Origin of the sequence: Streptomyces sp. NPDC002884, from assembly GCF_040295245.1 — a bacterium.
GTDB lineage: Bacteria > Actinomycetota > Actinomycetes > Streptomycetales > Streptomycetaceae > Streptomyces.
This window is the reverse complement of the sequence record NZ_JBEOVB010000008.1, coordinates 283,300-340,096: the sequence shown is the minus strand read 5'-3', so window position 1 is coordinate 340,096 and position 56,797 is coordinate 283,300. Positions and strand designations below refer to the sequence as shown.

Annotated in this window: 49 protein-coding genes, 2 tRNA genes and 1 pseudogene (2 of these 52 running past the window's edge); 25 read left to right on the top strand and 27 right to left on the bottom strand. The window is 71.7% G+C overall.

Translation table 11 applies throughout. The features are described 5' to 3' along the window. The 3 genes from ABT070_RS19890 to ABT070_RS19880 all read left to right on the top strand — a co-directional run. On the top strand, positions 1 to 1,160 hold the 3' portion of the coding sequence (locus ABT070_RS19890; protein ID WP_451101127.1) for an MFS transporter. 88 nt of this gene lie to the left of the window's left edge; only the last 1,160 of its 1,248 coding nucleotides appear in the window; its start codon lies off the left edge, out of view; the stop codon is at positions 1,158 to 1,160. Between the two features lie 235 nt (positions 1,161 to 1,395). Continuing rightward, positions 1,396 to 1,467 (top strand) — tRNA-Ser (locus ABT070_RS19885). A 3-nt stretch (positions 1,468 to 1,470) separates the two neighbouring features. After that, the gene (locus ABT070_RS19880; RefSeq protein WP_351762144.1) at positions 1,471 to 3,795 is read left to right on the top strand and encodes a hypothetical protein; all 2,325 of its coding nucleotides are present in this window, start codon (positions 1,471 to 1,473) and stop codon (positions 3,793 to 3,795) included. 159 nt (positions 3,796 to 3,954) lie between these two features. Here ABT070_RS19880 and ABT070_RS19875 read toward each other — a convergent pair whose 3' ends face one another. From ABT070_RS19875 to pdhA (ABT070_RS19865), 3 genes are read right to left on the bottom strand one after another with little or no spacing between them, the layout of a single operon-like run. Next, positions 3,955 to 5,466 (bottom strand): dihydrolipoamide acetyltransferase family protein, encoded by a 1,512-nt coding sequence (locus ABT070_RS19875; RefSeq protein WP_351762141.1) that lies wholly within the window; start codon positions 5,464 to 5,466, stop codon positions 3,955 to 3,957. 10 nt (positions 5,467 to 5,476) lie between these two features. Continuing rightward, the gene (locus tag ABT070_RS19870) at positions 5,477 to 6,469 is read right to left on the bottom strand and encodes an alpha-ketoacid dehydrogenase subunit beta (RefSeq protein WP_351762139.1); all 993 of its coding nucleotides are present in this window, start codon (positions 6,467 to 6,469) and stop codon (positions 5,477 to 5,479) included. Position 6,470: 1 nt separating this feature from the next. Continuing rightward, positions 6,471 to 7,694 (bottom strand): pyruvate dehydrogenase (acetyl-transferring) E1 component subunit alpha, encoded by a 1,224-nt coding sequence (gene pdhA / locus ABT070_RS19865; RefSeq protein WP_351762136.1) that lies wholly within the window; start codon positions 7,692 to 7,694, stop codon positions 6,471 to 6,473. A gap of 321 nt (positions 7,695 to 8,015) precedes the next feature. On the opposite strand from pdhA (ABT070_RS19865), the gene ABT070_RS19860 reads away from it, so the two are divergent. The 3 genes from ABT070_RS19860 (at position 8,016) to ABT070_RS19850 (ending at position 10,547) form a co-directional block, all read left to right on the top strand. Continuing rightward, entirely contained in the window at positions 8,016 to 8,732 is a 717-nt protein-coding gene (locus ABT070_RS19860) for a response regulator (protein ID WP_351762133.1), read from the top strand. A gap of 81 nt (positions 8,733 to 8,813) precedes the next feature. Beyond that, positions 8,814 to 9,245 carry a pyridoxamine 5'-phosphate oxidase family protein gene (locus ABT070_RS19855; RefSeq protein WP_351762131.1) on the top strand — a complete coding sequence of 144 codons (432 nt, stop codon included), beginning with the start codon at positions 8,814 to 8,816 and terminating at the stop codon, positions 9,243 to 9,245. A 90-nt stretch (positions 9,246 to 9,335) separates the two neighbouring features. Then, complete coding sequence (locus tag ABT070_RS19850; protein ID WP_351762128.1) at positions 9,336 to 10,547, top strand: phosphotransferase; 1,212 nt, start codon at positions 9,336 to 9,338, stop codon at positions 10,545 to 10,547. Positions 10,548 to 10,634: 87 nt separating this feature from the next. Here ABT070_RS19850 and ABT070_RS19845 read toward each other — a convergent pair whose 3' ends face one another. Further along, entirely contained in the window at positions 10,635 to 12,152 is a 1,518-nt protein-coding gene (locus tag ABT070_RS19845) for a protein kinase domain-containing protein (RefSeq protein WP_351762126.1), read from the bottom strand. Between the two features lie 412 nt (positions 12,153 to 12,564). Between ABT070_RS19845 and ABT070_RS19840 the strand changes: the two genes are divergently transcribed. Continuing rightward, positions 12,565 to 14,202 carry a Stk1 family PASTA domain-containing Ser/Thr kinase gene (locus ABT070_RS19840; protein ID WP_351762123.1) on the top strand — a complete coding sequence of 546 codons (1,638 nt, stop codon included), beginning with the start codon at positions 12,565 to 12,567 and terminating at the stop codon, positions 14,200 to 14,202. An 84-nt stretch (positions 14,203 to 14,286) separates the two neighbouring features. Here ABT070_RS19840 and ABT070_RS19835 read toward each other — a convergent pair whose 3' ends face one another. Continuing rightward, positions 14,287 to 14,832, bottom strand: a complete 546-nt coding sequence (locus ABT070_RS19835; RefSeq protein WP_171402121.1) for a bacterial proteasome activator family protein — start codon at positions 14,830 to 14,832, stop codon at positions 14,287 to 14,289. Between the two features lie 163 nt (positions 14,833 to 14,995). On the opposite strand from ABT070_RS19835, the gene ABT070_RS19830 reads away from it, so the two are divergent. After that, positions 14,996 to 15,526 (top strand): hypothetical protein, encoded by a 531-nt coding sequence (locus tag ABT070_RS19830; protein ID WP_351762120.1) that lies wholly within the window; start codon positions 14,996 to 14,998, stop codon positions 15,524 to 15,526. Between the two features lie 13 nt (positions 15,527 to 15,539). Here the strand turns inward: ABT070_RS19830 and ABT070_RS19825 are convergent, their stop codons facing one another. Then, positions 15,540 to 16,532, bottom strand: coding sequence for an NAD(P)H-quinone oxidoreductase (locus ABT070_RS19825; protein WP_351762117.1), 993 nt, complete (start codon positions 16,530 to 16,532; stop codon positions 15,540 to 15,542). Positions 16,533 to 16,684: 152 nt separating this feature from the next. Between ABT070_RS19825 and ABT070_RS19820 the strand changes: the two genes are divergently transcribed. Together ABT070_RS19820 and ABT070_RS19815 are read left to right on the top strand one after the other, a co-directional pair. Then, a complete protein-coding gene (locus tag ABT070_RS19820) occupies positions 16,685 to 17,728 on the top strand; it encodes an ATP-binding cassette domain-containing protein (RefSeq protein ID WP_351762114.1) in 1,044 nt (347 codons plus the stop codon). Then, entirely contained in the window at positions 17,725 to 18,573 is an 849-nt protein-coding gene (locus ABT070_RS19815) for an ABC transporter permease (protein WP_351762111.1), read from the top strand. The genes ABT070_RS19820 and ABT070_RS19815 overlap by 4 nt, the downstream gene beginning before the upstream one ends. Positions 18,574 to 18,604: 31 nt before the next feature. Here the strand turns inward: ABT070_RS19815 and ABT070_RS19810 are convergent. Continuing rightward, positions 18,605 to 19,303: pseudogene (locus tag ABT070_RS19810) on the bottom strand (potassium channel family protein); the annotation flags it as partial. 120 nt (positions 19,304 to 19,423) lie between these two features. Between ABT070_RS19810 and ABT070_RS19805 the strand changes: the two are divergent. Then, positions 19,424 to 20,542: a potassium channel family protein gene (locus ABT070_RS19805; RefSeq protein WP_351762108.1), complete on the top strand. Its 1,119-nt coding sequence runs from the start codon at positions 19,424 to 19,426 to the stop codon at positions 20,540 to 20,542. 122 nt (positions 20,543 to 20,664) lie between these two features. Here ABT070_RS19805 and ABT070_RS19800 read toward each other — a convergent pair whose 3' ends face one another. From ABT070_RS19800 to pdhA (ABT070_RS19780), 5 genes are all read right to left on the bottom strand, one after another. Further along, the gene (locus ABT070_RS19800) at positions 20,665 to 22,116 is read right to left on the bottom strand and encodes a molybdopterin molybdotransferase MoeA (protein WP_351762105.1); all 1,452 of its coding nucleotides are present in this window, start codon (positions 22,114 to 22,116) and stop codon (positions 20,665 to 20,667) included. Next, complete coding sequence (locus ABT070_RS19795) at positions 22,113 to 23,090, bottom strand: NTP transferase domain-containing protein (RefSeq protein WP_351762102.1); 978 nt, start codon at positions 23,088 to 23,090, stop codon at positions 22,113 to 22,115. Before ABT070_RS19795 ends, ABT070_RS19800 begins: the two co-directional genes overlap by 4 nt. A gap of 81 nt (positions 23,091 to 23,171) precedes the next feature. Next, positions 23,172 to 24,527, bottom strand: coding sequence for a dihydrolipoamide acetyltransferase family protein (locus tag ABT070_RS19790; protein ID WP_351762099.1), 1,356 nt, complete (start codon positions 24,525 to 24,527; stop codon positions 23,172 to 23,174). Next, entirely contained in the window at positions 24,527 to 25,531 is a 1,005-nt protein-coding gene (locus ABT070_RS19785; protein ID WP_351762096.1) for an alpha-ketoacid dehydrogenase subunit beta, read from the bottom strand. Before ABT070_RS19785 ends, ABT070_RS19790 begins: the two co-directional genes overlap by 1 nt. Then, a complete protein-coding gene (pdhA, locus tag ABT070_RS19780; RefSeq protein WP_351762093.1) occupies positions 25,528 to 26,676 on the bottom strand; it encodes a pyruvate dehydrogenase (acetyl-transferring) E1 component subunit alpha in 1,149 nt (382 codons plus the stop codon). The genes ABT070_RS19785 and pdhA (ABT070_RS19780) overlap by 4 nt, the downstream gene beginning before the upstream one ends. A 192-nt stretch (positions 26,677 to 26,868) precedes the next feature. Here pdhA (ABT070_RS19780) and ABT070_RS19775 point away from each other — a divergent pair, with 192 nt between their 5' ends. Further along, the gene (locus tag ABT070_RS19775; protein ID WP_451101128.1) at positions 26,869 to 27,465 is read left to right on the top strand and encodes an Lrp/AsnC family transcriptional regulator; all 597 of its coding nucleotides are present in this window, start codon (positions 26,869 to 26,871) and stop codon (positions 27,463 to 27,465) included. Positions 27,466 to 27,468: 3 nt separating this feature from the next. Here ABT070_RS19775 and ABT070_RS19770 read toward each other — a convergent pair whose 3' ends face one another. Further along, a complete protein-coding gene (locus tag ABT070_RS19770; RefSeq protein ID WP_351762087.1) occupies positions 27,469 to 28,059 on the bottom strand; it encodes a TetR/AcrR family transcriptional regulator in 591 nt (196 codons plus the stop codon). Then, positions 28,056 to 29,579, bottom strand: coding sequence for a 3-hydroxyacyl-CoA dehydrogenase (locus ABT070_RS19765; RefSeq protein ID WP_351762084.1), 1,524 nt, complete (start codon positions 29,577 to 29,579; stop codon positions 28,056 to 28,058). Before ABT070_RS19765 ends, ABT070_RS19770 begins: the two co-directional genes overlap by 4 nt. 159 nt (positions 29,580 to 29,738) lie before the next feature. Between ABT070_RS19765 and paaN the strand changes: the two genes are divergently transcribed. Beyond that, positions 29,739 to 31,448, top strand: coding sequence for a phenylacetic acid degradation protein PaaN (paaN, locus tag ABT070_RS19760; protein ID WP_351762081.1), 1,710 nt, complete (start codon positions 29,739 to 29,741; stop codon positions 31,446 to 31,448). A 4-nt stretch (positions 31,449 to 31,452) separates the two neighbouring features. On the opposite strand, the gene ABT070_RS19755 is transcribed toward paaN, so the two are convergent. From ABT070_RS19755 to ABT070_RS19745, 3 genes are read right to left on the bottom strand one after another with little or no spacing between them, the layout of a single operon-like run. Then, a complete protein-coding gene (locus ABT070_RS19755; protein WP_351762078.1) occupies positions 31,453 to 32,229 on the bottom strand; it encodes a TrmH family RNA methyltransferase in 777 nt (258 codons plus the stop codon). Continuing rightward, positions 32,226 to 33,440 (bottom strand): HTTM domain-containing protein, encoded by a 1,215-nt coding sequence (locus ABT070_RS19750; protein ID WP_351762075.1) that lies wholly within the window; start codon positions 33,438 to 33,440, stop codon positions 32,226 to 32,228. Before ABT070_RS19750 ends, ABT070_RS19755 begins: the two co-directional genes overlap by 4 nt. Further along, entirely contained in the window at positions 33,437 to 34,444 is a 1,008-nt protein-coding gene (locus tag ABT070_RS19745) for a DUF5819 family protein (protein ID WP_351762072.1), read from the bottom strand. The genes ABT070_RS19750 and ABT070_RS19745 overlap by 4 nt, the downstream gene beginning before the upstream one ends. A 284-nt stretch (positions 34,445 to 34,728) precedes the next feature. On the opposite strand from ABT070_RS19745, the gene paaA reads away from it, so the two are divergent. The 6 genes from paaA to ABT070_RS19715 all read left to right on the top strand — a co-directional run bounded on the left by paaA (position 34,729) and on the right by ABT070_RS19715 (position 39,869). Further along, on the top strand, positions 34,729 to 35,742 hold the full coding sequence (gene paaA / locus ABT070_RS19740; RefSeq protein ID WP_351762069.1) for a 1,2-phenylacetyl-CoA epoxidase subunit PaaA: 1,014 nt from the start codon (positions 34,729 to 34,731) through the stop codon (positions 35,740 to 35,742). After that, positions 35,739 to 36,026 (top strand): 1,2-phenylacetyl-CoA epoxidase subunit PaaB, encoded by a 288-nt coding sequence (gene paaB, locus ABT070_RS19735; RefSeq protein WP_351762067.1) that lies wholly within the window; start codon positions 35,739 to 35,741, stop codon positions 36,024 to 36,026. Before paaA ends, paaB begins: the two co-directional genes overlap by 4 nt. Beyond that, on the top strand, positions 36,023 to 36,745 hold the full coding sequence (paaC, locus tag ABT070_RS19730; RefSeq protein ID WP_351762064.1) for a 1,2-phenylacetyl-CoA epoxidase subunit PaaC: 723 nt from the start codon (positions 36,023 to 36,025) through the stop codon (positions 36,743 to 36,745). Before paaB ends, paaC begins: the two co-directional genes overlap by 4 nt. Further along, positions 36,739 to 37,395 carry a 1,2-phenylacetyl-CoA epoxidase subunit PaaD gene (gene paaD / locus ABT070_RS19725; protein ID WP_351762062.1) on the top strand — a complete coding sequence of 219 codons (657 nt, stop codon included), beginning with the start codon at positions 36,739 to 36,741 and terminating at the stop codon, positions 37,393 to 37,395. The genes paaC and paaD overlap by 7 nt, the downstream gene beginning before the upstream one ends. Further along, on the top strand, positions 37,395 to 38,456 hold the full coding sequence (locus tag ABT070_RS19720; protein WP_351762061.1) for a 2Fe-2S iron-sulfur cluster-binding protein: 1,062 nt from the start codon (positions 37,395 to 37,397) through the stop codon (positions 38,454 to 38,456). Before paaD ends, ABT070_RS19720 begins: the two co-directional genes overlap by 1 nt. A gap of 243 nt (positions 38,457 to 38,699) precedes the next feature. After that, positions 38,700 to 39,869, top strand: a complete 1,170-nt coding sequence (locus tag ABT070_RS19715) for an acyl-CoA dehydrogenase family protein (protein WP_351762058.1) — start codon at positions 38,700 to 38,702, stop codon at positions 39,867 to 39,869. Between the two features lie 191 nt (positions 39,870 to 40,060). Here ABT070_RS19715 and ABT070_RS19710 read toward each other — a convergent pair whose 3' ends face one another. The 5 genes from ABT070_RS19710 to ABT070_RS19690 form a co-directional block, all read right to left on the bottom strand. Next, positions 40,061 to 40,390, bottom strand: coding sequence for a rhodanese-like domain-containing protein (locus tag ABT070_RS19710; RefSeq protein ID WP_351762215.1), 330 nt, complete (start codon positions 40,388 to 40,390; stop codon positions 40,061 to 40,063). A 62-nt stretch (positions 40,391 to 40,452) separates the two neighbouring features. Then, positions 40,453 to 41,250, bottom strand: a complete 798-nt coding sequence (locus ABT070_RS19705; RefSeq protein ID WP_351762055.1) for a J domain-containing protein — start codon at positions 41,248 to 41,250, stop codon at positions 40,453 to 40,455. Positions 41,251 to 41,353: 103 nt separating this feature from the next. Further along, entirely contained in the window at positions 41,354 to 42,832 is a 1,479-nt protein-coding gene (locus ABT070_RS19700) for a DUF2252 domain-containing protein (RefSeq protein WP_351762052.1), read from the bottom strand. Between the two features lie 313 nt (positions 42,833 to 43,145). After that, positions 43,146 to 44,426, bottom strand: a complete 1,281-nt coding sequence (locus ABT070_RS19695; protein WP_351762212.1) for a sensor histidine kinase — start codon at positions 44,424 to 44,426, stop codon at positions 43,146 to 43,148. A 267-nt stretch (positions 44,427 to 44,693) separates the two neighbouring features. Next, a tRNA-Leu gene (locus ABT070_RS19690) sits at positions 44,694 to 44,780 on the bottom strand. A gap of 417 nt (positions 44,781 to 45,197) precedes the next feature. On the opposite strand from ABT070_RS19690, the gene ABT070_RS19685 reads away from it, so the two are divergent. From ABT070_RS19685 to pknB, 6 genes are all read left to right on the top strand, one after another. After that, positions 45,198 to 46,073, top strand: coding sequence for an FHA domain-containing protein (locus ABT070_RS19685; RefSeq protein ID WP_351762050.1), 876 nt, complete (start codon positions 45,198 to 45,200; stop codon positions 46,071 to 46,073). 10 nt (positions 46,074 to 46,083) lie between these two features. Beyond that, positions 46,084 to 46,596 carry an FHA domain-containing protein FhaB/FipA gene (locus tag ABT070_RS19680; RefSeq protein WP_062644884.1) on the top strand — a complete coding sequence of 171 codons (513 nt, stop codon included), beginning with the start codon at positions 46,084 to 46,086 and terminating at the stop codon, positions 46,594 to 46,596. Positions 46,597 to 46,688: 92 nt separating this feature from the next. Further along, positions 46,689 to 48,257: a Stp1/IreP family PP2C-type Ser/Thr phosphatase gene (locus tag ABT070_RS19675; protein WP_351762048.1), complete on the top strand. Its 1,569-nt coding sequence runs from the start codon at positions 46,689 to 46,691 to the stop codon at positions 48,255 to 48,257. A 27-nt stretch (positions 48,258 to 48,284) separates the two neighbouring features. After that, positions 48,285 to 49,724, top strand: a complete 1,440-nt coding sequence (locus ABT070_RS19670; RefSeq protein WP_351762046.1) for an FtsW/RodA/SpoVE family cell cycle protein — start codon at positions 48,285 to 48,287, stop codon at positions 49,722 to 49,724. Next, on the top strand, positions 49,721 to 51,190 hold the full coding sequence (locus ABT070_RS19665; RefSeq protein ID WP_351762043.1) for a peptidoglycan D,D-transpeptidase FtsI family protein: 1,470 nt from the start codon (positions 49,721 to 49,723) through the stop codon (positions 51,188 to 51,190). The genes ABT070_RS19670 and ABT070_RS19665 overlap by 4 nt, the downstream gene beginning before the upstream one ends. Before the next feature lie 169 nt (positions 51,191 to 51,359). Next, entirely contained in the window at positions 51,360 to 53,333 is a 1,974-nt protein-coding gene (gene pknB / locus ABT070_RS19660) for a Stk1 family PASTA domain-containing Ser/Thr kinase (protein ID WP_351762040.1), read from the top strand. A gap of 116 nt (positions 53,334 to 53,449) precedes the next feature. On the opposite strand, the gene ABT070_RS19655 is transcribed toward pknB, so the two are convergent. The 5 genes in view from ABT070_RS19655 to ABT070_RS19635 are tightly spaced (at most 52 nt apart) and all read right to left on the bottom strand, a layout consistent with a single transcriptional unit that may run on beyond the window. Next, entirely contained in the window at positions 53,450 to 54,211 is a 762-nt protein-coding gene (locus ABT070_RS19655) for a class E sortase (RefSeq protein ID WP_351762038.1), read from the bottom strand. Positions 54,212 to 54,233: 22 nt separating this feature from the next. After that, positions 54,234 to 55,289, bottom strand: a complete 1,056-nt coding sequence (locus ABT070_RS19650; RefSeq protein ID WP_351762035.1) for a class E sortase — start codon at positions 55,287 to 55,289, stop codon at positions 54,234 to 54,236. Further along, positions 55,286 to 55,924 (bottom strand): aminodeoxychorismate/anthranilate synthase component II, encoded by a 639-nt coding sequence (locus ABT070_RS19645; protein ID WP_351762032.1) that lies wholly within the window; start codon positions 55,922 to 55,924, stop codon positions 55,286 to 55,288. Before ABT070_RS19645 ends, ABT070_RS19650 begins: the two co-directional genes overlap by 4 nt. Then, positions 55,921 to 56,082 (bottom strand): hypothetical protein, encoded by a 162-nt coding sequence (locus ABT070_RS19640; protein ID WP_142265183.1) that lies wholly within the window; start codon positions 56,080 to 56,082, stop codon positions 55,921 to 55,923. Before ABT070_RS19640 ends, ABT070_RS19645 begins: the two co-directional genes overlap by 4 nt. A 52-nt stretch (positions 56,083 to 56,134) precedes the next feature. Then, a protein-coding gene (locus ABT070_RS19635; protein WP_351762209.1) for a class E sortase crosses the window boundary here: on the bottom strand, positions 56,135 to 56,797 show its 3' portion. It continues 15 nt past the right edge of the window; 663 of the gene's 678 nt are visible here — the last part of the coding sequence; its start codon lies off the right edge, out of view; its stop codon occupies positions 56,135 to 56,137.

The following is a 56,797-nucleotide window of genomic DNA, read 5'->3' as shown; positions in this document are numbered from 1 at the left end:
AACGCTTCCAGGTGAACGCCTCGGCCCTGTCCACCTTCTCGATCCTCCAGCTCCTGGTCTACGCGGGCATGCAGATACCGGTGGGCCTGCTCGTCGACCGGCTCGGCACGAAGAAGGTGCTGACCATCGGCGTCGTGCTGTTCACGGCCGGCCAGCTCGGCTTCGCCTTCTCCCCGTCCTACGGCACGGCCCTCGCCTCACGCGCACTGCTCGGCTGCGGGGACGCGATGACGTTCATCAGCGTCCTGCGGCTCGGGACCAGGTGGTTCCCGGCCCGACGCGGACCGATGGTCGCCCAGATGGCGGGGCTGGCGGGAATGGCGGGCAACCTGGTCTCGACCCTCGTCCTGGCCCGCCTCCTGCACGGCATCGGCTGGACGGCGGCCTTCGCGGGCAGCGCGCTGGCGGGAGTGGTCGTCCTGGTCCTCCTGCTGCTCTTCCTGAAGGACCACCCCGAGGGCCACGAGCCCGAGCCGTTCCCGCACCAGGGCGCGGCGTACGTCCGCCGCCAGATCGCCGCGTCCTGGCGCGAGCCGGGCACCCGACTCGGCCTGTGGGTGCACTTCACCACCCAGTTCCCGGCGATGGTGTTCCTGCTCCTGTGGGGCCTGCCGTTCCTGGTGGAGGCGCAGGGCCTGTCCCGGGCGACGGCCGGCGAGCTCCTGACCCTGGTGGTGCTGAGCAACATGGTCGTGGGCCTGGTCTACGGCCAGATCGTCGCCCGCCACCACGAAGCCCGGCTGCCGCTGGCCCTGAGCACGGTCGGCGCGACCGCCCTGATGTGGGCGGCCACGCTCGCCTACCCCGGCGACCGGGCGCCGATGTGGCTGCTCGTGACGCTCTGCGCGGTGCTGGGCGCGTGCGGCCCCGCCTCCATGCTCGGCTTCGACTTCGCCCGCCCGGCCAACCCGCCCGAGCGCCAGGGAACGGCCTCCGGCATCACCAACATGGGTGGCTTCGTCGCGTCGATGACGACGCTCTTCGTGGTCGGCGTGCTGCTGGACGCCACCGGCGACGACTACACGATCGCGTTCTCCTGCGTCTTCGTCCTCCAGGCCGTCGGCGTCAGCCAGATCCTGCGGCTGCGCAGCCGGGCGGCTCGGCGCGAGCGGGAGCGGCTGGTGGCGAGCCGGGTGGAGACGGTGCACGTGCCGGCCTAGGCGGGGTTGACGGCCCAGGCGCCGTTGACGGCGTTGACGGCGTTGACGGCGTTGACGGCGAGAGGAGACGGCGGCGGGGTGCAGGGCTGTTCAGGGCTTCTCCCCGGCGAAACACGGTTGTCCGGAAGCCCGTTCGACGTCTACCGTCGGGCTTCATCGACGTGTAGCTCAGTAGCCAGAGCGCCGGGCTTCACACCCGGAGGGCGCAGGGGCGGAACCTGCCACGTCGGCTCATCGACGTGTAGCTCAGCAGCAGAGCACCGGGCTCGAGACCCGGAGGGGGCGGGGGCGGCACCCGCCACGTCGGCTTATGGACGACGACGCTGACCAGCAGCACCTCGCAGAGGCCAACCCGGGCTACGCCTCCGGCCAACTGGCCAGGGCGCTCGAGACCGCGCTCACCCACACGGACCCCGACACCCGCCGCCGCGCCGGCGAACGCCAGCGTGCGTGGCGGTCGGTGCTGGCGGGCATGGCGAACGGGCTGCTCACCATCGGCTCCCGCACACCGGTCCGGGATCTGCCCGCGTGGGTGACCCCCGAGGTGCTCCGGGGCGGCTTCGCCACCGGCGCACCCAGCGCCGGCGGACCCCTGACGGAGTACGAGGCCGAGGCCGCCCGCAGGGCCGGGGTGCCGCCTGACCGGCAGGCGCTGTTCGCGCACTGGCTGTCCGAGGACGGGCTGGCGCGGCTCTACGAACTCCTCGACGACGGACGGTACGAGGTGACCGTCCCCGAGGAGGCCGCCCTGCTCACCGTGGCCTGGCTGGCCCGGGCCGGGGAGACGGACGCGGCGCTCGGACTCGTCGAGGAGCTCGCCCCGTTCGCGGGGCGGCTGCGGTTCACGCCCCGCCCGTCCACCCGTCCGGCGCCCGACGCCGGCACGGTGCACCGGCTGACCGTCGCCGAGGCCGGCGAGAGCCTGGCGCGGCGGCGGCCCAGCGAGGCGGTGGAGACCCAGCGGGAGGCGCTGACCGTGTGGCAGCCGTTCGGCGACGAACTGCTCGCCCACTGGCTGGAGACCGCCGACGCCGGGCAGCCGGCCCGGGTACTGACGCGCGCCCCCGACGCGGCCTGGCACGGACAGGGCGCCGAACTGCTGCGCCGCTACCGCGACCTGGCCGGCCGTCACACGCACTGCACCAAGCACCTCAAGCCGAAGGGGAACCTGGGGATCCTGCGCGGGGCGCTGGAGGAGACCGTCGCCGGACGGGAACTGGACGCGCGCCGGCTCGGGCTGCTGCGGCACGCCGTCACGTCCATGGTGCGGCGCCGCGGGCTGCCCGACTCCGCCGGACTCACCGCGCTGCGCCGGGAGCAGGCCGCGCAGGCGGCGCTGCCCTCGCACCACGCGCTGGCCCGGCTGGTGCTGCGCCGGCTGTCCGGGCTCGACCAGCAGGCGGGCGTGGCCGAGGTCGCGCCGCTCGTCGCCGCGGTCGGTGAGGAGGAGGCGCGGGAGACGGGGCTGCCCGCGGGCGCGGCGATCCCGGCCGGTGTCCGGCGGCCCGTCGAGGCCGCGCTGAGCGCGCCGCTGAGCACCCTCGTGGAACGCGGGATCGTGCCCTCGGCGGAGGTGCTGGCCGAGCTCGTGCCCCGGCTCGTCGCCGCCACCACCGCGCAGGCCTATCCCGACCCGGCCCTGCGCACGCTGGCGGCCGCCCACCACCGGGCGTTCGCGGGCCGCCGTTCGCTGCTGCTGCTCAACCTCCAGCGACAGGTACGGGCGGAGGAACTGCCGTGGGTGCGGGCCGTGGCCGGGCAGCGCACGGACGGCGAGGCGGGCGCGGTGTCGGCCGTCGCGCTGCGGCAGCTCGGCGAGCTCGCCGTGCAGGCCTTCCCCGGCACGATCCTGCCCAACTCCCTGATCCGTGAGCTGTCCGTGCTGGCCCGCCAGGCCGAGCTGGGCGCTCCCCTGGTCGAGGAGCTGGCCGCCGACATCTTCATGGGCACGTTCACCCCGAAGTTCCTCGCCTCGGCCCGGATCGCGGCGGAGCTGCTGGGCGGCGGCTCGCTCTACGAGCGCTACTACCTCATCGACTACCGGGCCGTCCGCAACCTGGCGATCGTCGAGACCGGGGAGGCGCTGACGCGGTCGTACGGGGCCAGGACCTCACCCGGCTTCGCGAAGCTGTGCGTCGAGCGGGCCGAGGCCGGCTCGTCCCGGTCGCGGCACCGGAGCGGCGGATCGGTGGCCGCGAACGGCAAGGTGATCGAGCAGGCGCAGATCCTCACCACGCACAACCTGGCCACCCTGGTCCACCGGGTCGGCATCGACCCGGCCGTGGGCTGGGCGGACCTGGCCCGCCGCTGCTTCGGCACCGTGTGCCGGCTGACCGGCCGCGTGCACGGCAACCCGCGCCCGCTGAGCACGATCAAGGACGTGGCCTACGCCTGGCGGCAGCTGGTGTTCCACCTGTCCCTGTGCACCCCCGGCGAGCGGGCCCGCACCCTGGCCGGGCTGCCGGAGGAGCTGACCCGGCACCCCGCCCATGTGGCGCACCGACTGGCCCCCGCCCTGGCCGGCCTGCACCAGGTCGCCGAGGGGGGCCGGGCGGACGAGGGCGCCGGCCGGATGCTCCTCGGCTGGACCACGGACGGACACTGGCTGCGTCCGGATCCGGCCTCGGCCGACTGAGGCCCCCGGCCCCAGGACCGCGCCCCCTCGGGGTGCGCGGTCCGTCGGGGTGCGCGGTCCGCCTGGGGTGCGCGGTCCGTCGGGGTGCGGCCCTTCGCGAGGCGGTCCGTCGGGTGCGGCCCACCTCGCCGTGCGTGCGGCCCTGTCCGCAGGCCGCTCCTAACTCCAGGTGATCAGCTTCCTGGGCTGCTCCAGGATGGCCGCCACGTCCGCCAGCACCCGGGAGCCCAGCTCCCCGTCCACCAGCCGGTGGTCGAAGCTCAGGGCCAGCGTCGTCACCTGACGTGGCTTCACCTTGCCCTTGTGGACCCACGGCTGGAGCTTGATCGCACCGATCGCGAGGATCGCGGACTCGCCGGGGTTGAGGATCGGGGTGCCGGTGTCGACGCCGAAGACGCCGACGTTGGTGATGGTCACCGTGCCGCCCTGCATGGCGGCCGGGGACGTCCGGCCCTCCCGCGCCGTCGAGACCAGCTCGCCCAGGGACTCCGCCAGCTGCGGCAGCGTCTTGGCGTGGGCGTCCTTGATGTTCGGAACCAGCAGGCCCCTGGGGGTCGCGGCCGCGATGCCCAGGTTGACGTAGTGCTTGACCACGATCTCCTGCGCCGCCTCGTCCCAGGACGCGTTGATCTCCGGGTTGCGCTTGACGGCGACCAGCAGGGCCCTGGCGATCAGCAGGAGCGGGTTCACCCGCAGGCCCTGCATGTCCTTGTCCTGCTTGAGCTCCTCGACCAGCTTCAGCGTGCGTGTCACGTCGATCGTCACGAACTCCGTGACGTGCGGCGCGGTGAACGCCGAACCGACCATCGCCGCCGCCGTCGCCTTGCGGACGCCCTTGACCGGGACCCGGGTCTCCCGAGCCGTGTCGTACGACGGCACGGGCACGGCCGCGGAGGTGGTGACCGGGGCCTGCGTCACCTGCGGCGCCGGCTCGGCCACCGGAGCGGCCTGGGTCGCCGGGGCTGCCGGGGCTGCCGGGGCCACCGCCGCGTGGACGTCCTCGCGGGTGATGATGCCGTCCGGGCCGGACGGCACCACCGTGGCGAGGTCGACGCCGAGGTCCTTGGCCAGCTTGCGCACCGGCGGCTTGGCCAGCGGGCGCTCCTTCACGGCGGGCGCGCCGCCATGGCCGTTCAGCTCCGCCTGGATCGAGTCCGGGACCCGGGAGGCCGCGGTCTCGGGGCCCTTGCGCGGACGGCGCTTGGTGGAGGACTCGGCCACGCCGTACCCGACGAGGACCGGCTGCCGGCCGGAGCCCACCGGCTTCGCCGCCGCCTGCGGTGCGTCGGCCTGCGGTGCTGCGGCCTGCGCCGCCTCCGGCTTGCTCTCCGGGGCGGCCGGGGCCTGCGCGGGCGCCTGCGCTGGTACCTCGGCGACCGGGGCGGCGGCGACCGGGGCGCCGCCCGCTCCGCCCGCCACGTCCACGGCAATGATCGACATGCCCACGTCGACCGTGGTGCCCTCGGGGAAGTGCAGCGCGCGCACCACCCCGTCATAGGGGATGGGCAGTTCGACGGCGGCCTTGGCCGTCTCGACCTCGCACACCACCTGACCGTCCGTCACCGTGTCACCGGGCTGGACGTACCACTTGAGGATCTCGGCCTCGGTGAGCCCCTCGCCCACGTCGGGCATCTTGAACTCGCGTACGGACGCTTCCGTCATCGTCGTCACGACCCTCTCCTCAGTACGCCAGGGCACGGTCGACGGCGTCGAGCACCCGGTCCAGGCCCGGCAGGTACTCCTCCTCCAGGCGCGCCGGCGGGTACGGGGCGTGATAGCCGCCGACCCTGAGCACCGGGGCCTCCAGGTGGTAGAAGCAGCGCTCCGTGATCCGGGCCGCGATCTCCGCGCCCGAGCCGAAGAACACCGGCGCCTCATGGACGACGACCAGACGGCGGGTCTTCTCGACCGACGTCTGGATCGCGTCGAAGTCCAGGGGGGACACCGAACGCAGGTCGAGGACCTCCAGGTTCTTGCCCTCCTCGGCGGCCGCGGCGGCGACCTCCTGGCAGAGCTTCACCATCGGGCCGTAGGCGACGAGGGTCAGGTCCGTGCCCTCGCGGACGACCCGGGCCTTGTGCAGCGGGCCGGGGATCGCCTCGGGGTTGACCTCGGCCTTGTCCCAGTAGCGCCGCTTCGGCTCGAAGAAGATCACCGGGTCGTCGCTCTGGATGGCCTGCTGCATCATCCAGTACGCGTCGGACGCGTTGGACGGGGAGACGATCTTCAGGCCCGACACGTGCGCGAAGAGGGCTTCCGGCGACTCCGAGTGGTGCTCGACCGCGCCGATGCCGCCGCCGTAGGGGATGCGGACGACGACCGGCAGCTTGATCTTGCCGAGCGAGCGCGCGTGCATCTTGGCGAGCTGCGTGACGATCTGGTCGTAGGCCGGGAACACGAAGCCGTCGAACTGGATCTCCACCACCGGACGGTAGCCGCGCAGGGCCAGCCCGATCGCGGTGCCGACGATGCCGGACTCGGCGAGCGGGGTGTCGATGACGCGGCTCTCGCCGAAGTCCTTCTGAAGGCCGTCCGTCACCCGGAAGACGCCGCCGAGCTTGCCGACGTCCTCACCCATGATCAGGACCTTGGGGTCCGTCTCCAGAGCGCGGCGCAGCGACTCGTTGATCGCCTTGGCCAGGGCCAGGTTCTTGGACGTCACGGTCTCCGCCATCTCAGTTTCCCCCCGAACCCGCGGCGAAGCCGCTGTCAGATTCCGTCGCGAACGATGCCTGGTAGGCCGCGAACTGGGCCCGCTCCTCGTCGACGAGCGCGTGTCCGTCCGCGTACACGTTCTCGAAGATGGCGAAACGGTCCGGGTCCGGCATGGCGCGGACCGCTTCGCGCACTCGCCTGCCCAACGCCTCGCTCTCCACCTCGAGTTCCGCGAAGAATCCCTCGTCCGTGTGGTTTGAGGCCTCCAGGTGGCGGCGCAGGCGCAGGATCGGGTCCTTCGCCTCCCAGGCCTCGCGCTCCTCGTCGGCCCGGTACTTCGTCGGGTCGTCGGAGGTGGTGTGGGCGCCCATGCGGTACGTGTACGCCTCGACGAGGGTGGGGCCCTCGCCGTCGCGGGCCCGGTCCAGCGCCCACCTGGTGACCGCGAGGCAGGCCAGGACGTCGTTGCCGTCGACGCGGACGCCGGGGAAGCCGTAGCCCTGCGCGCGCTGGTAGAGCGGCACCCGGGTCTGCTTCTCGGTGGGCTCGGAGATCGCCCACTGGTTGTTCTGGCAGAAGAACACGACCGGCGCGTTGTAGACGGCGGAGAAGGTGAAGGACTCCGCCACATCGCCCTGGCTGCTCGCGCCGTCGCCGAAGTAGGCGATCACCGCGCTGTCCGCGCCGTCCTTGGCGACTCCCATGGCGTAGCCCGTGGCGTGCAGCGTCTGGGAGCCGATGACGATCGTGTAGAGGTGGAAGTTGTTGCCGTTGGGGTCCCAGCCGCCGTTGTTCACCCCCCGGAACATGCCGAGCAGGTTGGTCGGGTCGACCCCGCGGCACCAGGCGACGCCGTGCTCGCGGTAGGTCGGGAAGACGTAGTCGTCGTCGCGCAGGGCCCGGCCGGAGCCGATCTGGGCGGCCTCCTGGCCGAGCAGCGAGGCCCACAGACCCAGCTCGCCCTGACGCTGGAGGGCGGTGGCCTCGGCGTCGAAGCGACGGGTGAGCACCATGTCGCGGTAGAGGCCGCGGAGCTCTTCGGGGGTGACGCCGGCGACGTACTTGGCGTACTCGGCGTTCTTCGCGTTCTTGACCCGCTTGCCCTCCGGCGTCAGCAGCTGCACGAGCTCGGGCTCGGCGGTCTTCCTGGCGGTGGTGCGGGTGGTGCGCTCGGTGCCGGTGGTGCCGGCCTTGCTTCCGGCGCTGCGTCGCGGCTTGCGCGCGGCAGTGCTCTCCACGGTCACGTGTGCTCCTCCGTCGGTCCGGCCCCCGGGGTTGCCGGGTGACCAGTGCGGCTCACCTGTTCCGGCACCCGTGCACGGGGTGGGTGTCACTCGGTCGGAACAGGCGTGACAGGTGCCCCGGCGAGCGCCCTGCGGTCATCACGTTACCCAGTGCTTCACATTTCTGTGAAACCCCTCTTGACCTGCGTTTTTGCTTGGATTTCCAAGTAAATCGGCAAAGTCGGGAGAGAGCCTGGTCACAGCCTTGCAGGAGGCCGGAGCAACGGCACGTTATCCCGGCCACCCAGTCCACGGGAAGAGCCAGTATGTGACACTGACCGCGTGCGCGAAGAAGGAAAAATCACCGTTTTTCTACTCGACGACCATGAGGTCGTCCGGCGCGGGGTCCGCGAGATGCTCTCCGTGGAGAGCGATATCGAGGTGGTCGGCGAGGCCGGCACGGCGACCGACGCGCTGGTGCGCATCCCGGCCACCCGGCCCGACGTCGCGGTGCTCGACGTACGGCTCCCGGACGGCAGCGGCGTCGAGGTGTGCCGCGAGATCCGCTCCCGGGACGACTCCGTCAAGTGCCTGATGCTGACCTCGTTCGCCGACGACGAGGCCCTCTTCGACGCGATCATGGCGGGCGCCTCCGGCTATGTCCTGAAGGCCATCCGCGGCGAGGAACTGCTGACGGCCGTACGGGACGTCGCCGCCGGGAGGTCCCTCCTGGACCCCGTCGCCACCGCGCGCGTGCTCCAGCGGCTGCGCGAGGGCACTCCCAAGGCCGACGACCGGCTCGCGCACCTCACCGACCAGGAGCGCAGGATCCTCGACCTGATCGGCGAGGGCCTCACCAACCGCCAGATCGGCACGGAGCTGCACCTCGCCGAGAAGACGATCAAGAACTATGTGTCGGGTCTGCTTTCCAAACTCGGTATGCAGCGCCGCTCCCAGGCGGCCGCGTACGTGGCCCGGATGCAGGCGGGAATGCAGGCGGGAATGCAGGTGGGGATGCGGACCGGGGCGCGGACGAGGGGCGACCGGGGCCGGGGCTGAGGGGCGACCAGGGACTTACGTCCCGTCCGGACGGGACGGTGGCCTCTGTGGCGCCCCGCACCGGCCGCGCACAGTGGGCGCATGCCGAACGACGAACGACTCGCCGTCGACCTGCTCGCCCGCGTCGAGTACGGCCGGGTGGCCGCCAGCCAGCGCGCCATGCCCCTCCTGGCCTGCGCCCGACACATCGTGGTCGACGGCCGCCTGCTGCTGCGCATGCACCGCGGCCACGACCACCACCGGGCATGCGTCGGCCATGTGGTCGCCTACGGCGCGGACAACCTGAACCGGGCGCGGCCGGATTCCACGGACTCCGCGGACTCCACGGACTCCACGGAGGGCCGGTGGTCGGTGGAGATCGTCGGGAAGTGCGCGGCCGCGGAACCCACCGCCGCCGAACTGGAGCTCTTCGGGCCCGCGCCGCGGTCCATGGACGGCGGTGTCCCGTTCGACCCGGTCTACCTGCGCGTGACCCCGCAGTTCGTGACCGTGCACGCCCTGGCGGCGACCTGAAGCGACCATCTGTGACAGCCGTTGATCTTTAGTGACTTTCTGTGACAATGCCCAGCTCACAGCCTCGGATCGTGCCCTAGCATCGGGCGCGTGCCGCGCTCCTGTGTACCCCCCTTAGTACTCCACGCGCCCCCTCTGGGCGCCCTGCTCCGCCGGTACGCCGCCGGCACCGCGCTCACCTGTGAGCCCGTCGACGAGGGCCTGTTGAACCGCGGCTATCGGCTGCGTACCACCCGAGGCCGCTACTTCCTCAAGCACCACTTCGACCCGGACACCGCCGACCCCGCCTCCATCGCCCGCCAGCACCGGGCCACCGAGCGGCTGGCCGACCTCGGCGTCCCGGTCGCTCCCCCGCTGCCCGGCCACGACGGACGCACGGTCGCCGTCGTCGGCGGCCACGCCTACGCCCTCCACCCCTGGATCGACGGCCGCCACCGCCACGGCGCCCAGCTCACCCCCGGCCAGTGCGGCCGCCTGGGAGCGCTGCTGGGGGTGGTGCACGCCAGCCTGGAACACGTGATGCGGGCGGCCCACGGCGAGCACCCCCTCCCGGGGCGCGGAGAGCACGAGCCTCGCAGGCACGGGGAGAACGCCCCACCGGCGCGCGCCCCGAAGCGCGGGGCTGAGCACCGCGCCTCCCCGCCCGAGCGCCTCGCCCGCGACGCGGTCACCGCGCCCGCCGGGGACACCGCAGGTGCCGAGTGCCCCGCGCCCGTCGAGAGCACCGCTCCCGCCCCGAGCCCCGACCCCGCCGACACCTTCGTGCTCATCGACGACCTCCTCGCGCGCGTGCGCCGCCACCACCCCGCCGACTCCTTCGACGAGCTCGCCCGCCACCGCCTCCTGGAACGGCGCACGCTGCTGGAACGGCACGCGGACCGGCGTCCCCCGCACAGCGGACCGGCCGGCTGGGTGCACGGGGACTTCCACCCCTTCAACCTGCTCTACCGCGGGGACGCACCCGCCGCCATCGTCGACTGGGACCGGCTGGGCGTGCAGCCCCGCGCCGAGGAGGCCGTCCGCGCCGCCGCGATCTTCTTCGTCCGTCCCGACGGAACCCTCGACCTGCCGAAGGCGAGGCAGTACGCACGCGCGTACCGGCGCGCCGCCGGGGCCACGCCCTCCGAACTCGCCGCGGCCGTGCACCGGGTGTGGTGGGAGCGCCTCAACGACTTCTGGATGCTGCGCTGGCACTACGAGCGCGGCGACACGCGCGCGGACTCCCAGTTCCCGGCGGCCTCGGCCCTCGCCGTGTGGTGGACCCGGGAGTACGACGCCGTGTGCGGCGCGTTCGCGGACTGATCCGGGCCCCGCAGACGCGACACGCGCGCGTGGAGCCCTGTCAGGGGTCCACGCGCGCGTGCGGTGATCGTGGTGTGCGCGGGTCGGTCAGCCGAGGCTGCCGAGGGTGGTGCCGCCCTGGTCGGCCCCGCCCGTCTCGGGGTCCGTGGGCTGGTCGCTCGGCTCGGTCTCCGTGTCGGTCGGCTCGTCCGACGGCTGGGTCTCCGTCTCCTCGTCGGTCGGCTCGCTGCTGGCCGACGCGGAGGGGGAGTACTCCGGCGTGTCCGAGGGCGTGTACGACGGCGTCCAGTTCGAATCGGAGTTCGAGCCGGAGTTGTCGTCCGAGGTGTCGTCCGTGGACGTGTCGCTCGCCTCGTCGCTCGGCGTCTCGCTGGAGGTGTCGTCCGTCGCGGACTGCGAGGTGGACGGCGAGGGCGAGGTGTCGGTACCGCCGCTGCCCTTCCCCTGGCCGTTCAGCGCGAGCGCGACGCCCGCGGCGATGGCGATCACCGCGAAGACGGCGAGGATCCACAGCTTGCCGCGGCCGCTGCCCTTGTTGCCGTGCCCCTCGAAGCCGCCGTCGTCACCACCGCCGTAACCGGTGGGCAGGATCGGCTGCGGGATCTGCGAGGTGCTGGAGCCGTCGGCGCCGTGCGCCAGCGCCGTCGTGCTCGCGAAGCCGCCGGCGGGTGTGCCGCGGCCGTCGTGCGCGCCGACCGGGCCGGTGTTCCAGGTACCGGTGTGGCCGCCCTGGTCGTACAGCATCTGGAGCCCGTACTGGACCAGACCGCGCATCTCCTCCGCCGTCTGGAACCGGTCGTCGGGGTCCTTGGCCAGGGACCGCATGACGAGACCGTCGAGTTCCGGCGGGCACTGTCCGTCCGAGGTCTGCGACGGCGGCACCGGGATGTCCTGCACGTGCTGGTAGACCACCGACAGCGGTGTCTCGCCGGTGAACGGCGGCCGCAGCGCGAGGAGTTCGTACAGCAGGCAGCCCGTCGCGTACAGGTCGGAGCGGTAGTCGACGGCCTTGCCGAGCGCCTGCTCCGGGGAGAGGTACTGCGGGGTGCCCATGACCATGCCGGTCTGCGTCATCGTCGTGGACGCGCCGTGCAGGGCGCGCGCGATGCCGAAGTCCATGACCTTGACGGCGCCGTTGTGCGTGATGATCACGTTCGCCGGCTTGATGTCGCGGTGCACGATGCCGTGCTGGTGCGAGTAGGCGAGCGCCTCCAGCACCCCCGAGGTGATGATCAGGGCCTGCTCGGGGCCCGGCGCCTCGGCGTTGAGGAGCAGGTCGCGGATCGTGCGCCCCTCGACGATCTCCATCACGATGTACGGCACGCTCTGGCCGCCCACGAAGTCCTCGCCGGAGTCGTACACGGCGACGATCGCATGGTGGTTGAGGCCGGCCACCGACTGGGCCTCGCGCGTGAAGCGGGCCTTGGACACGGGGTCCTCGGCGAGATCGGCGCGCAGCAGCTTGACCGCGACGGTGCGTCCGAGGCGTACGTCCTCGGCCGCGAACACCTCGGCCATGCCACCTCGGCCGAGTCTGCGGGTCAGCCGGTATCGGCCGTCCCCAACCAGCCCGCCGTTGCCCCAGTTCTCCGGCGCATCTGACATACCGCCGCCAGTCGCCTCGGGGTCGGACGGGCCCTGAGCGCGCTGCTGTGCCATCAGTCCTCGCCGTCGTTTCTGCCCGCGGAACGCGCGGTGTTGTTACGGTCTCCGTCGGCCACGCTACAGCCTCCGCGCAAGCCTCCGGCCCGGGACGATCCCCGGAACATCGCCCGGGGCGGGCCCGGGCGCCGGTCCGGGACAGGCGGGCCATCAAACCTGTACGCCGTACCGACGTGCAAATTCCGTGTACCGGCCGTACGGCACCTGTAACGCTTCCGCGACGCTTCTTTCTCGTAGGGTCACGGAACGGGCACCGAGCTTGACGTGTCAGTGCCCTACGGCAGACTTGGCCGGGAATAGCACTTTCGATCAACGACAGTCAACGGCGCTCGAGGGCCTACGGGGGACGCAGAAGATGAGCCAGGACGGCGCGCAGGGCCGGTACGCGGGGCGGGCGCTCGCCGCCGGCCGGTATCAGCTGCGCGACTTGCTCGGCGAGGGCGGCATGGCCTCGGTGCACCTCGCGTACGACGCCGTGCTCGACCGTCAGGTCGCGGTGAAGACCCTGCACACCGAACTCGGCCGCGAGCAGGCCTTCCGCGAGCGCTTCCGCCGCGAGGCCCAGGCCGTGGCCAAGCTCACGCACACCAACATCGTCTCCGTCTTCGACACCGGCGAGGACGACGTCGAGGGGCTGACGACTCCGTACATCGTCATGGAGTACATCGAGGGCCGCCCGCTCGGCTCGGTGCTCGACGAGGACGTACGGCAGCAGGGCGCGATGCCCGCCGACAAGGCGCTGAAGATCACCGCGGACGTGCTGGCGGCACTGGAGATCAGCCACGAGATGGGGCTCGTCCACCGCGACATCAAGCCCGGCAACGTGATGATGACCAAGCGTGGCGTGGTCAAGGTGATGGACTTCGGCATCGCCCGCGCGATGCAGTCCGGGGTCACCTCGATGACGCAGACCGGCATGGTCGTCGGCACCCCGCAGTACCTCTCGCCCGAACAGGCCCTGGGGCGTGCGGTGGACGCCCGGTCCGACCTGTACTCGGTCGGCATCATGCTGTTCCAACTGGTCACCGGGCGGCTGCCGTTCGAGGCCGATTCACCGCTTGCGATCGCGTACGCGCACGTGCAGGAGGAGCCGGTGGCTCCTTCCTCCATCAACCGGGCGCTGCCGCCGGCCGTCGACGCGCTGATCGCCCGCGCGCTGAAGAAGAACCCGAACGAGCGCTTTCCGACCGCGGTCGCCATGCGCGACGAGTGCCTGCGGGTCGCCGCGTCCTTCCAGCCGGCCCCGCCGAGCATCGTCCCGGGCGCGCAGACGTCGAGCGGCGCGGGCGTCGGTTCCGCGGTGTTCCCGCCGATCGGCCAGGGCACCCCGGCGCCCCAGGGCGGCGTCCAGACGCCCTACCAGCCCGCGCCGACCCCGAACCCGTACGGCGCCCCGACGCCGGCCGCCTCCTACGGCTACCCGCAGCAGGGCTACCAGACGCCCGCTCCGGCCTACGGTCACCAGCAGGCCCCGCACACCCCGCCCGCGTACAACCTCAGCCCGCAGCCGTCCACCACGGTGTCCTCGGGCGGCGGCCGTAACGGCCGGAACAGCAAGGCGGTGCTCATCGGCTCGGCCGTCGTCGCCGTGGTGGCGGTCGGCGGTCTCCTCGCCAGCCTCGCGGTGGGCGCGGGCGATGACGACGACGCCAAGGGCGGCGACACCAGTTCCTCGCCGTCGGCGACGAAGGCGGCGGACTACCGGGCGCCCGACACCTCCAAGACGATCGAGTCGACGGAGTGCTCCGAGCCGCAGGAGTCGTACAACGACCCCGACAAGATCCGGGTGCCGAACTTCAAGTTCAAGTACATCGCCTCGGTCAAGGAGTGCTTCCAGGCCGCCGGCTGGTCGATCAAGATCGTGAAGGTCGACGAGAACACCTACGGCGACGGGGCGGTCATGGACCAGTTCCCCGCCGCCGGGACGGACGTCGACCCGGAGGACATGCCGGAGATCCAGCTCAAGGTCTCCACGGGCAACCCGGCGTCATGACCGTCTGACGTCATGGGAGAAGGGCCCGGCGCCGAACGCCGGGCCCTTCTCATGCTGTACGGCTACGGACGACCGGCCCGCGTCCTAGAGGTACGGTCCGCCCGAACGGCCGCCCGCGCGCGGGTCGTCGACGCCCTCGTGGCTCACTCCCGGCGGCAGCGCGCGGCGCATCTGCTCCAACTGGGCGCGCGCGGCCATCTGCTGGGCGAAGAGCGTGGTCTGGATGCCGTGGAAGAGGCCCTCCAGCCAGCCGACCAACTGGGCCTGCGCGATGCGCAGTTCCGCGTCGCTCGGGGTCGAGTCCTCGTTGAACGGCAGGGACAGCCGCTCCAGCTCCTCGACCAGCTCCGGCGCCAGGCCGTCTTCCAGCTCCTTCACCGAGCTCGAGTGGATCTCCTTCAGCCGGACGCGGCTCGCCTCGTCCAGCGGAGCCGCGCGCACCTCCTCGAGCAGCTGCTTGATCATGCTGCCGATCCGCATGACCTTCGCCGGCTGCTCGACCTGCTCGGTCACCGGGATCTCACGGGAGTCGTCGTCAGCGTCGATGTCACCGAGCGCCATGCCGTCCTGACCTACGACCAGGATCTTCTGGGCGTTCTCCGGCGACCTTTCGTTCCTCGGCATCTCCATGCCGTCATTCTCTCGCACGCCCCCACCTCATCACCGTGGCACCCCCCGGGAAAGGTGATCCACTGTTTCCGTTCGGCGGAGTCCGGAATGCGGCGACAGATCCCTGATGTGAGGCTTATGGCGTCTTTTCTTGGCGACCGGGCACCGGGAGGGGGTCACGGACGTGACTCCATGGCAGCAGGCGTTGTGCGCGATGCGGGCCGGCGTGGGCCTCGGCGCGGGTGCGCTGGGCGTGCTCGTGCTGGCCTACGGGGGCGTCTCGTCGTACGCGGCCGCCGCGTCGTACGTCTCCGTGCCGGCGTCCGCCACCCCCGCCCCCTCCTCCCCCGAGCCGGACCGGGCGGGCAGCCGGGCGGGCGAGGGACGCCAGCGGCCCGGGCGGGCGGGCGACCACGCGGAGGAAGAAGCCGAGGAGGAAGCGGACGAGGCGGCACAGGACACGGAGGGCGAGGACAGCGCGGGCGACGGGAGCGACGACGGCGACCTCTCCGACGGCACCGCCGCGTCCGAGTCGCCGGAAGCCGCCGCCCCCGTGCCCTCGGGCACGCCGCGGGACGCCGTACGGCGGGCCGTGGCGCAGCCGGAGCGGACCGACGGCCCGGTGCTTCAGATCCTGCCGCTCGGCAGCGGCCTCGTCCTCATCGGCCTCGGCATCGCCCTCGCCCTGGCCGCCCTGCGGCTGCGCCGCGCCTGAGACCGCCGTCGGGCTAGGGCCTGTCCTCGGGCGCGACCAGCAGCACCTTGCCGACGTGGCTGCTGGCCTCGACGATCCGGTGGGCCTCGGCCGCGTCGCTCATCGGGACCTCGCGGTCGACGACGGGGCGGACCTGGCCGGCGGCGAGCAGCGGCCAGACGTGTTCGCGTACGGCCGCCACGATGGCCGTCTTCTCCTCCAGGGGGCGGGCCCGCAGCGAGGTCGCGCTGATCGCGGCGCGCTTGCCGAGGAGCGCGCCGATGTTCAGCTCGGCCTTGATGCCGCCCTGCATACCGATGATCGCGAGGCGGCCGTTGACGGCGAGCGCCTGGACGTTGCGGTCCAGGTACTTCGCGCCCATGTTGTCGAGGATGACGTCGGCGCCCGCGCCGTCCGTGGCCTGCTTCAGCTCGGCGACGAAGTCCTGCTCGCGGTAGTTGATCAGGATGTCCGCGCCCAGCTCGGCGCACTGGTCCAGCTTCTCCTTGGTCCCCGCGGTGACGGCGACCCTGGCGCCGACGGCCTTGGCCAGCTGGATCGCCATGGTCCCGATACCGCTGGAACCGCCGTGCACGAGCAGCGTCTCGCCGGGACGGAGGTGGGCGATCATGAAGACGTTCGACCAGACGGTGCTGGTCACCTCGGGGAGCGCGGCGGCCCGCCGCAGATCGACGCCGTCCGGCACCGGCAGCAGCTGACCGGCCGGCACGGCGACCTTCTCGGCGTATCCGCCGCCCGCGAGCAGCGCGCACACCTCGTCGCCGACGGACCAGCCGGACACCCCGGGGCCGACCTCGACGATCCGGCCGGAGCACTCCAGGCCGGGGTAGCGGGAGGCGCCCGGCGGCGGATCGTAGAAGCCCTGCCGCTGAAGGATGTCGGCCCGGTTGACGGCGCCGGCCACCACCTCGACCAGGACCTCGCCCGTGCCGGGTACGGGATCGGGGACCTCGTCCCACACCAGCGCCTCGGGACCACCAGGTTCGGGAATCGTGATCGCATGCATGAAGGGGACGCTACTCCTCCCCCTCCCCGCTCCCCGCTCATGATCCGCCGCGGAGGCGGTGACACCGGGAAAATCAGGATGCGATCACCGATGAGTTCGGGTGACGGTAAAGGTCTCCCCATGCGTAGCCCAAGTACGCGGAAGGAACCCCCATGAGCCAGCACACCGCCGGCCTGGCGATCGAGACTGCGGGCCTGGTGAAGACGTTCGGCGAGACCAGAGCCGTGGACGGCGTCGACCTCGCCGTCCCCGTCGGCACGGTCTACGGCGTCCTCGGCCCGAACGGCGCCGGCAAGACGACCACCGTGAAGATGCTCGCCACGCTGCTGCGGCCGGACGGCGGCCAGGCCCGCGTCTTCGGCCACGACGTCGTCCGGGAGGCCGACGAGGTGCGCGGCCGGGTGAGCCTCACCGGCCAGTACGCGTCCGTGGACGAGGACCTCACCGGCACCGAGAACCTGGTGCTGCTCGGCCGGCTCCTCGGGCACGCCAAGAAGGCCGCCCGGGAGCGGTCCGCGCAGCTCCTCGCCGCGTTCGGGCTCACCGACGCGGCCGCAAAGCAGGTCAAGCACTACTCGGGCGGCATGCGGCGCCGGATCGACATCGCCGCGTCCATCCTCAGCACGCCCGACCTGCTCTTCCTCGACGAGCCGACGACCGGGCTCGATCCGCGCAGCCGCAACCAGGTGTGGGACATCGTGCGGGCGGTGGTCGCACAGGGCACCACCGTGCTGCTGACCACCCAGTATCTGGACGAGGCCGACCAACTGGCGTCCCGGATCGCCGTCATCGACCGGGGCCGGGTGATCGCCGAGGGCACGAAGGGCGAGCTCAAGGCATCCGTCGGCGCCGGCTCCGTCCATCTGCGACTGCGCGACGCCGAGCAGCGGCCCGAGGCCGAACAGGTGCTGCGGCTGGCCCTGGACGCGGAGGTCCAGCGGGAGCCGGACCCGGTGGCGCTGACCGCCCGGCTCGACGCGGCGATGGGCGACACGGCCGCCGCCCGGGCCGCCCGGGCCCTCGGGGAACTGGCCCGGTCCGGGATCGTCGTCGACAACTTCTCCCTGGGCCAGCCCAGCCTGGACGAGGTGTTCCTCGCCCTCACCGGACACGACACGAAGACCGACGCCGACCCCGGGGCACCGACCGACCCCGGGACACCGGCCCGCGACCGGAAAGGCGAGGTGGCGGTATGAGCACCGTGACCGGCACGGACGTCCAGGATCTCGCCCCCGTCAGCGCAGAGTCGCTGGCCGCGCTGCTCGTCGCGCGGGAGCGGCCGCCCCGCCCGAGCGCCCTCTCGGCCTCCCTCACCTTCGGCTGGCGGGCGATCCTCAAGATCAAGCATGTGCCGGAGCAGCTCTTCGACGTCACCGCGTTCCCGATCATGATGGTGCTGATGTACACGTACCTGTTCGGGGGCGCCCTGGCCGGCTCCCCTGAGGAGTACATCCAGTTCCTGCTGCCGGGCATCCTGGTGATGTCGGTCGTGATGATCACGATGTACACGGGTGTCTCGGTGAACACCGACATCGAGAAGGGCGTCTTCGACCGCTTCCGGTCGCTGCCGATCTGGCGGCCCTCGACGATGGTCGGCTATCTGCTGGGCGACGCCCTGCGCTACACGATCGCGTCCGTCGTGATGCTCACCGTCGGCATCGTCCTCGGTTACCGGCCGGACGGCGGGATCGCGGGAGTGGTCGCCGGAATCGCCCTGCTGGTCGTCTTCTCGTTCGCGTTCTCGTGGATCTGGACGATGTTCGGGCTGCTGCTGCGCACCGAGAAGTCGGTGATGGGCGTCAGCATGATGGTGATCTTCCCGCTCACCTTCCTGTCCAACGTGTTCGTCGATCCCCGCACCATGCCGGGCTGGCTCCAGGCGTTCGTCAACAACAGCCCGGTCACCCATCTGGCCTCGGCGGTGCGGGGACTGATGGCGGGTGACCGGCCCGGTGCCGAGATCGCCTGGTCGCTGGGATGGGCTTGTCTGTTCGTGCTGGTCTTCGGGCCGGTGACGATGCGGCTCTACAACCGCAAGTAGTGCCGGCGGGTCCCGCCCGAGGTCATGTGCCTCAGGCCGGCGGGAGCGGCGGGACCCCGGGCATGCCGGGAGTCCCGAGGGGGGCCCGGGTACGGTCCGGGCCCACCCGCACGATGGTGACCACCCGGTCCGTCGGTTCCAGCACGCCGATCGCCGGGTCGTCGTAGGCGAGGACACGGTGCCCGCGGACGACGCTCACCACCAGGTCGTCCGTCTCACGCGGTCCGCGGCCCGCCTCGGCCTTGGTGACAGGGCGTTCGACGAGGTCCAGCCCGTCGCCCTGCTGGATGAGGTCCTCCATGACCCGGCCCGCCGCCGGACTGAGCACGGACAGACCGAGGAGCCGGCCGGCCGCGCCGGCGCTGGTGATGACCTCGTCGGCGCCCGACTGCCTGAGCAGCGGGGCGTTCTCCTCCTCGCGGACCGCCGCCACGATCTTCGCCCCGGGATTGAGCTGGCGGGCCGTCAACGCCACGAGGACGGCCGTGTCGTCCCGCTGGGTCGCGATGACGATCCGCCCCGCCCGCTGCACCTCGGCCCGCCGCAGCACGTCACTGCGGGTGGCGTCCCCGACCACGCCCTCGTAGCCCTCGGCCGTCGCCGCGTCGATCACCTTCGCACTGGGGTCGATCACCACGACCTGTTCTCTGCGCAGACCCGCCGCACAGGCCGTCCGGATCGCGGACCGTCCCTTCGTACCGAAGCCGACGACGACAGTGTGGTCGCGCAAGGGGACCTCCGGGATCATGGATATCTGTGGACTCATGGACACGTGTTGCTTCATGACGGGTACGAGCCCGCCGGGAACCATGGTGCCCACCGATCGGATCACCGTCACAGGGGGCACACGATGAAGGACCACGAACGACAGCCGGCCGGCCCGGCCAGACTCTCCCTCTTCAGGTCCCTCTGGTACCGCTCGCGCAGCGAGGCCCGCGACGACGCGGAGGCGGGCCGTTCCATCACGATGCCCATGCGCATCGGCGTTCCCCCGCTCCAGCAGGTGCTGCGGCGGCTCGCCATGGGTCTGCTGGTGCTGGCCGTCACCACGCTGATCGTCTACGCCGACCGCGACGGCTACAACGACAACTCGGACGGCTCCGTCAGTCTCCTCGACGCCGCCTACTACGCCACGGTCACGCTCTCCACGACCGGCTACGGCGACATCACCCCGGTCAGTGACATGGCCCGGCTCGTGAACATCCTCGTCATCACGCCGCTGCGCGTGGTGTTCCTGATCATCCTGGTCGGCACCACCCTGGAGGTACTCACCGAGCGCACCCGTCAGCAGGTCCGCGTCCACCGCTGGCGGGCCCGCACCAGCAACCACGTCGTGGTCGTCGGCTACGGCACGAAGGGCCGCCACGCGGTGGAGACCCTCGTCGGGCAGGGCATTCCCAAGGACCGGATCGTCATCGTGGACGCCCAGCGCAAGTCCGTGCTCGCCGCCGGCGACGACGGACTGGTGTCGGTGACCGGGGACGCCACCCGCTCCGAGACGCTCCTCAAGGCCGAGGTCCAGACCGCCTCCCGGGTGATCGTCGCCCCGCAGCGTGACGACACGGCCGCCTTGGTCACCCTCACCGCCCGGCAGCTGAACCGGCGCGCGACGATCGTCGTGGCCGCCCGGGAGGACGAGAACGTACCGCTGCTCAAGCAGAGCGGCGCGGACACCGTGATCACCAGCTCCAGCTCCGCCGGCCGACTGCTCGGCGTCTCGATGGTCAGCCCGACCGTGGCCAGGACCCTGGAGAACCTGATGACCCTCGGCAACGGCCTGGACCTCATCGAGCGGCCGGTCGGCAAAGCGGAGATCGGCGAGGCGCCGCGCAGCTGCGCGGACCTGGTCGTGGCCGTCGTCCGGGGCAAGGAAATGCTGGACTACACCGACCCCCGGCTCACGCGTCTCCAACTGGGGGACCGCGTGATCACGGTCAGCCGAGCCGTCCCGGCACCCGAGCAGGCATGACCATGTTTCACGTGAAACAGAGAGCGAGGGGGCGAGGGGGCGAGGGGCTGAAGGGGCGAGCCGGGGCAAGCTCGCTCCGTTTCACGTGAAACACGGGTAAGTACGGTTAAAGCAGGGCTGTTTCACGTGAAACAGGCGTCGATCCCGGCCGTCGCCCACGGCAGGTCGAGGAGCTCGGCCTCTTGACCCGCGCGTGCGCCGCCCGGCGGTACGACGGCGAGGGCATCGGCCGCCGCGATACCCCGCAGCATGGCCGGGCCGTTGTAGTGCAGCGGCACGGCATGGTCACCGCGCAGGACGACCGGGATGAGCCGGGTGTCGTACGGGTGCCCGTGCACCGACTGCCTCAACGGCAGTGCGTACGGCTCGGGAGCCGGTCGGGCGGCAAGGGTACGCAGCAGCGGCTCGGCGAGCGTGAGCAGCCCGGAGACGGCCGCGAGGGGGTTGCCGGGCAGGCCGACGAGGTGCTGGTCCTCCTTGAGGCGGGCCAGCAGCATCGGGTGACCGGGTCGCACCTTGACGCCGTCGACGAGAAGTTCGGCGTCCAGGCGGCGCAGGATGGGGTGCACGTGATCGACGGGCCCCGAGGCGGTGCCCCCGGTGGTGACGACGAGATCCGCGCCGGAGGCGGTGATGGCCTTGTGCAGAGCCTTCGCGTCGTCGCCGAGCCGGCGTACGGAGGTGACCTCGGCGCCCAGCGCCCGCAGCCACGGCGGCAGCATCGGACCGAGTGCGTCCCGGATGAGGCCGTCGTGCGGGCGGCCCTCGATGAGCAGTTCGTCGCCCAGGACGAGCACCTCGACCCGGGGCCGGGGGACGGCTGCCAGCGTGTCGTACCCGGCGGCCGCGGCGAGGCCGAGGACGGCCGGGGTCACCACCGCCCCGGCACGCAGCAGCTGATCCCCGTTGCGGCACTCCTGACCCCGCGGGCGGATGTCCTGGCCGTGCTGCATCTCGCGGGTCGGGTGCAGCCGTCCGTTGTCGTCGGTCCGGCCGTGCTCGCTGCGCAGCACCGCGGTGGTGTCCGGGGGGATCCGGGCGCCGGTGGCGATCCGCACGGCCTCGCCGTCGGCCAGGGGCGCGGGTGTCGCGCTCCCGGCCAGCACGCCCTCTTCCCTTACGTGCCAGGGGCCGGGACCGGCGACCGCCCACCCGTCCATCGCCGAGGTGTCGAAGGAGGGCAGGTCCGTGAGGGCCGTCAGAGGGGCGGCCAGAACGAGACCGAGGGCGTCGCCGAGGGTCACGGAGACGGGGGCGAGGCGGGCGGCGCCGGACCGTGCGGCGCGGGCCGCGATCGTCCGGGCCTCGGGCCAGGAGGTCGCCCGGTGGCGGTGCTCGGCGGCCTCTCCCCGGTGACCGGTCCCGGGGGACGGGGAGGAGGGAGAGGGCGAGGGGGAGAGGGAGGGCGAGGGGGAGGGGGAAGGCGGAGTGCCGTGGCCGCTGCCCTCGCGCTGTGCGGAGCTGTGGCCGCCTGCCGGGCGGGCGGTGCCGTTGCCGTCCTTCACGAGGGCGAGCGCCTCCTCGACGTCGAGGTCCTCGGCGTCGAGGCCCTGCCGGGTACCGCGGGCGGTCATCCGGCGTCCGGTCCGGAGCCGCCGGGCTTGTCGGCCTGCTGCCCGGCCTGGTCCTGCCCGGTCTTCTCCTGCTCGGTCTTCTCCTGCTCGGTCTTCTCCTGCTCGGTCTTCTCCTGCCCGGCCTTCTCCTGCCCGGCCTCCGCCGCCCAGCGCAGCGCCAGTGCGGCGGCCTTGCGGGCGGCCTCGGCCACGGCTTCGGGGCCTCCCCGGGCCTGCGCGGCCGCATAGCCGACCAGGAAGGTGGTCAGCGGGGCCGCGGGCCTGGCCACCCCGTGGGCGGCGTCGCGGGCGAGGTCCAGGAGGGCGCCGGTGTCGACGTCGAGGTCGATGCCCAGCTCGTCCTTGACTGCGGAAATCCATTCATCCAACACGTGGTCATGCTCCCTGATACGTGCCCTGGCGGCGGCGATGTCGTCCCAGGTGTCGCAGTCGAACGACGCGACCGGGTCGGGGACGCGGGTGAGGTGGAGTCCGGCGGTCAGCCGGCGCAGCGGCAGCCCGGTGAGGCCGCCTTCGCAGGCGGTGAGCACCGCCAGCTCGCGGCGCAGGGCGGCCGTGCGGTACGCGGCGACGAGCGGCTGGTCACGGCCGTCTGCGTCGGTGAGCAGCGCGCCCTCGGCCGCGCCGGCGCGCAGCGCGGTCAGCAGTCGCCGTACGGTGTCCGCCGCGAGGAAGGGCAGATCGGCGGAGAGGACGAGGACGTCGTCCGCCGCGGTGTGGCGCAGTCCGGCGTCGAGCGCGGCGACGGGTCCCGCGCCGGGCGGGTCCTCGCGTGCCCAGCGCACGGGCCGCGCGGTGGGGCGGGGGTCGGCGACGACGACGGTGGTGCGCGCGTCGGCGCAGGCGCCGAGCACCCGGTCGAGCAGCGCGCGCCCGCCCACCCGCACGCCCGGCTTGTCGGCGCCACCGAGCCGGCGGGCGCCGCCACCGGCGAGCACGACGGCGTCGTGGGCGGCGGGCTCGTTGGAGGTCACCCCCCGAGTATGCGGGCCGCCCCGGGGATGCGGGCCCGCCCGATCACGGGAAACACGGGAACGACCGGGGCGCGCCCGCAATCACAGGGTGCGCAACAGCACCGCCGGTGCTTCCACGCAGTCCGCCACGTAGCGCAGGAAGCCGCCGGCCGTTCCGCCGTCGCACACCCGGTGGTCGAAGGTGAGCGAGAGCTGGACGACCTGGCGCACCGCGAGCTCGCCCTCGTGCACCCACGGCTTGGGGATGATGCGCCCGACACCGAGCATGGCCGCCTCGGGGTGGTTGATGATCGGCGTGGAGCCGTCGACCCCGAACACCCCGTAGTTGTTCAGGGTGAAGGTGCCGCCGGTCAGGTCGGCGGGGGTGAGACGGCCGTCCCGGGCCGCCTCTGTGAGCCGGGTGAACTCCGCGGTGAGTCCCTCGGCGTCCCGGGCGTGCGCGTCGCGGACGACGGGCACGACGAGTCCCCGCTCGGTCTGCGCGGCGAAGCCGAGGTGGACGTGGTCGAACTGGACGACCTCCCGGGCCGCCGGATCGACGGTGGAGTTGAGCTCCGGGAAACGGGCCAGCGCCGCGGTGCAGATACGGGCGAGCAGGGCCAGGAGGGAGATCTTCGGTCCGCCGGACGCGTTCATCGCCGCCCGGGCACGCATCAGTTCCGTCGCGTCGGCGTCCACCCAGCAGGTCGCGTCGGGGATCTCGCGCCGGCTGCGGGAGAGCTTGTCGGCGACGGCGCCCCGAATGCCCTTGAGGGGGACGCGCCGGCCTCCGGTGGGAGCGGAGGATCCGGACGGCGCCTGTGCCGCCTGTTCCCGGGGGACGGCCCCCCGCAGCACGTTCTCCACGTCGGCCCGCAGGATCAGCCCTTCGGGACCGGAGCCCGTGAGCTCCCGCAGGTCCAGGTTGTTCTCCCGGGCGAGTCTGCGCACCAGGGGGGAGATCACGGGGACGGGGCCGGAGCGGTCGGTCACCCCGGCCGGAACGCCCGGGAGGACCGGGGCTGCCGGGGCGAGCGCGGCGGGTACGGCAGGCGCGACAGGCGCGGCGGCGGTCGTGGAGGCGGCGGGTTCCGGTCGCGCCGACCGGATCCGGCGCCTGCGTGCGGGCGCCTCCGAGGTGCCGTAACCGACGAGCACATTGCCCGACCCCTCGGCCCCCTTGGCCGGAACCTCCGGGCCGCCGGGGACCGGCGCGCCGACCGCGACCGTGATCAGCGGGGCGCCGACGGGCAGTTCGGTGCCCTCCTCGCCGAAGCGGGCGGTGACCACGCCGCCGTAGGGGCAGGGCACCTCGACCATCGCCTTGGCCGTCTCGACCTCGACGACCGGCTGGTCGACGGCGACGACATCGCCGACCTGCACCAGCCAGCGGACGATCTCCGCCTCGGTGAGTCCCTCCCCGAGGTCGGGGAGCTTGAACTCCAGCACCTGTGCCATCAGTTGTCCGCCTCCCACTGCAGCCGCGCCACGGCGTCCAAGATGCGGTCGACGCCGGGCAGGTGGTGGCGCTCCAGCATCGGCGGCGGATAGGGCAGGTCGAAGCCGGCGACGCGCAGCACCGGTGCCTCCAGGTGGTGGAAGCAGCGCTCCGTGACGCGGGCCGCGATCTCCCCGCCCGGGCCGCCGAAGGAGCCCGACTCGTGGACGACGACCGCGCGGCCGGTCCGCCGCACCGACGCGCAGACCGTCTCGTCGTCGAAGGGCACCAGGGAGCGCAGGTCGACGACCTCGAGGTCCCAGCCCTCGGCGCGCGCCGCCTCGGCGGCTTCGAGGCAGACCGGCACCGACGGCCCGTAGGTGATCAGTGTGGCGCTCCGGCCCGGGCGCCGCACCACCGCGCGGCCGATCGGTTCGACACTCTGCGGTTCCTCCGGGTTCCAGGAGTCCTTGGACCAGTACAGGCGCTTGGGTTCGAGGACGACGACCGGGTCGTCGGAGGCGATGGCGGCGCGCAGCAGCCCGTAGGCGTCGGCGACCGTGGCGGGCGTGACGACGTGGAGGCCCGGGGTCGCCATGTAGTACGCCTCGGAGGAGTCGCTGTGGTGCTCGACGCCTCCGATGCCGCCGCCGTAGGGCACCCGGACGGTGATCGGCAGCGGCATACGGCCGCGGGTGCGGTTGCGCATGCGGGCGACATGGCTGATGAGCTGCTCGAACGCCGGGTAGGCGAAGGCGTCGAACTGCATCTCCACGACCGGCCGCAGCCCGTACATCGCCATGCCGACGGCCGTGCCGAGGATGCCCGCCTCGGCGAGCGGGGTGTCCGTGCAGCGGTCCTCGCCGAACTCCGCGGCGAGCCCGTCGGTGACCCGGAAGACGCCGCCGAGGGTTCCCACGTCCTCGCCCAGGACGTGCACGGACGGGTCGGCGGCCATTGCGTCCCGCAGCGCGCGGGTGAGGGCCTGCGCCATGGTGGCGGGCTTGAGGGCGACGGTGGTCATCGGTGCGTACCCTCCTGGTGGTCGGCGTGCTCGGCCTCGAGCTCCGCCCGCAGCAGGGCCTGCTGTTCCCGCAGTTGGGGGGTGGGTTCGGCGTACACGTGGGCGAACAGGTCCATGGGGTCGAGGACCGCGTCCTGGTTCATGCGGGCGCGCAGGTCGGCGGCCATCGTCTCGGCGGCGTCCCGCGCGGACTGCTTGGCGTCCTCGTCGAGCAGCCCGCGCGCGGTGAGTTCGCGCTCCAGCAGCAGGATCGGGTCGTGTTCGCGCCAGGTCTCGACCTCGGCGTCGCCGCGGTAGCGGGTGGCGTCGTCGGCGTTGGTGTGCGCCTCGATGCGGTAGGTCACCGCCTCCACGAGGGTGGGGCCGCCGCCTTCGCGCGCATGCCGTACGGCGTCGGTCAGCACCTCGTGCACGGCGGCCGCGTCGTTGCCGTCGACCAGGCGGCCCGGCATGCCGTACCCGACGGCCTTGTGGGCCAGCGAGGGGGCGGCGGTCTGCTTGGCGAGCGGTACGGAGATCGCGAAGCCGTTGTTCTGCACGAGGAAGACGACCGGGGCCTGCCAGACGGCGGCGAAGTTCAGCGCCTCGTGGAAGTCGCCCTCGCTGGTGCCGCCGTCGCCGACCATGGCGAGCGCGACCACGTCGTCGCCCTTGAGGCGGGCGGCGTGCGCGAGGCCCACGGCGTGCGGGAGCTGGGTGGCGAGCGGGGTGCTCAGGGGCGCCACACGGTGCTCGTAGGGGTCGTAGCCGGTGTGCCAGTCGCCGCGCAGCAGCGTGAGGGCCTCGACGGGGTCCACACCGCGCGCGACGACGGCGAGGGTGTCGCGGTAGCTGGGGAAGAGCCAGTCCCGCTCCTGGAGGGCGAGCGCGGCGGCCACCTCGCAGGCCTCCTGGCCGGTGCTCGACGGGTAGACGGCGAGTCTGCCCTGCTTGGTGAGGGCGGTGGCCTGCACGTTGTAGCGGCGGCCTCGCACCAGCTGGGCGTACAGCCGGCGCAGCAGCTCCGGGTCGGCCTGCGCGGCCGCGTCGGTGCCGAGGACGCGGTACGGCTCGGCGTCGGGCAGCAGCGGCGCGGGGTCGGTACGGGGCTGCCAGGCCGGCGGCGGAGTCGGCCGGTACGCGCCCCGCTGTTCCATGACCGTCATGACGGCACCTCCTCGTGGGGAGCGGCTACGGGAGGCACGTCGGTTTGTGATGCGCCTCACCTACCGATTGTTCGGTCGTCGGCACATTTTGGCTACAGGGCCCCTCAGGCTGTGGACAAACGGTTCTCCACAACCTGAGATGGGTGCAGTACGTCCATGGCAGGGAGGCAGGGGGACATGGCACCTGAACAAATGGCCGAAGGACCGGAGAACGGCGCCGCGCCGCCGCCGGGCAATCCTCCGCCACCGACCGGTGCCCCGCTGCCGAGCAGCCCCCCTTCGCCGGGCAGCCTCCCGTCGCCGGGCGGTGCTCCGTCGCCGGGCGGTGTCCCGCTGCCGCCACCGCGTCCGCTGGACGCGATCGATCAGGACATCCTCCAGATGCTCCAGGCGGACGGCCGCGCCTCCATACGGTCGGTCGCCGAGCGGGTCCACGTCTCGCGCGCCAACGCCTATGCGCGGATCAACCGGCTCATCGAGGACGGCGTCATCCGCGGTTTCGGCGCCCGTGTCGACCATGAGCGCGCCGGACAGGGCACGAGTGCCTACATCACGCTGAAGATCGTGCAGAACTCCTGGCGGACGGTGCGCGAGCAGCTCAGACTGCTGCCCGGCGCCTCCCACATCGCCCTCGTCGGGGGCGATTTCGACGTCCTGCTCCTGGTGCACACGCCGGACAACCGGGCGCTGCGCGAGGTGGTGCTGACCCGGCTCCAGGCGATCCCCGAGGTGCTCAGCACGCGCACGCTGCTGGTGTTCGAGGAGGAGGACCTGGAGCCGCAGGGATGAGCCCTACGGAGCCGTGCGCAGCCCCTCGAAGACCAGCCGCGCGACCGCGTCGGCGACCTCGCTCTCGACCATCCCGCGGCCGCCCGGCCGGTACCACTCGACGATCGAGTTGATCATCCCGAAGACCAGCCGGGTCGCGAGCCGTACCTCGATGTCGCCGCGTATGTCCCCGTCGGCGGCGGCCGCCTTCAGCAGTTCGGCGACCCGGTGGTCGAAGTCGCGGCGCCGCTCCAGGGCCCACCGCTCGGTGTCGGTGTTGCCGCGCACGCGCAGCAGCAGCGTCACGTACGGCAGTTCGCCGATGAGCACCTCGACCATGCGCCGCACGACGTACTCCAGGCGCTCCGAGGCGTCCCCCACGCGCGCGTGCTCCTCCTCGAGGATCCCGAAGAGGCCGTCCAGGGCCCGGCTGACGGCCCGCCGCAGCAGTTCCTCCTTGCCGGCGACGTGGTGGTAGATCGACGACTTGGAGATGCCGGCCGCCTTGGAGAGGTGCTCCATGGAGGTGCCGTCGTAGCCGCGTTCGTTGAAGACCTGGACGGCGACGGAGAGCAGGGTCTCCGGGGTGTACGTGTCGCGCTTGGCGGTGGTCACGAGGCGCCCTCCCGCTTCTCGGTGGCGTAGGAGTGCCGGTACAGCGCGAGGGAGGGCGCGTAGCGGCCGGAGGGGTCGCGCTCGTGCAGGTCGTCCAGGAGGGAGCAGGCCCAGGTGCGGCCCAGCCTGCGGCTCCACTCGAAGGGACCGAGGGGGTAGTTCACGCCCAGCCGCATCGCGGTGTCGATGTCCTCCTCGGTGGCCACCCCCTTGGCCACGGCGTCGTGCGCGAGGTCGACGATCCGCGCGACCGTACGGGCGACGATCATGCCCGGCACGTCCCCGATGACGCTGACGTCCTTGCCGAGCGCCTGGAACAGGCCGATCGCCTCGGACATCGTCTGCGTGGAGGTGTCCTGGGAGGCCGACAGGGCGATGCGGGTGGCCTTGCGGTAGTCCAGGGCGAGGTCGAAGTAGACGACGTCCCGGAACTCCACGGAGGTCTGGCCGTCGGCGAGGGCGAGCTGGCCGCCGCCGGGCAGCACCAGGCGGGTGCCGTGGTCCTCCTCCTCCTCGCGCACCTGGATGCCCGCCTCGCGGATCAGCGCGAGCAGTTCGGAGGCGGGGCCCAGGTTGCCCTCGGTGACGACGTAGGCGGGCGGCTGGGCCTTCTCCGCGGTGTGCGGTTCGGCCGTCTCCGCGGCCCCGGTCCCGGCGGCGTAGTCGTACCAGCCCTGGCCGGTCTTGCGGCCGAGGCGGCCCGACTCGACCAGGCGGCGCTGGGCGAGCGAGGGGGTGAAGCGAACGTCCTGGAAGAAGGACCGCCACACGGAGTGCGTGACCGACTCGTTGACGTCCTGTCCGATCAGGTCGGTCAGCTCGAAGGCGCCCATCCTGAAGCCGCCCGACTCGCGCAGGATCGCGTCGATGGTGGCCGGGTCGGCGCCCTGTGCCTCGTAGACGGCGAACGCCTCGGCGTAGAAGGGCCGCGCGATGCGGTTGACGATGAAGCCGGGGGTGTCGGCGCAGGCGACCGGCGTCTTGCCCCAGGAGCGGGCGGTCTCGTACGCGCGCGTGGCCGACGTGACGTCGGTGGCGTACCCGGAGACGACCTCGACCAGCGGCAGCAGCGGCGCGGGGTTGAAGAAGTGCAGGCCCACCAGGCGGCCCGGATTGCGCAGGGCGCCCCCGACGGCGGTCACCGACAGGGACGAGGTGTTGGTGGCGAGCAGACAGTCCTCGCCGACGACGTCCTCCAACTGCCGGAAGAGCTCCTGCTTGGCCTCCAGGAGCTCCACCACGGCCTCGACGACCAGGGAGCAGTCGGCGAGGTCGGCGAGGCTCTCCGCGGGCCACAGGCGGGCACGTGCCTCGTCCCGGTCGGTGGCGGCGAGGCGGTCCTTCTCGACGAGACGGTCCAGGCGGGCGCCGATCGCGGCGGCCGCCTCGTGGGCGCGGCCGGGCACGGTGTCGTACAGCCGCACCGGGTGGCCGGCGACGAGCGCGACCTGGGCGATGCCCTGGCCCATGGTGCCGGTGCCGACGACGGCCACGGGGCTGCTGAGGTCGAGTGCTGTCATGTGCGCGATCCTCCCGCACGGGGTTTTCCACAGATGCGGCAGGCCCCCTTGTCCCGACCGATCGTTCGGTTACTCTAACCCTGACTGGCTGATCCTGCCCAGGTTTCCGCCAGGTCATGAGCTCGACGGAGAGTTCTCAAGACGAGGAGTTGGTCCCGCATGGCCGCCGTTGAACCGACCGCGCACGCTCTGATCGCCCAGCACCGGCCCACCCTCGACCAGGCCCTGGAAGCGATCCGCACCCGCGCGTACTGGTCCCCGCACCCCGAACACCCCAAGGCCTACGGGGAGAACGGCAGCCTGGACGCCGGGGCCGGCAAGGCCGCCTTCGACGCCGTGCTGCACACCCGCCTCGACCTCGGCCAGCCCGGCACCGACGACTGGGTGGGCGGCGAGGTCTCGCCGTACGGCGTCGAACTCGGCGTGACCTACCCGCACGCGGACGTGGACACGCTGCTGCCCGCCATGCGGGCCGGACAGGGCGCCTGGCGGGACGCCGGCCCGGAAGTGCGCGCGGTGGTCTGTCTGGAGATCCTCAAGCGGATCAGCGACCGGACGCACGAGTTCGCGCACGCGGTCATGCACACCTCCGGCCAGGCCTTCATGATGGCGTTCCAGGCGGGCGGCCCGCACGCGCAGGACCGCGGCCTGGAGGCGGTGGCGTACGCGTACGCGGAGCAGGTCCGCACGCCCGGCACCGCGGAGTGGAGCAAGCCCCAGGGCAAGCGCGACCCGCTCGCGCTGACCAAGCGCTTCACCCCGGTCCCGCGCGGGATCGCCCTGCTCATCGGCTGCAACACCTTCCCGACGTGGAACGGCTATCCGGGCCTGTTCGCCTCCCTGGCCACCGGCAACGCGGTCCTGGTCAAGCCCCACCCGCGCGCGGTGCTGCCGCTCGCGCTGACCGTGGGCGTCGCCCGCGAGGTGCTCGCCGAGGCCGGCTTCGACCCGAACCTGGTCGCGCTGGCCGCCGAGCGTCCCGGTGAGGGCATCGCCAAGACCCTGGCCACCCGCCCCGAGATCAGGATCGTCGACTACACCGGCTCGACCGCCTTCGGCGACTGGCTGGAGGCCAACGCCCGCCAGGCGCAGGTCTACACCGAGAAGGCCGGCGTCAACACGGTGATCGTGGAGTCCACGGCGAACTACAAGGGCATGCTCGCCAACCTGGCGTTCTCGCTCTCGCTGTACAGCGGCCAGATGTGCACGACCCCGCAGAACCTGCTGATCCCCCGCGACGGCATCCGCACCGACGAGGGCGCGAAGACCTTCGACGAGGTCGTCGCCGACCTCGCCCGCTCGGTCGACGGCCTGCTCGGCGACGACGCGCGCGCGAACGCGCTGCTCGGCGCGATCGTCAACCCGGACGTCAAGGCCCGTCTGGAGGCCGCCGCGGGTCTCGGCGAGGTCGCCCTCGCCTCCCGCGAGGTGAGCAACCCGGAGTTCCCGGACGCGATCGTGCGCACCCCGGTGCTCGTCAAGCTCGACGGGGCGCGGAAGTACTGGGAGGGGGCGGACGACGAGGCCGCCTACATGGGCGAGTGCTTCGGCCCGGTCTCCTTCGCCGTCGCCGTCGACTCCGCGGCCGACGCGGTCGCCCTGCTGCGGCGCACGGTGCGCGAGAAGGGCGCGATGACGGTCGGGGCGTACACCACCGACGCGGAGGTCGAGCAGGCGATCGAGGAGGTCTGCCTGGAGGAGGCCGCCCAGCTGTCCCTCAACCTCACCGGCGGGGTCTACGTCAACCAGACGGCCGCGTTCTCCGACTTCCACGGCTCGGGCGGCAACCCGGCGGCCAACGCGGCCCTCACCGACGGCGCGTTCGTCGCGAACCGCTTCCGGGTGGTGGAGGTCCGCAGGGACGCCTAGGCGTCTACGGGACGTGCGGTGCGCCCCCGGTGGCGCTCCAGTGGTACAGCGTCATGGCCACACTGGTCGCGAGGTTGTAGCTGGAGACCTGGGGGCGCATCGGCAGGGCGAGAAGGTGGTCGGCACGCGCGCGCAGCTCGGGCGAGAGCCCGCTGCGCTCCGAACCGAAGGCCAGAAGGGCGTCGTCCGGCAGCTTGACGCCCCGCAGGTCGTCACCCTCCGGGTCGAGGGCGAACACCGGGCCGGCCGGCAGCTCGTCGACGGCCAGCCGCTCCACGACGGTCGCGAAGTGCAGCCCCGCCCCGCCGCGCACCACGGTCGGATGCCAGGGGTCGAGCGTGCCGGTGGTGACCACCCCGGTGGCCCCGAAACCGGCGGCCAGCCGGATCACCGCGCCCGCGTTGCCGAGGTTGCGCGGGTTGTCCAGGACCACGACGGGAGTGGCGCGGGGCGTGTGCCCCAGCCGCTCCAGGCCGGCCTCGCGGGAGGGCCGTACGGCCAGGGCGGCGACCGCGGTGGGATGCGGGCGCGGCACCAGGGAGGTGTACGTCGCCTCCGGGACCTCCGTCAGAAGCGCGTCCAGCGCGTCGCGCACGTCCGGGGCGAGTTCGTCGGCGAGGGCGAGTGTCGCCCGCCGGTCGGCGGTGACCGCCACCGGGACCTCGGCTCCGAAGCGCACGGCGTGCTTGAGGGCGTGGAAGCCGTCGAGCAGGACGGAGGCGTCGGCGAGCCGGCGCCACCGGCCGAGCGGGTCGGAGCCGGCGGTCACGGGGTCGGTCATGCGGTGAACCCTACGTGGGCGTGCTCGGGGTTCTCCTGGGCCCGCGGCTCCTCCGGTGCGGCCTTAAGGTCGCCGTCGGGGAACAGCCGTCCACGCGCGCGTGCCGCCCATCCGCCCACCCGGTGCAGGAAGGTGGTCGGCAGGAAGACGGCGTCCGTCGCGATCATCGCCAGCGAGAAGAACGGCAGCCCGAGCAGCACGGCGATCACCGCGTGCTCCGTCATCATCAGGGCCAGCAGGACGTTCTTGAGCCGCCGGTTGGCGAGCGTGAACGGGAAGGCGACCTGCACGATGACGGTCCCGTACGTGGCCAGCAGAACCATCGTGCCGCTGCCGGCCAGCAGGTCGGCGAGCGCGGGCCAGGGCGAGAAGTAGTCCAGGTGCAGGGGGTAGTAGGCGGCGGTGCCGTCCTGCCAGCGCGAACCCTGGATCTTGTACCAGCCGGCCGTCGCGTAGATCAGACAGGCCTCGGCCATGATCACGACCAGGGCGCCGTTGTGCAGGATGTTGCCGATCACGTCGAGCAGGATCCGGGGCTCCGCCGACTTCGTACGGCGGCACACGACCCACCAAAGACCCTGTACCGCCCACGCCGCCCACAGGAGCGCCGGAATGGTCCAGGCGCTGTGGAAGCGGCCCGCCACGGTCACCGTGACCAGGACGAACCCTGCCAGGGCCCACAGGACGGGGCCCACCCGGTCCGTGACCCGCTCCCCACGCGCGCGTGCCTCGTGCGCGAGCCGTGCCCGCCGCGCGTCCAGCGACCACACCCGGCCGCACCGCACGAACACCAGGTAGATCGACATCAGGTGCAGGACGTTGTCCCCGCCGTCCCCCATGAAGACGCTGCGGTTCTGGAGCGACAGCACGCCGACCATGAACAGCACCGACATCGCGCGGGTGCGCCAGCCGAGGAGCAGCAGCGCGGCGGAGAGCAGCGCGAGCAGGTACACCGCCTCGAACCAGCCCCGCCCGTCCGACCACATCAGGGCCGTGAACGCGCCGTTGGTGTCGATCAGCTGCCGGGCCAGCTCCCAGTCCCAGGGACCGTCGGGGCCGTACAGCTCTTGACGGTGGGGGAACTCGCGCAGCAGGAACAGCATCCAGGTGGCGCTGAAGCCGATCCGGACCACGGCGCTCTGGTACGGCGCGAGCGCCGACTCGGTGACGCGGGCGATGGCGGCGGACACCGTCAGGGAGAACCGGTTCACCTCGTGCCTCCCTCGGTCTCGCCGTCCGGCACGGACCACCAGGACAGCTCGCGGTACACCGGGCTCATCGACACCTTCTCGGTGCTCCACTTCGGCGGGGTCACGTTGGTGGTCTGCGAACGGACCTGGATGCGCTCGACGACACCGCCGTCACCGGCCGTACCGCCGCGCTCCAGACGGAGCACCACGATGTGGCGCAGGTACGTCTCGGAGAGGGCCCCGCGCAGGCCGACGGGGCGGTTGTTGTTGTCGTGCGTGGCGGTGAAGAAGTCCCAGGCGCGGCGCAGCTCGTTCTGCTGGGTGTGGCTGGGCAGCAGATTGCCGTCGATGGCCCGGCCGTCCTGCGCCGACAGGTCGTACCAGCCGGTGGTCCGGGACCCGCCGTCCGCGGTACGGACCTGGGCACGGACCTGGACGGCGATGTTCTGCTGCAACGGGTTCGGCGCGAAGAGCTTCCAGTTCTGCTCGAACTCGGGGTAGATCCAGTCGTCGATCGCCCTGCCGTGCGCCTTGGTGACGGTGTTCGACGGGGCGACGTGCAGGAACACCATCCCGACGTGCACACAGACGGCCACCGCGACGACGGCCAGCGCCAGCGCGGCGCCGACCTGATAGCGCAGGGAGAGAGCGGCCACCCCGGTCCGGGCCTCCGGCCGCCGAGGCTCACTCGGGGGACCGACGGCGGGCTCGCCGACGGATTCACCGGCGGGATCGCCGGCGGAGTCACCCGCGGGATCGCCCACGGGGGCACCGACGTGATCGGCGGCCTCGGCCCGAGAAACAGGAACAGGAACAGGGTCCGGGCCCGGGACCGGGCCCGCAGGCTGGGCCCGGGGAGAAGCGTCCGGGTCCGCGGGCTCGGCCCGCGAGGCAGCGGGGTCGGGACTCGAGAGTTCGGCTCGGGGGCGGGGAACGGCGTCCCGGGCGGACGGCGTCTCCGCCTCCGCCTCCCTTGACGTGTTCGGCCCCTTTGGAGAGCCGGCCCCTCCGTCGTGCACGTCCATTCCGCCCCGTTCCCCGATACCGGTCGTCTTCGCGCTGCGTCGCGCAATCGCGAACGGTACTCAGCCTCACCCGTTCGGCGCAGCCCCCTCCCCGCGACACCTGGGCCGGGAAAGGCCGGGGCAGGTTGTCCACAGGGAATGCCCGCAGGTTATCCACAGCGGTTGACACCTTACGACGGCCGTCCCACCATGGAATCGCACGGACCGAACGATCGGTCGGGAGAAGGCTCGGGCAGAGCCGAAGCCGAGGCACCGAGCCGAGGCCCAAGGTCAAGGGGGACCGCATGGCGACAGCAGCCGCGCACCAGACGGCCCGCACACAGCCGCACGCCGGGCAGGACGGTGGGACAGGCGCCGACGAGGCGTACGCGCGCGCCTTCGACGCCACCGTGGCCGCGGACGAACGCATCGAGCCACGCGACTGGATGCCCGACGCCTACCGCGCGACGCTGGTACGCCAGATCGCCCAGCATGCCCACTCCGAGATCATCGGCATGCAGCCGGAGGCCAACTGGATCACCCGCGCGCCCTCCCTGCGCCGCAAGGCCATCCTCATGGCCAAGGTCCAGGACGAGGCAGGCCACGGGCTCTATCTGTACAGCGCGGCCGAAACCCTCGGCGCCAGCCGCGAGGAGCTGCTCGACAAGCTCCACTCCGGCCGCCAGAAGTACTCGTCGATCTTCAACTACCCCACGCTGACCTGGGCGGACGTCGGCGCGATCGGCTGGCTGGTGGACGGCGCCGCGATCACCAACCAGGTGCCCCTGTGCCGCTGCTCCTACGGCCCGTACGCCCGCGCGATGGTCCGCGTCTGCAAGGAGGAGTCCTTCCACCAGCGCCAGGGGTACGAGCTGCTGCTGGCCCTCAGCCGAGGCACCCCGGAGCAGCACGCGATGGCGCAGGACGCGGTCGACCGCTGGTGGTGGCCGTCACTGATGATGTTCGGCCCACCCGACGACGAGTCCGCGCACTCCGCGCAGTCGATGGCCTGGAAGATCAAGCGCCACTCGAACGACGAACTGCGTCGGCGCTTCGTCGACATCTGTGTCCCGCAAGCGGCCTCGCTCGGTCTCACGCTTCCCGACCCGGACCTCAAATGGAACGAGGAGCGGGGGCACCACGACTTCGGAGCCATCGACTGGACCGAGTTCAAGGAGGTCCTCAAGGGCAACGGCCCCTGCAACGAGCAGCGGATAACACAACGCAGGCGCGCCCACGACGAGGGCGCGTGGGTACGAGAGGCGGCCGCCGTCCACGCGGCCAAACACAGCTCTGGGACGGAAGTGGAGCAGGCATGACGAACACCGACTGGCCCCTGTGGGAGGTCTTCGTGCGCTCCCGGCGCGGCCTCTCCCACACCCACGCCGGCAGCCTGCACGCGCCGGACGCCGAGTTCGCCCTGCGCAACGCGCGCGATCTGTACACCCGGCGTGGCGAGGGCGTCTCGATCTGGGTCGTGCCGTCCACCGCGGTCACGGCCTCCTCGCCGGACGAGAAGGACCCGTTCTTCGAACCGGCCGCCGACAAGCCGTACCGGCACCCGACGTTCTACGAGATCCCGGAGGGGGTGAAGCACCTGTGACCACGACGACGCACACCCACGCCACCGCCCTCGCCCTCGGCGACGACGCCCTGGTGCTCTCGCACCGCCTGGGGGAGTGGATGGGCCACGCGCCCGTGCTCGAGGAGGAGGTCGCCCTCGCCAACATCGCCCTCGACCTGCTGGGCCAGGCCCGGATCCTGCTGTCGATGGCCGGCGACGAGGACGAGTTGGCGTACCTGCGCGAGGAACGCGCCTTCCGCAACCTCCAGTTGGTCGAGCAGCCCAACGGCGACTTCGCCCACACCATCGTCCGCCAGCTGTACTTCTCCACCTACCAGCACCTGCTGTACGCGCGGCTGGCGGCCGTGGAGGGCCCGTTCGCGGGACTGGCGGCGAAAGCGGTCAAGGAGGTCGCCTACCACCGCGACCACGCCGAACAGTGGACGCTGCGGCTCGGCGACGGCACCGAGGAGAGCCACGAGCGGATGCAGCGGGCCTGCACGGCACTGTGGCGGTTCACCGGGGAGATGTTCCGCCCCCTGGACGGCCTCGACCTCGACCTGTCGGAGCTGGACTCGGCCTGGCTGGAGTCGGTGCGCGGCGTGCTGGGGCGGGCCGGCCTGGCCGTGCCCGAGGGATCGCGCACCGGAGCCTGGCGCGCCGGCGCGGGCCGCGAGGGCCTGCACACCGAGTCCTTCGGCCGGATGCTCGCCGAGATGCAGCACCTGCACCGCAGTCACCCGGGCGCGTCATGGTGACGCTCACCCCGCTGGAGGCGGAACTCCTCGAGGTCGCCGGTTCGGTTCTCGACCCCGAACTGCCCGTGGTCACCCTTCGCGAACTCGGCGTGCTGCGCGCGGTGCACGTACGCGACGCGGACGCCGTCGAGGTCGAGCTGACCCCCACCTACACCGGCTGCCCGGCGGTGGAGGCGATGTCCCTGGACATCGAACGGGCGCTGCACGCCCACGGGGTGCGGGAGGTCACCGTGCGCACGGTGCTGTCCCCCGCCTGGTCCACCGACGACATCTCCGCCGAAGGGCGCCGCAAACTCCGGGAGTTCGGCATCGCACCGCCACGCGTGCGGAAGGCAGCCGAACCCGTCGGCGTCACCCTGGGCCCCACCCGGACCCTCCCCCCGAAGCCCACGGCGACCGGGACGGCGCCCGAGCCGGCACCCGGGACGATGACCCGGACGGCGCCCGGAACAGGGGCGTACGCGGCCATGGAGCCGGCCACGCCCATGTCCACGGCCGCGGACACGGGTGTGGCCCTGGAGCCGATCCGCTGCCCGCACTGCGGCTCCGCCGACACCGAGCTGCTCAGCCGCTTCTCCTCCACCGCCTGCAAGGCACTGCGACGCTGCCTCGCCTGCCGTGAACCCTTCGACCACTTCAAGGAGTTGTGATGGCCCGCTTCCACCCGCTCCAGGTGGCCGCGGTGGACCACCTCACCGACGACTCGGTCACCCTGACCCTCACGGTCCCCGACGCGCTGCGCGAGGAGTACCGGCACGCGCCCGGCCAGCATCTCGCCCTGCGCCGCGTGATCGACGGGACCGAGGTCAGGCGGACCTACTCGATCTGCTCGCCCGCGCCCGGTCCCGACGGCTCGGGGCCGCGCACACTGCGGGTGGGCGTGCGACTGGTCGAGGGCGGAGCCTTCTCGACGTACGCGCTGAAGGAGATCGCCGTCGGCGACGCGCTGGACGTGATGACGCCGGCCGGCCGGTTCACCCTCGCCCCCGCGCCCGGCCGGTACGCGGCGATCGTCGGCGGCAGCGGGATCACTCCCGTGCTGTCGATCGTCTCGACGCTGCTGGCCCGCGAGCCCGCGGCCCGGTTCTGCCTCATCCGCAGCGACCGCACGGCCGCCTCGACGATGTTCCTGGAGGAGGTCGCCGACCTCAAGGACAGGTACCCCGAGCGGTTCCAGCTGGTCACCGTGCTCTCCCGGGAGGAACAGCAGGCCGGGCTGCCCTCCGGGCGACTGGACCGGGAGCGGCTGACCGGGCTGCTGCCGTCGCTGCTGCCGGTGGCGGATGTGGCGGGATGGTTCCTGTGCGGGCCGTTCGGACTGGTCCAGGGCGCGGAGCAGGCGCTGCGGGAGATCGGGGTCGCGCGGTCCCGGATCCATGAGGAGATCTTCCACGTGGAGGTCACGGCGCCCCCGGCGCGCGTGGCGGCCCCCGCCCACAGCACCGTGACCGCCCGGCTCGACGGCCGGGGCGGCAGCTGGCCCGTGCGGGACGGCGAGTCGGTCCTGGAGACGGTGCTGCGCAACCGGCCGGACGCCCCCTACGCCTGCAAGGGCGGGGTCTGCGGAACCTGCCGGGCCTTCCTGGTCTCGGGCGAGGTGCGCATGGACCGCAACTTCGCGCTGGAACCGGAGGAGACGGACTCCGGGTATGTACTGGCCTGCCAGTCGCATCCGCTGACGGAGGCGGTGGAGGTCGACTTCGACCGCTGAGCCGCGCGCGGTGAGGCGGCGACCGACCGTCTCCGCCTGACCGCCCGGATCCGCCACACCGGCCGAACCCACAACACCGACCGGATCCGCCACACCGACCGTTCCTCTCCGATCGCCCGTTCCTCTCCGATCGCCCGTTCCCCTCCGATCGACCGTTCCCCCGTCGCCGACCGTTCCCTTCTTCTAGAACCTGTTCTATCTTGACGCTCCGTCAGATCAGCTGACCCGTCGGGAGGACAGGCCGTGGACTTCACCTTCACCGAGGAGCAGCAGGCAGCGGCGGAAGCGGCGCGGGGGGTGTTCGCCGGGGTCGCCCCGGACGACGTGCCGAGCCCCGCGCTCACCAGGGGCGCCGTGGCCGACGACTTCGACCGCGCGCTGTGGGCCAGGCTCGCCTCGGCGGACCTGCTGAGCCTGCTGCTGGAGGAGGAGTTCGGCGGGGCGGGCCTCGACGCGATCGCGCTGTGTCTGGTGCTGCGCGAGGCATCGAAGGTACTGGCACGGGTACCGCTGCTGGAGAGCAGCGCGGCCGTGGCCGCCCTACAGGCCTACGGCGGGCCGGAGTTGAAGTCGTCCCTGCTGGCTCGGGCCGGCCGGGGCGAGATCGTCCTCACCGTCGCCGCGAACGGCCGCTCCGGCCACGATCCGGCCGAACTCGCCGTGACCGCGCGGCAGGACGGCACGGCCGACCGAAGCGGCCCAGCGGGTTCGGGCGGCGGCGGGTGGGTGCTGGACGGGGTGCAGACGGTGGTGCCGTGGGCCTACGACGTCGACTTCGTGGTCGTACCGGCGCACACCGGGGAGGGCCGGAGCGTCCTCGCCGTCGTCGCACGCGGACACGAGGGGGTCGTGCTCGCCGAGCAGATCTCCACTACCGGTGAGCGGCTCGGCGAACTGCGCCTCGAATCGGCGAGGATCCCCGACCGGGACGTCATCACCGCCGACGGCGCCTGGGAGTGGCTGCGCGCCCTGCTGACCACGGGGACCTGCGCGCAGGCGCTCGGTCTGGGCGAGCGCGTGCTGGCGATGACGAGCGAGTACGCCGGCAAGCGGGAGCAGTTCGGACACCCCATCGCCAGTTTCCAGGCCGTCGCCGTACAGGCGGCCGACCGCTACATCGACCTGCGCGCGATGGAGGTCACGCTGTGGCAGGCCGCGTGGCGGATCGCCTCCGGGACGCCGGGCGCGCTGCCGGCCTCCGGGGATGTCGCCGTGGCCAAGATCTGGGCCGCGGAAGGCGTACGGCGGGTGGTGCAGACCGCCCAGCATCTGCACGGAGGCTTCGGCGCCGACGTCGACTACCCGCTGCACCGGTACCACGCCTGGGCCAAGCATCTGGAACTGTCGCTCGGTCCGGCCGCGGCACACGAGGAGGCCCTGGGCGACCTGCTGGCCGCCCACCCCCTGGGCTGACACCCGCCCCGGCGAAACGGGACGAGCCGGCCGACCCGACGCGACCGGCACGGGCGACCGCCGCCCCGCCCACCGCACCGCCCACCGACCCGACGGCGTTACCGGTCGTCCGACAGCCAACGGCCGCCGGACGACCACCGGCCCGATCACCGGCCCGGTCACCTGCCGTTGCCCCGACTTGCAGGCCCGACTTACAGGACGGAGCCCGGGTCGCCCTCGTCCGTGACGACCGGGCGGCCCGTGGCGGCCCAGAACTGCATGCCGCCGTCGACGTTCACGGCGTCGATGCCCTGCTGGACGAGGTACATCGTGACCTGGGCCGAACGACCGCCGGAGCGGCAGATCACATGGACCCGACCGTCCTGCGGAGCCGCCTCGGTCAGCTCGCCGTAGCGGCCGACGAAATCGCTGATGGGGATGTGCAGTGCCCCTTCGGCATGACCTGCCTGCCACTCGTCGTCCTCGCGGACGTCCAGCAGGAAGTCGTCGTCCTTGAGGTCGCCGACCTGGACCGTGGGCACACCAGCTCCGAAACTCATGCGCCCGACGCTACCCGACCGGGCATACGACACGACCGGTTCCGCTAGCCCACCAGCTCGGCCAGCTCCGCCTCGCGGGCGGCGACGTCCGCGAGGAGCTTGTCGGCGATCTCCTCCAGGAGCCGGTCGGGGTCCTCCGGCGCCATGCGGAGCATCGAGCCGATCGCGCCGTCCTCCAGTTCCCGGGCGACCAGCGCGAGCATCTCCTTGCGCTGAGCGAGCCACTCGAGACGGGCGTAGAGCTCCTCGCTGGGGCTCGGGCTGCGCTCCGCGGGCGCCGGACCGGCCGCCCACTCCTCGGCCAGCTCACGCAGCAGGGCTTCCTCGCCACGGGCGTAGGCCGCGTTGACGCGGGTGATGAACTCCTCGCGCCGGGCCCGCTCGTCGTCCTCCTGTGCCAGGTCCGGGTGCGCCTTGCGGGCCAGCTCGCGGTACAGCTTGCGGGCCTCCTCGCTGGGCCGCACCCGCTGCGGAGGCCGGACCGGCTGGTCCGTGAGCATCGCCTCGGCCTCGGGGAACAGCCCCTCGCCGTCCATCCAGCCGTGGAAGAGCTCCTCGACCCCGGGCATCGGCATCACCCGGGCCCGCGCCTCGGCGGCCTTGCGCTTGTCCTCGGGATCACCGGTGCGGGCGGCCCTGGCCTCGGCGATCTGGGCGTCCAGTTCGTCGAGGCGGGCGTACATCGGGCCGAGTTTCTGATGGTGGAGCCGCGAGAAGTTCTCGACCTCGACGCGGAAGGTCTCCACCGCGATCTCGAACTCGATCAACGCCTGCTCGGCGGCCCGCACGGCCTGCTCCAGCCGTGCCTCGGGCCGGGGCTGCTCAGCTTCGGGGGTCGTCACCCGACCAGCCTAGGCCAACGCTCCCCCGAACCCACCCGGCCGGCCGTCCCGCAGGGGTCCCCCTGCCCGGGCTCCCCCTGCTCCGACTCCGTCCGCCCGCTCCTCACACGCCCGTCTCCGCCGCGATCCGGCCCGCCCGTACCGCCGCCACCAGGTCCGAGTGGTCCGCCTCGGTACGGTCGGCATAGGCGACGGCGAAGGTGGCGACGGCCTCGTCGAGGTCCTCGTTCTTGCCGCAGTAGCCGGCGATGAGGCGGGGGTCGGCGCTGTGGGAGTGGGCGCGGGCGAGGAGCGCGCCGGTCATCCGGCCGTAGTCGTCGACCTGGTCGGCGGCGAGCGCGGCCGGGTCGACGCTGCCCTTGCGGTTGCGGAACTGCCGTACCTGGAAGGGGAGTCCGTCGACCGTCGTCCAGCCCAGCAGTATGTCGCTGACGACCTGCATGCGCTTCTGGCCGATCACCACCCGGCGTCCCTCGTGCTCCACCTCCGGCACCTCGAAGCCGGCGGCCAGCAGATGCGGCACCAGGGCCGAGGCGCGGGCCTCCTTCACCTGGAGGATCAGCGGCTCGCCCCGGTGGTCGAGCAGCAGCACCACATACGACCTGGTCCCCACGCTGCCCGTGCCGACGATGCGGAAGGCGACGTCGTGGACCGCATGGCGGGCCAGCAGCGGATGGCGGTCCTCGGACAGGGTGATCAGGTAGTGCTCCAGGGAGGCGGCCACCGCGTGGGCCTCCGCGTCCGGGACACGGCGCAGCACCGGCGCCGCGTCGACGAACCGGCGGCCGCCGTCCTCCGTCGGCTCGGTCGACTTCGCCGCGAACCGACCGCTGGTGTTGGCCCGCGCCTTCTCCGAGACCCTCTCCAGGGTGCCCAGCAGGTCGTGCGCGTCGGTGTGGGAGACCAGTTCCTCGTCGGCGATGGCGTTCCACGCGTCCAGCACCGGGAGCTTCGCCAGGAGCCGCATGGTGCGGCGGTAGGAGCCGGCCGCGCCGTGGGCCGCTCTGCGGCAGGTGTCCTCGTCCGCGCCGGCCTCGCGGCCCGCGAGCACCAGAGAGGCGGCGAGACGCTTGAGGTCCCACTCCCAGGGGCCGTCGACGGTCTCGTCGAAGTCGTTCAGGTCGATGACCAGACCGCCCCGCGCGTCGCCGTACAGACCGAAGTTCGCGGCATGGGCGTCGCCGCAGATCTGGGCGCGGATCCCGGTCATGGCGGTGCGGGCCAGGTCGTACGCCATGAGTCCGGCCGAGCCGCGCAGGAACGCGAACGGCGTCGCCGCCATCCGGCCGACCCGGATCGGGGCCAGCTCCGGGATGCGGCCCCGGCTGGACTCCTCGACCGCCGCCACCGCGTCCGGGCGGGAGGGGTCCAGGTCGAAGGCCGCGTGTGCCGCACGCGGCACCCGGCCGCGCAGAGCCTTGCCCGCCTCCTTGGGCGACCGCGGCTCGGGCGAGCCCGCGGCCGCCCCCGATTCCGGTCCCGCGGCGGGCCGCTCGGTGGGCCACTCGGCGAAGCCCCGCACGCGGGGGAGCCTGCGCGCCCCGCCCATCTCTGTCCCCGCACCACCGGCCTCGGTCACCATGACCGCCTCCCCCGCACACATACGTCCGTCGGCTCGACGAGCCGATCATCAACTCGTGCCGACCGTACAGCCCGACGCCGGGACGGCGGCAGCCCCTGTGGACAACCTCCCGCCTGTGGAAATCCCCTCGTCCACCGAGGCGGGGCAGCCACCCCGGCGCACCCCCTGGCCGTGGGCCACGGCTCCACGAGGGCGACTCCACGACGGCGGGCATGTTTCACGTGAAACATGCCCTTCCGACCAAAACACCCAGACCCCACTCCCCGCATCCCACTTCCCATCCCCTCCCCGCATCGCTCCTCGCGCACAGGCCTCACCACACACAGGGCAGCTCCACGGCGATCGTGGTCGGTCCCCCGGCGGGGCTGTCCACGGTCACCACGCCGTCGAGCGCGGCGACCCGGCGCCGGATCCCCAGCAAGCCTGACCCGGCGTTCTCGTCCGCGCCACCGAGACCCTCGTCCCGCACCACCGCCCGCAGCCCGTTCCGCAGCCGCACCAGTTCGACGGCCGCCCGCGGCGATCCGCTGTGCTTGGCGGCGTTGGTGAGCGCCTCCGCCACCGCGAAGTAGGCGGCGGCCTCCACAGCGGCGGGCGCCCGGTATGCGCGCGAACCATCAGAACCACCCAGACCCCTGCTCGACCCCACCGCCCCCCTGCCCGGCTCGGCCGACCCGCCACCACTGCCACCACCACTGCCACCACCACTTCCGCCACCACTGCCACCGCCACCGCTGTCCACGAGTCCGTCCACCCGCACCGTCACCTCCAGCCCGCTGCCGGCGGCCAGCGCCCGTACCGCTCCCGCGAGGCCGCGGTCGGTGAGGATCGGCGGATGGATGCCGCGGACGACGTGCCGCAGTTCCGTGAGCGCCTGTTCGGCCTGGTCCTGCGCGTCCGCCATGAGCTTGCGCGCGGCGTCCGGATCACGGTCGAAGGCCCGCTGGGCGAGCCCGATCCGCATGGACAGGGCGACCAGGCGGGCCTGGGCGCCGTCGTGCAGGTCTCGTTCGATGCGACGCAGTTCGGCGCCGTGCGCGGCGATCGCGTCGGCGCGGGTCTCGGTCAGCGCACGGACCCGGGCGGCGAGCCGCGCCTTGGGTGACGGCCTGAGCAGGTGCGCCGACCAGCGCGCCTCGGTATCGGCGAGCCGGACGACCGACGGCAGGACGACGGCGTCCCGGCGCAGCAGCCCGCACCGCACCCCGTCCACGACCAGTCCCACCGGCCACAGCGGCAGCGCGAGCAGCACCAGCCAGCCGTAGACATAGTGGGCGGCCATCCAGCGCAGGTCGGCGAGGGTGCCGGGGTCGCGGACGGCCGTGCGCAGCCGCTCGCGCAGGGTGCCGGTGAGCGGCTCGTACGCCTCGGGGATCTCACGGCCCGTCCAGTCGGCGACCTGGCGGCGCTTGGCCCCGGCGATCCGGCGGATCAGCAGCACCGCCTCGGGCAGCATCCACGCGCCGACGATCACGAGCGTGCCGATGGCGGCGATGAGCAGCACGGTGACGAAGAGATAGGTGCCGAAGGTCATCAGCGCGGCGATGAGCAGCCGGCCCGTGGCTCGTCCCGCCTGCCGGATCGTCGTCGCCATCGGGATCGTTTGCGCCATACACCCAACGCTAGGCCGCACCCGGGGTGAACGCGGTGTAGCCCGCTACACCCTCCCGCGGCCCCCGCCGGCGACCGGCGGCCCCCACCGGGTCGTCACCGGCCGGCGCCCTGAGATGTTCCTCACACACGGTGAGCAACCGTGGCCTGGACTCACCCGCGCCGGACAGCACGCCCTGCGGACACGTCCAGGGATCCGTCTCGGGACATGCGAAAGCCCCGCAGGTCAGAGACCTGCGGGGCTTTCGACTGGTGCGCGAGGGGGGAGTTGAACCCCCACGCCCTTGCGGGCACTGGAACCTGAATCCAGCGCGTCTGCCTATTCCGCCACCCGCGCATTGGGTGTGTCTTCGAGCTTGTGGGCCTTTTGGCCTGGCGCCTTCCGACACGCAGAACATTAGCACGCGGGCCAGGGTGCGTTCACATCCCTTCTGCGGGGGCAGGGAGCAGGTGGGAGGCCATCGGCGGCCCCCGTAGGTCTCGGCGGTGACTGGTTCACGTATCAACCTCGTACCTAAGGCGGCCGTCTCCCCAGGAGCCGGACGAGGACCACAGTCAGGTGCGGGACACTGGTCCTCGGCCGCCTCTACGATCCTGGGCAGAAGCAGGTGCGCAAGAGGGCGTCGACACCCGTCGACGGGGCCGACAGGGGGAACCAGCCGATTCACCGGCGCGTGGATACGATCAGTAAGCAGTACCAGGTAGGCAGTACGAGCACGGCACGGGACAGCAGCCACTACGGAGGAGGTGCCCCATGGGAGTCCTGAAGAAGTTCGAGCAGCGTCTCGAGGGTCTGGTCAACGGCACCTTCGCGAAGGTGTTCAAGTCCGAGGTCCAGCCCGTGGAGATCGCCGGCGCGCTCCAGCGCGAGTGCGACAACAACGCGACCATCTGGAACCGGGACCGGACCGTCGTCCCCAATGACTTCATCGTGGAACTGAGCACGCCGGACTACGAGCGGCTCAGCCCCTACTCCGGCCAGCTCGGCGACGAGCTCGCCGGGATGGTCCGCGACTACGCCAAGCAGCAGCGCTACACCTTCATGGGCCCGATCAAGGTCAACCTGGAGAAGGCGGACGACCTCGACACCGGTCTGTACCGGGTGCGCAGCCGTACGCTCGCCTCCTCCAGCAGCCAGGCGCCGGAGCAGCCGCCCGCTGGCGGCCGCCAGCGCGCCGGCGGATCTGACGGGCCCGGCTATCCCGGGGCCGGCGCCGCCGCTCCGCCCATGCCCTCCGCTCCACCGCCCGGTGCCCGTGCCGGCGGCTACGGCTACCCGCCCGCCGCGGGCGCCCAGCGCCCCGGCGCGGGCGGCGGCGGCCTGGCCGGGGCCCCGCAGCCCGGGTCACGCACCCGGCACTGGATCGAGATCAACGGCACCCGCCACCAGATCTCCCGCGGAACGCTCGTCATGGGCCGCAGCACCGAGGCCGACGTACGGATCGACGACCCCGGCGTCTCCCGCCGGCACTGTGAGATCCGGACCGGTTCGCCCTCGACGATCCAGGATCTCGGATCCACCAACGGCATCGTGGTGGACGGGCAACACACCACCCGCGCTACGCTCCGCGACGGCTCGCGGATCGTCGTGGGCAGCACCACCATCATTTATCGGCAAGCCGAAGGGTGAAGCGGGGGCAATGTCAGAGCTGACCCTCACGGTCATGCGGCTGGGTTTTCTGGCCGTACTGTGGCTGTTCGTCATCGTGGCCGTGCAGGTCATCCGCAGCGACCTGTTCGGTACGCGTGTCACCCAGCGCGGTTCGCGCCGGGAGGCAGGGCGGGCGCAGCAGGCACAGCGCCAGCAGGCGCCCCCTCAGCAGCGCCAGCAGCCCGCCGCCGGCCGCACGCGTCGCAACGCACCTACGAAGCTGGTGGTGTCCGAGGGCACCCTCACCGGCACGACCGTCGCGCTCCAGGGCCAGACCATCTCCCTGGGCCGGGCGCACGACAGCACGATCGTGCTGGACGACGACTACGCCTCCAGCCGTCATGCCAGGATCTACCCGGACCGCGACGGCCAGTGGATCGTCGAGGACCTGGGCTCCACCAACGGCACGTACCTCGACCGATCGCGGCTGACGACTCCCACACCGATCCCGCTGGGCGCGCCGATCCGTATCGGCAAGACCGTCATCGAGCTTCGGAAGTAGTGCTACATCATGAGTGAGTGCGAGCGGAGCGAGCACGCGGCGGCGGCCGGCACCCATGGCCCCGGTGTGCTCCCGACCGGAGGGTGGGCAGTGTGGCTCGACACGACCGGCTGTACCCGGAGCCGACGGGCGAGGTGCGCATGAGTCTGTCCCTGCGCTTCGCCGCCGGATCGCACAAAGGCATGATCCGGGAGGGCAACGAGGACTCCGGTTACGCCGGTCCCCGCCTGCTCGCCATCGCCGACGGCATGGGCGGCGCCGCCGCCGGTGAGGTCGCCTCCTCCGAGGCCATCTCCACCATCGTCGCCCTCGACGACGACGTCCCCGGCTCCGACGTCCTCACCTCGCTCGGTACCGCCGTCCAGCGCGCCAACGACCAGCTGCGCTCGCTGGTCGAGGAGGACCCCCAGCTCGAGGGCATGGGGACCACCCTGACCGCCCTGCTGTGGACCGGCCAGCGCCTCGGGCTCGTGCACGTCGGGGACTCGCGCGCGTACCTGCTGCGCGACGGCGTACTGACCCAGATCACACAGGACCACACCTGGGTGCAGCGACTCGTCGACGAGGGCCGCATCACCGAGGAAGAGGCCACCACCCACCCCCAGCGTTCGCTGCTGATGCGGGCGTTGGGCAGTGGTGAGCATGTCGAGCCGGATCTCTCGATCCGCGAGGTCCGGGCCGGCGACCGCTATCTGATCTGCTCCGACGGCCTGTCCGGCGTCGTCTCCCACCAGACGCTCGAGGACACCCTCGCCAGCTACCAGGGCCCCCAGGAGACCGTGCAGGAGCTGATCCAGCTCGCGCTGCGCGGCGGCGGCCCCGACAACATCACGGTCATCGTCGCCGACGTCCTCGACCTGGACACCGGCGACACCCTCGCCGGGCAGCTGTCCGACACCCCGGTCGTGGTCGGCGCGGTCGCCGAGAACCAGCTCCAGCTGCACGACAACGGCATCATGCAGACCCCGGCGGGACGCGCCTCGGGTCTCGGCCGCCGGCAGCAAGGGCGCGGCGGAGGCGGCGAGTTCGGCCCGCCCGGCTCCGGCGACATCACCGGCTTCATCCCCACCGACGGCTTCGGCGACTACACCGACGAGGACTTCGTCAAGCCCCGCAAGGGCCGCCGGTGGCTGAAGAGATCCTTCTACACCGTGCTCGCGCTCGCCGTGATCGGCGGCGGCCTGTACGGCGGCTACCGCTGGACGCAGACGCAGTACTACGTCGGCACCAGGGGCGAGCACGTCGCGCTGTACCGCGGCATCAGCCAGGACCTGGCCTGGGTGTCGCTGTCGAAGGTGGAGAAGGACCACCCCGAGATCGAACTCAAGTACCTCCCGGACTACCAGCAGAAGCTGGTCGAGGCGACGATCGCCGAGGGCAACCTGTCCACCGCCCAGAAGAAGATCGACGAGCTGGCCGTCCAGGCCTCCGCGTGCAAGAAGCACTCCGAGACCCCCACGGCGAGCAAGACCGGTTCGAAGACCGGTGAGGGCCAGGCCGGCGGCACCACGGGAACCACGCCCGTCTCCGTCACGTCCAAGGCATCGCCGAGCCCCTCGGCAACCGCGTCCCCGTCCGCACCCGCGACCACTACTCCCACCCCCGGCCCCAGCCTTTCGGAGGAAGAGCAGAAGGTCGTCTCGCGGTGCGGTGAGCAGTAGGCAAGCCGTGAGAGGCCCCGTCACACGATGAGCAGTACTACCAACTCGCCGACGCACCACACGTCCACGATCGGCTCGATCGGCACCCCGAGCCGGCGCAACACCGAGCTCGCGCTCCTGGTGTTCGCCGTCGTGATCCCGGTCTTCGCCTACGCCAACGTGGGCCTCGCGATCAACGAACAGGTGCCGTCCGGCCTCCTGAGCTACGGCCTCGGCCTCGGCCTGCTGGCCGGCGTCGCGCACCTCGTCGTGCGCAAGTTCGCGCCGTACGCGGACCCGCTGCTGCTGCCGGTGGCCACCCTGCTGAACGGGCTCGGACTCGTCGCCATCTGGCGGCTGGACCAGTCCAAGCTGCTGCAGCGCATCGAGCAGGCCGGTACCGCCGCGCCGCGGCAGCTGCTGTACACGGCGATGGGCATCGCGCTGTTCGTCGTGGTGCTGGTCTTCCTCAAGGACCACCGCGTCCTGCAGCGCTACACCTACATCTCCATGGTCGGCGCGATCTTCCTGCTGCTGCTGCCGCTCGTGCCGGGCCTCGGGCAGAACATCTACGGCGCCAAGATCTGGATCTCGGTGGCCGGTTTCTCCATCCAGCCCGGTGAGTTCGCCAAGATCGTGCTGGCGATCTTCTTCGCCGGCTATCTGATGGTGAAGCGCGACGCGCTCGCCCTGGCCAGCCGCCGCGTCCTCGGCCTCTACCTGCCGCGCGGCCGCGACCTCGGCCCGATCATCGTCGTCTGGATCATCTCGATCCTGATCCTGGTCTTCGAGACGGACCTCGGCACCTCGCTGCTGTTCTTCGGAATGTTCGTCATCATGCTGTACGTCGCCACCGAGCGGACCAGCTGGATCGTCTTCGGCATGCTGATGTCCGCGGCCGGCGCGGTCGGCGTGGCCCAGTTCGAGAGCCACGTCCAGCAGCGTGTCCAGGCCTGGCTCGACCCGATGAAGGAGTACACGCTCTCCCAGCAGGGCGTCGGCGGCCACTCCGAGCAGGCCATGCAGGCCCTGTGGGCGTTCGGCTCCGGCGGCACCCTCGGCACCGGCTGGGGCCAGGGCCACTCCGAGCTGATCAAGTTCGCCGCCAACTCCGACTTCATCCTCGCCACCTTCGGCGAGGAGCTCGGCCTGGCCGGCATCATGGCGCTGCTGCTGCTGTACGGCCTGATCGTCGAGCGCGGTGTGCGCACCGCCCTCGCCGCCCGCGACCCCTTCGGCAAGCTGCTGGCCATCGGCCTCTCCGGCGCCTTCGCCCTCCAGGTGTTCGTCGTCGCCGGCGGTGTGATGGGCCTCATCCCGCTCACCGGTATGACGATGCCCTTCCTGGCCTACGGCGGTTCCTCCGTCATCGCCAACTGGGCGCTGATCGGCATCCTGATCCGCATCAGCGACACCGCGCGCCGCCCCGCGCCCGCCCCCGCCTCGAACCCCGACGCCGAGATGACCCAGGTGGTCCGCCCGTCATGAACAAGCCCCTGCGCCGGATCGCGATCTTCTGCGGCCTCCTGGTCCTCACCCTGCTGCTGCGCGACAACTACCTCCAGTACGTCAAGGCGGACAGCCTCGCCAGCGACACCAAGAACCGTCGCGTCAACATCACCCGCTACTCGACCCCGCGCGGCGACATCATCGTCGACGGCAAGGCCATCACCGGCTCGGTCGAGACCACCGGCGACTACAAGTACAAGCGCACCTGGTCCAACGGCGCGATGTGGGCGCCGGTCACCGGCTACTCCTCGCAGGCCTTCGGCGCCAACCAGCTGGAGAAGCTCGAGGACGGCATCCTCAGCGGCAACGACGACCGGCTCTTCTTCCGCAACACCCTGGACATGATCACGGGCAAGGAGAAGGAAGGCGGCAGCGTCGTCACCACCCTCAACGCCGCCGCGCAGAAGGCCGCGTACCAGGGCCTGGGCGACAAGAAGGGCGCGGTCGCCGCGATCGAGCCGTCCACCGGCAAGATCCTGGCGCTGGTCTCCACGCCGTCGTACGACCCGTCGAAGTTCGCCGGGTCCTCCGACACGGACCAGGAGGCGTGGAACGCGGTCCAGAAGAAGAACGACGCCGACGACCCGATGCTCAACCGCGCGCTGCGCGAGACCTACCCGCCCGGCTCCACGTTCAAGGTGGTCACGGCCGCCGCCGCGCTGGAGAACGGCGAGGTGTCCGGCGTCGACGACAAGACCGACACCCCGGACCCGTTCCCGCTGCCGCAGTCCTCGAGCAAGCTCACCAACGAGCACGGCGCCTGCGAGAACGCCACGCTGCGCTACGCGCTCACGGTGTCCTGCAACACCGTCTTCGCGAAGATGGCCGACAACGTCGGCAACGAGAAGATGATCGAGCAGGCGGGCAAGTTCGGCTTCAACGAGGCCGAGCTGGACACCCCGGTGCGCGCCGCCGAGTCGATCTACCCCGAGGACAACCGGCCGCAGAACTCCCTGGACGGCATCGGCCAGGGCTCCAACCGCGCCACCCCGCTCCAGATGGCCATGGTCGCCTCGGCGGTCGCCAACGACGGCAAGCTGATGAAGCCGTACATGGTCGACCAGCTCAAGGCCCCCAACCTGGACACCCTGGAGACGACCGAGCCCCAGCAGCTGTCCCAGGCCGTCTCGTCCAAGACGGCGCAGGCGCTCCAGGAAATGATGGAGTCGGTCGTCAACGACCCGCAGGGCACCGGCGGCAAGGCCAAGATCGACGGCGTCACCGTCGGCGGCAAGACCGGTACCGCCCAGCACGGCCTCAACAACAAAGAGAAGCCGTACGCCTGGTTCATCTCGTACGCCAAGCTTTCCGACGGCAGCGCGCCGGTCGCGGTCGCGGTCGTCGTGGAGGACGGCGCCGCCGACCGCGGCGACATCACCGGCGGCGGTCTCGCCGGTCCGATCGCGAGGGACGTGATGAAGGCAGTCATCGACAGCAAGAAGTGACCCCCATCACGTCGCCTGCACATCGGTGCACGTTGCGATACCGGTCCTGTATCGGGTGACGGGCTTGGCCAGGTCACACAGCGCCGTCCGGGTACGGTATGCCCGGACGGTAGCCTCCGGCCGCACACGTGTGCCGGTCGGGACCGACGGAGAGGGCTGGTAGGTAGCTATGGAAGAGCCGCGTCGCCTCGGCGGCCGGTACGAGCTGGGCCATGTGCTCGGCCGTGGTGGCATGGCCGAGGTCTATCTCGCGCATGACACCCGCCTCGGCCGCACCGTGGCGGTGAAGACGCTGCGCGCGGACCTCGCGCGCGACCCTTCCTTCCAGGCCCGGTTCCGCCGGGAAGCCCAGTCTGCCGCCTCGCTCAACCACCCCGCGATCGTTGCGGTCTACGACACGGGCGAGGACTACATCGACGGGGTCTCGATCCCGTACATCGTCATGGAGTACGTCGACGGCTCCACGCTCCGTGAGCTGCTCCACTCCGGCCGCAAGCTGCTGCCCGAGCGGACGCTGGAGATGACCATCGGCATCCTCCAGGCACTGGAGTACTCGCACAGAGCCGGCATCGTCCACCGTGACATCAAGCCGGCGAACGTCATGCTGACGCGCAACGGCCAGGTCAAGGTCATGGACTTCGGTATCGCCCGCGCCATGGGCGACTCCGGGATGACGATGACCCAGACGTCCGCGGTCATCGGCACGGCCCAGTACCTCTCGCCGGAGCAGGCCAAGGGCGAGCAGGTCGACGCGCGCTCCGACCTGTACTCGTCGGGCTGTCTGCTCTACGAACTGCTGACGGTGCGCCCGCCGTTCGTCGGGGACTCCCCGGTGGCCGTGGCCTACCAGCACGTCCGGGAGGAGCCGCAGCCCCCGAGCGTCTTCGACCCCGAGATCACCCCCGAGATGGACGCCATCGTCCTGAAGGCACTGGTCAAGGACCCGAACTACCGCTACCAGTCCGCCGACGAGATGCGCCTGGACATCGAGGCCTGCCTCGACGGCCAGCCGGTCGGCGCCACGGCGGCCATGGGCTCGGTCGGTTACGGCGGCTACGGCGACGACCAGGCCACCACGGCCATGCGCTCCGCGGACGCCGGGGCCACGTCGATGCTGCCGCCCATGAACCCGGACGACGGCGGCTACGGCTACGACGACCGCCCGGGCCGGCGCCGCCAGAAGAAGTCCAACGCCTCGACGATCCTGCTGGTCGTCGCCGCGGTGCTGGTGCTCGTCGGCGCGGTGCTGATCGGCAAGTGGGTGTTCAGCGGCGGCGTGAACAACGAGTCGGTGAACGTGCCCAGCCTGGTCGGCCAGAGTCAGGTCGACGCCGAGAAACAGTTGACCAACAGCGATCTCAAGCTGGGAACGGTCACCCAGAAGGCCTGCGAGGACCAGCCCAAGGGCAAGATCTGCGACCAGGACCCCAAGGCCGCGACCGAGGTCGACAAGGACACCACCGTCAACCTGGTGATCTCCACCGGTGCGCCGAAGGTGGCCGTGCCGAACGTGATCGACAAGGACGTCGAGGCCGCGACGAAGCAGCTCGAGGCCAAGGGCTTCGAGGTGGAGACCAAGCAGACGGAGTCCTCACAGGAGCCGGGCACGGTCCTCAGCCAGAACCCCGATCCGGCCACGGAGTTGGAGAAGGGCTCGACGGTGACCCTCGAGATCGCCAAGGCCGAGGAGAAGGCCACGGTCCCGGACGTCTCCAACAAGAGCTGCGACGAGGCCAAGGCGCAGATGGAGCAGAACAACCTCAAGGGCAACTGCGTCGAGGTCGACACCCAGGACCAGAACCAGGTCGGCAAGGTCATCCAGACCGTCCCGTCGATCGGCTCCCAGGCCGACAAGGACTCCACGGTCCAGATCCAGATCGGCAAGAGCACCCAGACCCAGGTCCCGTCCAACCTCCAGGGCCTGAGCGTCAAGGACGCCAAGCAGGCGCTCCAGGACGCGGGGCTGAACGTCGGCAACATCACCGGCAACTCGGACGACGACGCCCAGGTCATCAGCTCGGACCCGGCCCCCGGCAGCACCGTCAACAAGGGCCAGACGGTCAACCTGGTCGCCTTCAAGAACGGTGGCAACAACGGCGGCAACAACGGCGGGACCACCTTCTTCGGCGGGACCAGCGGTTAGCCGCACCCAGGCGGCAGCAACACAGCGGCAAGAGCGTGGGCCCCACCGGATACGTCCGGTGGGGCCCACGCTCTTGCGGTGCGGGCTCGGTCCGAGCCTTGCTCCGACCTCGCGGTCTAGCTCAGTTCCTTCGGCGGTGTCCGGTCCGCGTCCACCTTCTCGACACGCTCCAACTCCCCCCACACCACGTACCGGTACCGGCTCGTGTACACCGGCGTGCAGGTCGTCAGGGTGATGTAGCGGCCGGCCTTCTTCCTGCCGGACTCCTTGGGGATCTGGCCGAGGACCTCGACGTTGTACTTCGAGGTCTCGGGGAGGACCGCGTAGACCTTGTAGACGTACCAGTCGTCCTTCGTCTCGAAGACGATCGGGTCGCCCTTCTCCAGCTTGTCGATGTTGTGGAACTTCGCGCCGTGGCCGTCGCGGTGGGCGGCGAGCGTGAAGTTGCCCTCCTTGCCGCTCGTCGGGAGAGCGGCCTTGAAGGGATCGGTGTAGTAGCCGGCGACGCCGTCGTTGAGGATCTTCGAGGAGGTGCCCTTCTCGACCAGCACCTCGCCGTTCCGCATCGCGGGCACATGCAGGAAGCCGATGCCGTCCTTGGTGTCGAGCGCCCCGGGACCGCTGTCCTGCTGGGCCCAGTTGTCGCGCACCTTGTCGCCCTGCCGGTCCGCGTGCCGGTCGGCCACGATGTTCGTCCACCACAGGGAGTAGACGACGAACAGGCCGAGCACCAGGCCCGCCGTGATGAGGAGTTCGCCGAAGACGCTGACGGCCAACGCGATCCGGTTGCCCCCGCGGCGCCGTGGCGCGGGATCGGACGCGTCCACGCGCGCGTGCTCTTCGTGCTCGGTGTCGCCGGTGGTCGCTGCCACGTTCATCTGCCCCTACTCGACTGCACGCCTACTCGACGAGCGCATCCGGCTTTCCCTTGCTGCGCGGCCGTTCCTCGACCATCTTGCCCCAGACGATCAGGCGGTACTTGCTGGTGAACTCCGGGGTGCAGGTGGTGAGGGTGATGTACCGGCCCGGCCCGGTGAATCCGGACTCCGGCGGCACCGGGTCGAGGACGCTCGTGTTGCTGGGCGCGGTCACCGGCAGCGAGGACGTCATCTTGTAGACGAAGTACTCGTCCTGCGTCTCGACGACGATGTCGTCGCCCGCCTGAAGCCTGTTGATGTACCGGAACGGCTCGCCGTGCGTGTTGCGGTGGCCCGCGAGCCCGAAGTTGCCGGTCTTCGCGTCGGGCATCGCCGTCGCCAGCGGGTCCTCGCCGTAGTGCCCGACCATGCCCTTGTCGAGCACCTTCTTGTTGCTGATGCCCTCGGCGATCGGCACGACCACGTCCAGCTTGGGGATGTGCAGGATGGCGAAGCCCTGCCCCGGCGAGAAGACACCGGGGGCGCCCTTGCCGCTCGCCCAGTCGTTCTGGAGGCTGCTCGCCTCCTTGTCCGCCTGCGCGTGCGCCCGCACGTTCGTCCACCACAGCTGGTAGGTGACGAAGAGCAGCATCAGCACGCCCGTGGTGATGAACACCTCGCCGACCGCCCGGCTGGCGACGACGGCGGCGCTCGGCTTGCGGGCCCGCTGCCGGCGGCGCGCCTCGACGCGGGACAGCGGCCGCTCGTCCTGCGGCGGCGCGTCGGCCCCGTTGTAGGACTCGGAGGCCTCGTCATGGCCCCCGTGGCGGCCATGACGGCCCTTGGCGGCCTTTCTGCGGGCCGCACGACCGCCCGCCGGGGTTCCAGGGGCAGGAGAGGCCGCTGAGGCGCCAGAAGCGGTTATGGGGCCGCCGCCGAACATGGACGCAGGCGGTATCCGCAGCGCCACCGTCTCCTCGTCGATCGGCGGCTGGTACGGCTCCCCGGCGTAGGGACCGGCTCCGTAGGCGTCACCGCCGAACGACTCGTACGGCGCGCTGCCGTACGAGTCCTCACGCTCGGGGCGCAGCGCGGTCACGCCGTGGCCCTGCCCACCACCGGGGCGAGCCCCGCCGACCTCGCCACCGCGCCCTGGTCGCCGCACTCCACCAGCCAGTTGGCCAGCATCCGGTGCCCGTGCTCGGTCAGCACCGACTCGGGGTGGAACTGGACTCCCTCGACGGGCAGTTCACGGTGGCGCAGGCCCATGATGATCCCGTCGTGCGTACGGGCCGTGACCTCGAGCTCGGCCGGGACCGTCGCCGGCTCGGCGGCCAGCGAGTGGTAGCGGGTCGCCGTGAAGGGGGTCGGCAGACCGGCGAACACGCCCCTGCCCCCGTGCTCCACCAGCGAGGTCTTGCCGTGCAGCAGCTCCGGCGCCCGGTCCACGACACCGCCGTACGCGACCTGCATCGACTGCATGCCCAGGCAGACGCCGAAGACGGGGACGCCGGTGGCCGCGCAGTGCCGGACCATCTCGATGCAGACGCCGGCCTCCTCGGGCGTGCCCGGCCCGGGGGACAGCAGCACACCGTCGAAACCGTCCTGGGCGTGGGCCGTGGAGACCTCGTCGTTGCGCAGGACCTCGCACTCGGCGCCCAGCTGGTAGAGGTACTGGACCAGGTTGAAGACGAAACTGTCGTAGTTGTCGACGACGAGAATGCGCGCACTCACTGGTTGTCCACCGTCACATCGTTGAAGGGAAGCAGCGGTTCGGCCCACGGGAAGACGTACTGGAACAGCGCGTACACCACGGCCACGACCAGCATGATCGAGATCAGCGCCTTGGCCCACGCGTTTCCCGGCAGATGCCGCCAGATCCAGCCGTACATGCCGTCCCTTCCGTCGCATCACGGCACCTGACTCACGCCGTACGCCACCAGACTAACGGCGCAGGGCCTTCGGTTCGCCTGCCTCCACGGGCTGTGTGGAGTCCAGGTGCGCCCAGACGATCAGCCGGTGACTGTGCCCCCATTCCGGATCGCACGTGGTCAACGTCAGGTACCGGCCCGGACGCGTGTACCCCGACTTACGTGGCACAGCGTCGATCACCTCGACGTCCGAGGGCACGGTTTTGTAAGGCCCTTTGTCGACCCGATAGGTGAACCAGGTCGTCCCGTCCGTCAGAACCACCGCGTCACCCCGCCTGAGCTCGGGAAAGTCCTTGAAAGGGTCGCCATAGGTACGGCGGTGACCCGCGACGGAGAAGTTCCCGGTCTGCCCGAGCCGCGCGCTGCCCGCGTAGTGCCCCAGCCCCTTCTTCAGGGTGCCGGTCGCCGTGCCCTCGAGCACCGGCTTGTTCCACGTGAAACCAAGGCGTGGGATGTACATCACCGCGAAGGGCTTGCCGCTGCGGTACGGCGCCGGACGCGCCGTGGCGCTCGCACCGGGCGTGGGACTCACGGTCCCCTGTGCCCACTGGTCGTGGAGGTCGTCTATCTGGTCACCCATGACGCGGTCGGCCTGCACGCCGGTCCAGAACAGCACGTAGACGACGAAGAGGACGATGACGGTGCCGGCGGTGATGCACAGCTCGCTGAACGTCCT

Excerpts from the sequence above, each read along its gene's own strand:
- paaD (WP_351762062.1), top strand. The coding sequence starts at position 36,739 with ATGGTGACGCTCACCCCGCTGGAGGCGGAACTCCTCGAGGTCGCCGGT.
- ABT070_RS19640 (WP_142265183.1), bottom strand. The coding sequence starts at position 56,082 with ATGTACGGCTGGATCTGGCGGCATCTGCCGGGAAACGCGTGGGCCAAG.
- ABT070_RS19805 (WP_351762108.1), top strand. The coding sequence starts at position 19,424 with ATGAAGGACCACGAACGACAGCCGGCCGGCCCGGCCAGACTCTCCCTC.
- ABT070_RS19820 (WP_351762114.1), top strand. The coding sequence starts at position 16,685 with ATGAGCCAGCACACCGCCGGCCTGGCGATCGAGACTGCGGGCCTGGTG.
- ABT070_RS19855 (WP_351762131.1), top strand. The coding sequence starts at position 8,814 with ATGCCGAACGACGAACGACTCGCCGTCGACCTGCTCGCCCGCGTCGAG.
- ABT070_RS19700 (WP_351762052.1), bottom strand. The coding sequence starts at position 42,832 with ATGGTGACCGAGGCCGGTGGTGCGGGGACAGAGATGGGCGGGGCGCGC.
- ABT070_RS19840 (WP_351762123.1), top strand. The coding sequence starts at position 12,565 with ATGAGCCAGGACGGCGCGCAGGGCCGGTACGCGGGGCGGGCGCTCGCC.
- ABT070_RS19765 (WP_351762084.1), bottom strand. The coding sequence starts at position 29,579 with ATGACAGCACTCGACCTCAGCAGCCCCGTGGCCGTCGTCGGCACCGGC.
- ABT070_RS19790 (WP_351762099.1), bottom strand. The coding sequence starts at position 24,527 with ATGGCACAGGTGCTGGAGTTCAAGCTCCCCGACCTCGGGGAGGGACTC.
- ABT070_RS19720 (WP_351762061.1), top strand. The coding sequence starts at position 37,395 with ATGGCCCGCTTCCACCCGCTCCAGGTGGCCGCGGTGGACCACCTCACC.
- paaA (WP_351762069.1), top strand. The coding sequence starts at position 34,729 with ATGGCGACAGCAGCCGCGCACCAGACGGCCCGCACACAGCCGCACGCC.
- ABT070_RS19670 (WP_351762046.1), top strand. The coding sequence starts at position 48,285 with ATGAGCAGTACTACCAACTCGCCGACGCACCACACGTCCACGATCGGC.
- ABT070_RS19775 (WP_451101128.1), top strand. The coding sequence starts at position 26,869 with ATGGCCGAAGGACCGGAGAACGGCGCCGCGCCGCCGCCGGGCAATCCT.
- ABT070_RS19835 (WP_171402121.1), bottom strand. The coding sequence starts at position 14,832 with ATGGAGATGCCGAGGAACGAAAGGTCGCCGGAGAACGCCCAGAAGATC.
- ABT070_RS19880 (WP_351762144.1), top strand. The coding sequence starts at position 1,471 with ATGGACGACGACGCTGACCAGCAGCACCTCGCAGAGGCCAACCCGGGC.
- ABT070_RS19695 (WP_351762212.1), bottom strand. The coding sequence starts at position 44,426 with ATGGCGACGACGATCCGGCAGGCGGGACGAGCCACGGGCCGGCTGCTC.
- ABT070_RS19755 (WP_351762078.1), bottom strand. The coding sequence starts at position 32,229 with ATGACCGACCCCGTGACCGCCGGCTCCGACCCGCTCGGCCGGTGGCGC.
- ABT070_RS19845 (WP_351762126.1), bottom strand. The coding sequence starts at position 12,152 with ATGTCAGATGCGCCGGAGAACTGGGGCAACGGCGGGCTGGTTGGGGAC.
- pdhA (WP_351762093.1), bottom strand. The coding sequence starts at position 26,676 with ATGACGGTCATGGAACAGCGGGGCGCGTACCGGCCGACTCCGCCGCCG.
- ABT070_RS19870 (WP_351762139.1), bottom strand. The coding sequence starts at position 6,469 with ATGGCGGAGACCGTGACGTCCAAGAACCTGGCCCTGGCCAAGGCGATC.
- ABT070_RS19680 (WP_062644884.1), top strand. The coding sequence starts at position 46,084 with ATGTCAGAGCTGACCCTCACGGTCATGCGGCTGGGTTTTCTGGCCGTA.
- ABT070_RS19800 (WP_351762105.1), bottom strand. The coding sequence starts at position 22,116 with ATGACCGCCCGCGGTACCCGGCAGGGCCTCGACGCCGAGGACCTCGAC.
- paaN (WP_351762081.1), top strand. The coding sequence starts at position 29,739 with ATGGCCGCCGTTGAACCGACCGCGCACGCTCTGATCGCCCAGCACCGG.
- ABT070_RS19825 (WP_351762117.1), bottom strand. The coding sequence starts at position 16,532 with ATGCATGCGATCACGATTCCCGAACCTGGTGGTCCCGAGGCGCTGGTG.
- ABT070_RS19785 (WP_351762096.1), bottom strand. The coding sequence starts at position 25,531 with ATGACCACCGTCGCCCTCAAGCCCGCCACCATGGCGCAGGCCCTCACC.
- ABT070_RS19665 (WP_351762043.1), top strand. The coding sequence starts at position 49,721 with ATGAACAAGCCCCTGCGCCGGATCGCGATCTTCTGCGGCCTCCTGGTC.
- ABT070_RS19655 (WP_351762038.1), bottom strand. The coding sequence starts at position 54,211 with ATGAACGTGGCAGCGACCACCGGCGACACCGAGCACGAAGAGCACGCG.
- ABT070_RS19685 (WP_351762050.1), top strand. The coding sequence starts at position 45,198 with ATGGGAGTCCTGAAGAAGTTCGAGCAGCGTCTCGAGGGTCTGGTCAAC.
- pknB (WP_351762040.1), top strand. The coding sequence starts at position 51,360 with ATGGAAGAGCCGCGTCGCCTCGGCGGCCGGTACGAGCTGGGCCATGTG.
- ABT070_RS19815 (WP_351762111.1), top strand. The coding sequence starts at position 17,725 with ATGAGCACCGTGACCGGCACGGACGTCCAGGATCTCGCCCCCGTCAGC.
- ABT070_RS19745 (WP_351762072.1), bottom strand. The coding sequence starts at position 34,444 with ATGGACGTGCACGACGGAGGGGCCGGCTCTCCAAAGGGGCCGAACACG.
- paaB (WP_351762067.1), top strand. The coding sequence starts at position 35,739 with ATGACGAACACCGACTGGCCCCTGTGGGAGGTCTTCGTGCGCTCCCGG.